53 protein-coding genes (1 of these 53 cut by a window edge) are annotated in these 57307 nt (G+C 71.7%); 35 read left to right on the plus strand and 18 right to left on the minus strand.

The features are described from left to right. Nucleotides 1-160 precede the first annotated feature (160 nt). Together ACIBK5_RS31800 and ACIBK5_RS31805 are read left to right on the plus strand one after the other, a co-directional pair. A complete protein-coding gene (locus ACIBK5_RS31800) occupies nucleotides 161-853 on the plus strand; it encodes a response regulator transcription factor (protein WP_399024915.1) in 693 nt (230 codons plus the stop codon). Next, nucleotides 850-2301, plus strand: coding sequence for an ATP-binding protein (locus ACIBK5_RS31805; protein WP_399024917.1), 1452 nt, complete (start codon nucleotides 850-852; stop codon nucleotides 2299-2301). The genes ACIBK5_RS31800 and ACIBK5_RS31805 overlap by 4 nt, the downstream gene beginning before the upstream one ends. 105 nt (nucleotides 2302-2406) lie before the next feature. Here the strand turns inward: ACIBK5_RS31805 and ACIBK5_RS31810 are convergent, their stop codons facing one another. The 3 genes from ACIBK5_RS31810 to ACIBK5_RS31820 form a co-directional block, all read right to left on the minus strand. Further along, nucleotides 2407-4557, minus strand: coding sequence for an MMPL family transporter (locus ACIBK5_RS31810; protein WP_399024919.1), 2151 nt, complete (start codon nucleotides 4555-4557; stop codon nucleotides 2407-2409). Nucleotides 4558-4781: 224 nt separating this feature from the next. After that, nucleotides 4782-5831: a D-2-hydroxyacid dehydrogenase gene (locus ACIBK5_RS31815; RefSeq protein WP_399024921.1), complete on the minus strand. Its 1050-nt coding sequence runs from the start codon at nucleotides 5829-5831 to the stop codon at nucleotides 4782-4784. Between the two features lie 14 nt (nucleotides 5832-5845). Continuing rightward, on the minus strand, nucleotides 5846-6484 hold the full coding sequence (locus ACIBK5_RS31820) for an RraA family protein (RefSeq protein WP_399024923.1): 639 nt from the start codon (nucleotides 6482-6484) through the stop codon (nucleotides 5846-5848). A 431-nt stretch (nucleotides 6485-6915) separates the two neighbouring features. Here ACIBK5_RS31820 and ACIBK5_RS31825 point away from each other — a divergent pair, with 431 nt between their 5' ends. From ACIBK5_RS31825 to gdhA, 8 genes are all read left to right on the plus strand, one after another. Continuing rightward, nucleotides 6916-8292: an MFS transporter gene (locus ACIBK5_RS31825; RefSeq protein ID WP_399024925.1), complete on the plus strand. Its 1377-nt coding sequence runs from the start codon at nucleotides 6916-6918 to the stop codon at nucleotides 8290-8292. A gap of 26 nt (nucleotides 8293-8318) precedes the next feature. After that, on the plus strand, nucleotides 8319-9125 hold the full coding sequence (locus ACIBK5_RS31830; protein WP_399024927.1) for a LamB/YcsF family protein: 807 nt from the start codon (nucleotides 8319-8321) through the stop codon (nucleotides 9123-9125). 18 nt (nucleotides 9126-9143) lie between these two features. Continuing rightward, nucleotides 9144-9881, plus strand: coding sequence for an allophanate hydrolase subunit 1 (locus tag ACIBK5_RS31835; protein ID WP_399024929.1), 738 nt, complete (start codon nucleotides 9144-9146; stop codon nucleotides 9879-9881). Further along, a complete protein-coding gene (locus ACIBK5_RS31840; protein ID WP_399024931.1) occupies nucleotides 9878-10918 on the plus strand; it encodes a biotin-dependent carboxyltransferase family protein in 1041 nt (346 codons plus the stop codon). The genes ACIBK5_RS31835 and ACIBK5_RS31840 overlap by 4 nt, the downstream gene beginning before the upstream one ends. 53 nt (nucleotides 10919-10971) lie before the next feature. Then, on the plus strand, nucleotides 10972-11769 hold the full coding sequence (locus ACIBK5_RS31845; RefSeq protein WP_399024933.1) for an SDR family oxidoreductase: 798 nt from the start codon (nucleotides 10972-10974) through the stop codon (nucleotides 11767-11769). A 24-nt stretch (nucleotides 11770-11793) separates the two neighbouring features. Then, entirely contained in the window at nucleotides 11794-12966 is a 1173-nt protein-coding gene (locus tag ACIBK5_RS31850) for a pyridoxal phosphate-dependent aminotransferase (protein WP_399024935.1), read from the plus strand. Nucleotides 12967-12998: 32 nt separating this feature from the next. After that, the gene (locus ACIBK5_RS31855; protein ID WP_399024937.1) at nucleotides 12999-13586 is read left to right on the plus strand and encodes a TetR/AcrR family transcriptional regulator; all 588 of its coding nucleotides are present in this window, start codon (nucleotides 12999-13001) and stop codon (nucleotides 13584-13586) included. A 173-nt stretch (nucleotides 13587-13759) separates the two neighbouring features. Then, nucleotides 13760-15106 carry an NADP-specific glutamate dehydrogenase gene (gene gdhA, locus ACIBK5_RS31860; protein WP_399024939.1) on the plus strand — a complete coding sequence of 449 codons (1347 nt, stop codon included), beginning with the start codon at nucleotides 13760-13762 and terminating at the stop codon, nucleotides 15104-15106. Between the two features lie 14 nt (nucleotides 15107-15120). Here gdhA and ACIBK5_RS31865 read toward each other — a convergent pair whose 3' ends face one another. From ACIBK5_RS31865 to ACIBK5_RS31885, 5 genes are all read right to left on the minus strand, one after another. Beyond that, the gene (locus tag ACIBK5_RS31865; RefSeq protein WP_399024941.1) at nucleotides 15121-15918 is read right to left on the minus strand and encodes a nitrilase-related carbon-nitrogen hydrolase; all 798 of its coding nucleotides are present in this window, start codon (nucleotides 15916-15918) and stop codon (nucleotides 15121-15123) included. Between the two features lie 67 nt (nucleotides 15919-15985). Then, nucleotides 15986-16582 carry a TetR/AcrR family transcriptional regulator gene (locus ACIBK5_RS31870; RefSeq protein ID WP_399024943.1) on the minus strand — a complete coding sequence of 199 codons (597 nt, stop codon included), beginning with the start codon at nucleotides 16580-16582 and terminating at the stop codon, nucleotides 15986-15988. A 19-nt stretch (nucleotides 16583-16601) separates the two neighbouring features. Then, a complete protein-coding gene (locus ACIBK5_RS31875; protein WP_399024945.1) occupies nucleotides 16602-18665 on the minus strand; it encodes a discoidin domain-containing protein in 2064 nt (687 codons plus the stop codon). 184 nt (nucleotides 18666-18849) lie between these two features. Beyond that, nucleotides 18850-20850: a glycosyltransferase family 2 protein gene (locus tag ACIBK5_RS31880; protein WP_399024947.1), complete on the minus strand. Its 2001-nt coding sequence runs from the start codon at nucleotides 20848-20850 to the stop codon at nucleotides 18850-18852. 66 nt (nucleotides 20851-20916) lie between these two features. Continuing rightward, nucleotides 20917-21834: a LysR family transcriptional regulator gene (locus tag ACIBK5_RS31885; protein WP_399024949.1), complete on the minus strand. Its 918-nt coding sequence runs from the start codon at nucleotides 21832-21834 to the stop codon at nucleotides 20917-20919. 136 nt (nucleotides 21835-21970) lie between these two features. Between ACIBK5_RS31885 and ACIBK5_RS31890 the strand changes: the two genes are divergently transcribed. The 5 genes from ACIBK5_RS31890 (at nucleotide 21971) to ACIBK5_RS31910 (ending at nucleotide 26370) form a co-directional block, all read left to right on the plus strand. Next, a complete protein-coding gene (locus ACIBK5_RS31890) occupies nucleotides 21971-22051 on the plus strand; it encodes a putative leader peptide (RefSeq protein ID WP_382487002.1) in 81 nt (26 codons plus the stop codon). Nucleotides 22052-22252: 201 nt separating this feature from the next. Next, nucleotides 22253-23380 (plus strand): dimethylsulfone monooxygenase SfnG, encoded by a 1128-nt coding sequence (gene sfnG, locus ACIBK5_RS31895; protein ID WP_399024951.1) that lies wholly within the window; start codon nucleotides 22253-22255, stop codon nucleotides 23378-23380. A gap of 45 nt (nucleotides 23381-23425) precedes the next feature. Next, complete coding sequence (gene ssuE / locus ACIBK5_RS31900; protein ID WP_399024953.1) at nucleotides 23426-23983, plus strand: NADPH-dependent FMN reductase; 558 nt, start codon at nucleotides 23426-23428, stop codon at nucleotides 23981-23983. Beyond that, nucleotides 23980-25167, plus strand: a complete 1188-nt coding sequence (locus tag ACIBK5_RS31905) for an SfnB family sulfur acquisition oxidoreductase (RefSeq protein ID WP_399024955.1) — start codon at nucleotides 23980-23982, stop codon at nucleotides 25165-25167. Before ssuE ends, ACIBK5_RS31905 begins: the two co-directional genes overlap by 4 nt. 45 nt (nucleotides 25168-25212) lie before the next feature. After that, nucleotides 25213-26370, plus strand: coding sequence for an LLM class flavin-dependent oxidoreductase (locus ACIBK5_RS31910; protein WP_399024957.1), 1158 nt, complete (start codon nucleotides 25213-25215; stop codon nucleotides 26368-26370). A 171-nt stretch (nucleotides 26371-26541) separates the two neighbouring features. On the opposite strand, the gene ACIBK5_RS31915 is transcribed toward ACIBK5_RS31910, so the two are convergent. Then, nucleotides 26542-27609: an NAD(P)-dependent alcohol dehydrogenase gene (locus tag ACIBK5_RS31915; RefSeq protein ID WP_399024959.1), complete on the minus strand. Its 1068-nt coding sequence runs from the start codon at nucleotides 27607-27609 to the stop codon at nucleotides 26542-26544. A gap of 86 nt (nucleotides 27610-27695) precedes the next feature. On the opposite strand from ACIBK5_RS31915, the gene ACIBK5_RS31920 reads away from it, so the two are divergent. From ACIBK5_RS31920 to ACIBK5_RS32000, 17 genes are all read left to right on the plus strand, one after another. Beyond that, complete coding sequence (locus tag ACIBK5_RS31920) at nucleotides 27696-28499, plus strand: SDR family NAD(P)-dependent oxidoreductase (protein WP_399024961.1); 804 nt, start codon at nucleotides 27696-27698, stop codon at nucleotides 28497-28499. A gap of 154 nt (nucleotides 28500-28653) precedes the next feature. Continuing rightward, nucleotides 28654-29787 carry an acyl-CoA dehydrogenase family protein gene (locus ACIBK5_RS31925; RefSeq protein WP_399024963.1) on the plus strand — a complete coding sequence of 378 codons (1134 nt, stop codon included), beginning with the start codon at nucleotides 28654-28656 and terminating at the stop codon, nucleotides 29785-29787. A gap of 106 nt (nucleotides 29788-29893) precedes the next feature. Next, nucleotides 29894-30682 carry an enoyl-CoA hydratase/isomerase family protein gene (locus ACIBK5_RS31930; protein WP_399024966.1) on the plus strand — a complete coding sequence of 263 codons (789 nt, stop codon included), beginning with the start codon at nucleotides 29894-29896 and terminating at the stop codon, nucleotides 30680-30682. A 5-nt stretch (nucleotides 30683-30687) separates the two neighbouring features. Continuing rightward, nucleotides 30688-31041 (plus strand): Zn-ribbon domain-containing OB-fold protein, encoded by a 354-nt coding sequence (locus ACIBK5_RS31935; RefSeq protein ID WP_399024968.1) that lies wholly within the window; start codon nucleotides 30688-30690, stop codon nucleotides 31039-31041. After that, nucleotides 31038-32207, plus strand: coding sequence for a thiolase family protein (locus ACIBK5_RS31940; protein ID WP_399024970.1), 1170 nt, complete (start codon nucleotides 31038-31040; stop codon nucleotides 32205-32207). Before ACIBK5_RS31935 ends, ACIBK5_RS31940 begins: the two co-directional genes overlap by 4 nt. A gap of 16 nt (nucleotides 32208-32223) precedes the next feature. Continuing rightward, entirely contained in the window at nucleotides 32224-33474 is a 1251-nt protein-coding gene (locus ACIBK5_RS31945; RefSeq protein WP_399024973.1) for an acyl-CoA dehydrogenase family protein, read from the plus strand. Beyond that, the gene (locus ACIBK5_RS31950; protein WP_399024975.1) at nucleotides 33471-34442 is read left to right on the plus strand and encodes a phosphotransferase family protein; all 972 of its coding nucleotides are present in this window, start codon (nucleotides 33471-33473) and stop codon (nucleotides 34440-34442) included. Before ACIBK5_RS31945 ends, ACIBK5_RS31950 begins: the two co-directional genes overlap by 4 nt. Before the next feature lie 27 nt (nucleotides 34443-34469). Continuing rightward, entirely contained in the window at nucleotides 34470-35684 is a 1215-nt protein-coding gene (locus tag ACIBK5_RS31955) for an acyl-CoA dehydrogenase family protein (protein WP_399024977.1), read from the plus strand. Further along, nucleotides 35681-36457 carry an SDR family oxidoreductase gene (locus tag ACIBK5_RS31960; protein ID WP_399024979.1) on the plus strand — a complete coding sequence of 259 codons (777 nt, stop codon included), beginning with the start codon at nucleotides 35681-35683 and terminating at the stop codon, nucleotides 36455-36457. Before ACIBK5_RS31955 ends, ACIBK5_RS31960 begins: the two co-directional genes overlap by 4 nt. Beyond that, nucleotides 36454-37215, plus strand: a complete 762-nt coding sequence (locus ACIBK5_RS31965; RefSeq protein WP_399024981.1) for an SDR family NAD(P)-dependent oxidoreductase — start codon at nucleotides 36454-36456, stop codon at nucleotides 37213-37215. The genes ACIBK5_RS31960 and ACIBK5_RS31965 overlap by 4 nt, the downstream gene beginning before the upstream one ends. Next, the gene (locus ACIBK5_RS31970) at nucleotides 37212-38030 is read left to right on the plus strand and encodes an enoyl-CoA hydratase/isomerase family protein (protein ID WP_399024983.1); all 819 of its coding nucleotides are present in this window, start codon (nucleotides 37212-37214) and stop codon (nucleotides 38028-38030) included. The genes ACIBK5_RS31965 and ACIBK5_RS31970 overlap by 4 nt, the downstream gene beginning before the upstream one ends. A gap of 60 nt (nucleotides 38031-38090) precedes the next feature. After that, nucleotides 38091-38717 (plus strand): TetR/AcrR family transcriptional regulator, encoded by a 627-nt coding sequence (locus tag ACIBK5_RS31975; protein ID WP_399024985.1) that lies wholly within the window; start codon nucleotides 38091-38093, stop codon nucleotides 38715-38717. Nucleotides 38718-38814: 97 nt separating this feature from the next. Further along, on the plus strand, nucleotides 38815-39165 hold the full coding sequence (locus ACIBK5_RS31980) for a nuclear transport factor 2 family protein (RefSeq protein WP_399024987.1): 351 nt from the start codon (nucleotides 38815-38817) through the stop codon (nucleotides 39163-39165). Further along, a complete protein-coding gene (locus ACIBK5_RS31985) occupies nucleotides 39162-39539 on the plus strand; it encodes a hypothetical protein (RefSeq protein ID WP_399024989.1) in 378 nt (125 codons plus the stop codon). The genes ACIBK5_RS31980 and ACIBK5_RS31985 overlap by 4 nt, the downstream gene beginning before the upstream one ends. Before the next feature lie 37 nt (nucleotides 39540-39576). Then, nucleotides 39577-39897: an EthD family reductase gene (locus ACIBK5_RS31990; RefSeq protein WP_399024991.1), complete on the plus strand. Its 321-nt coding sequence runs from the start codon at nucleotides 39577-39579 to the stop codon at nucleotides 39895-39897. A 50-nt stretch (nucleotides 39898-39947) separates the two neighbouring features. After that, nucleotides 39948-41498, plus strand: coding sequence for a class I adenylate-forming enzyme family protein (locus ACIBK5_RS31995; protein ID WP_399024993.1), 1551 nt, complete (start codon nucleotides 39948-39950; stop codon nucleotides 41496-41498). Then, nucleotides 41495-42613, plus strand: coding sequence for an MBL fold metallo-hydrolase (locus ACIBK5_RS32000; RefSeq protein ID WP_399024995.1), 1119 nt, complete (start codon nucleotides 41495-41497; stop codon nucleotides 42611-42613). Before ACIBK5_RS31995 ends, ACIBK5_RS32000 begins: the two co-directional genes overlap by 4 nt. Here ACIBK5_RS32000 and ACIBK5_RS32005 read toward each other — a convergent pair. The 9 genes from ACIBK5_RS32005 to ACIBK5_RS32045 form a co-directional block, all read right to left on the minus strand. After that, the gene (locus tag ACIBK5_RS32005) at nucleotides 42583-43335 is read right to left on the minus strand and encodes an SDR family NAD(P)-dependent oxidoreductase (RefSeq protein WP_399025294.1); all 753 of its coding nucleotides are present in this window, start codon (nucleotides 43333-43335) and stop codon (nucleotides 42583-42585) included. The genes ACIBK5_RS32000 and ACIBK5_RS32005 overlap by 31 nt on opposite strands. 20 nt (nucleotides 43336-43355) lie before the next feature. Beyond that, nucleotides 43356-44399, minus strand: coding sequence for a phosphotransferase family protein (locus ACIBK5_RS32010; protein WP_399024997.1), 1044 nt, complete (start codon nucleotides 44397-44399; stop codon nucleotides 43356-43358). Beyond that, nucleotides 44396-45598: an acyl-CoA dehydrogenase family protein gene (locus tag ACIBK5_RS32015; RefSeq protein ID WP_399024999.1), complete on the minus strand. Its 1203-nt coding sequence runs from the start codon at nucleotides 45596-45598 to the stop codon at nucleotides 44396-44398. Before ACIBK5_RS32015 ends, ACIBK5_RS32010 begins: the two co-directional genes overlap by 4 nt. 37 nt (nucleotides 45599-45635) lie before the next feature. Next, entirely contained in the window at nucleotides 45636-46439 is an 804-nt protein-coding gene (locus ACIBK5_RS32020; RefSeq protein ID WP_399025001.1) for an SDR family NAD(P)-dependent oxidoreductase, read from the minus strand. A gap of 14 nt (nucleotides 46440-46453) precedes the next feature. Continuing rightward, entirely contained in the window at nucleotides 46454-48190 is a 1737-nt protein-coding gene (locus tag ACIBK5_RS32025) for an ABC transporter permease (protein WP_399025003.1), read from the minus strand. A gap of 4 nt (nucleotides 48191-48194) precedes the next feature. Continuing rightward, the gene (locus ACIBK5_RS32030; protein WP_399025005.1) at nucleotides 48195-49334 is read right to left on the minus strand and encodes an ABC transporter ATP-binding protein; all 1140 of its coding nucleotides are present in this window, start codon (nucleotides 49332-49334) and stop codon (nucleotides 48195-48197) included. Nucleotides 49335-49375: 41 nt separating this feature from the next. Beyond that, nucleotides 49376-50440 (minus strand): extracellular solute-binding protein, encoded by a 1065-nt coding sequence (locus ACIBK5_RS32035; protein WP_399025007.1) that lies wholly within the window; start codon nucleotides 50438-50440, stop codon nucleotides 49376-49378. A gap of 314 nt (nucleotides 50441-50754) precedes the next feature. Then, nucleotides 50755-52116: an FAD-binding protein gene (locus tag ACIBK5_RS32040; protein WP_399025009.1), complete on the minus strand. Its 1362-nt coding sequence runs from the start codon at nucleotides 52114-52116 to the stop codon at nucleotides 50755-50757. 18 nt (nucleotides 52117-52134) lie between these two features. Further along, the gene (locus ACIBK5_RS32045) at nucleotides 52135-53286 is read right to left on the minus strand and encodes an NADP-dependent oxidoreductase (RefSeq protein ID WP_399025296.1); all 1152 of its coding nucleotides are present in this window, start codon (nucleotides 53284-53286) and stop codon (nucleotides 52135-52137) included. 220 nt (nucleotides 53287-53506) lie between these two features. Between ACIBK5_RS32045 and ACIBK5_RS32050 the strand changes: the two genes are divergently transcribed. The 3 genes from ACIBK5_RS32050 to ACIBK5_RS32060 form a co-directional block, all read left to right on the plus strand. Continuing rightward, nucleotides 53507-54403, plus strand: coding sequence for a helix-turn-helix transcriptional regulator (locus tag ACIBK5_RS32050; RefSeq protein WP_399025011.1), 897 nt, complete (start codon nucleotides 53507-53509; stop codon nucleotides 54401-54403). Next, the gene (locus ACIBK5_RS32055; RefSeq protein WP_399025013.1) at nucleotides 54400-55203 is read left to right on the plus strand and encodes an SDR family NAD(P)-dependent oxidoreductase; all 804 of its coding nucleotides are present in this window, start codon (nucleotides 54400-54402) and stop codon (nucleotides 55201-55203) included. Before ACIBK5_RS32050 ends, ACIBK5_RS32055 begins: the two co-directional genes overlap by 4 nt. Before the next feature lie 80 nt (nucleotides 55204-55283). Then, a protein-coding gene (locus ACIBK5_RS32060) for an ATP-binding protein (RefSeq protein ID WP_399025015.1) crosses the window boundary here: on the plus strand, nucleotides 55284-57307 show its 5' portion. The gene runs 1117 nt beyond the window's last position; the window shows 2024 of its 3141 coding nt (coding positions 1-2024); the start codon lies at nucleotides 55284-55286; the stop codon falls past the right edge of the window.

A 57307-nucleotide genomic window follows, 5' to 3' on the forward strand; every position in this document is an offset into this window, starting at 1 on the left:
CTACGAACGCAAGCCCGAACACTTCCTCGCCTTCACCGCCATCGCAGCGACCCTCATATGTCACCGCCGACTCACCAACTGAAATGACGTCTAAGCCTGGTCTCAGGTTGATCGGGGACAATGAGCGGTAAAAACATCGACTGGGAGGGGGCGGGCCGGCGTGCGGATCATGATCGCGGATGATGAAGCGGCCATCCGTGAGTCGCTGGAGCGGGTGCTCCAGGTCGAGGGCTACGACACCAGCACCGTCGCCAACGGTTTCGCCGTGCTCGACGGGGTCGGTGGGGCCGGCGGTGACACGCTGGATCTGCTGATCCTCGACGTGATGATGCCCCGCCTCGGCGGGTTGGAGACCTGCCGGCGGTTGCGGGCCGCGGGTCGGGATCTGCCGGTGCTGATGCTGACCGCCCGTGACCAGGTCTCCGACCGGGTCACGGGGCTGGACGCGGGCGCCGACGACTACCTGCCCAAACCGTTCGCCACCGAGGAGTTACTGGCCCGGGTGCGGGCCCTGCTGCGCCGGCGCACGCCGACCGACGAGGAGTCGCAGATCCTGTCGTTCGCCGACGTCCGGCTCGATCCCGACAGATTCGAGGCGTGGCGGGGCGAGCGGCCGCTGCGCCTGACCCGGACCGAGTTCTCCCTCCTGCAGGTCCTGATGCGCAACGCGACCCGGGTCTTGACCCGCGACGCGCTGTTCGAGGCGATCTGGGGCTTCGACATGAGCGCCACCGCCAACAACCTCCAGGTGTACGTGAGCTACCTGCGCCGCAAGCTGGAGGCCGAGGGCGAGCCGCGATTGATCTACACGCTGCGCGGCCTGGGATACACGTTGCGGGAGACTCCTCCGTGAGCAGGCCCGCCGGCCGGGAACCGCGCCGGCTGACCCGTTGGTGGCGCCGGCGGTCCCTGCGGACCAGGCTGACGGTGATCGCGGCGACGGCCATCGCGGTCAGCGTGTTCGTGGCCTTCCAGGTGGCCAGCGAACTACTGGACTGGGAGCTGCGGGACACCGCCGAGAATCAGCTGCGCGCCGACTCCCGCGTCCTGGCGACGAACGCGCAGCGCGCCGGTCTGGCGCAGGTCCAGCTACCGCCGTATCCCGGATCCGGTCGCCTGGTGCGGGTCATCCTGCCCGACGGCTCGACCCGGACGCCGGCCGGCCAACCCGAGCTGCCCCCCGTCAGCGAGCACGCCGGGCGCGTGGCGCAGGGCGAGGTGACCGATCTGATGGAGACGAAGGACAGCGACGAAGAGGGCTACCTCATCTACACGCTGCGGGCGGGCGACGGCGCGGTGCAGGTGGCCCGCGCCGCCGACGACAGCCCGATCAACCGGTTCGGGTTCGGCATGCTGCTGATCGGGCTGCTCTGCGTGGTCGGCGGCGCCCTCGTCGGGCGGACCGTGGCGCGGGCCGGGCTGGCACCGATCGACCGGCTGACCGCCGCCGCGGTACGTGTCGCGCACACCCGGGATCTCGACGCCGACGTCCCGGATGAGGGCGGTGGGGAGATCCGGCGGCTGATCCGGTCGATCAACGACATGCTCGCCGCGCTCCGGGACTCCCGGCGGGCCCAGCGGCTGCTCGCCGAGGACGCCGCCCACGAGCTCAAGACCCCGCTCACCAGCCTTCGTCTCAACGTCGAGCTGCTGATCCGGCTCGATCGGCGCGGCACCCTGGACAGCGCACTGCCGGCGGAGAGCCGGACCCGGCTGCTCAACGATCTCGGCGCCCAGGTGGCCGAGTTGAGCACCCTTGCCGCCGAGCTGACCGATCTGGCGCGCGGTGACGTCAGCGACGAGAACACCGAGCTGCTCGACCTCGCCGACGTGGTGGTGGCCGCCGTGACCCGGGCGCGTTCCCGCGTGCCCGACATCGAGGTCGCGCTCGACGTGACCTCCGTGTGGGTGAGCGGGCGTCCCGCCGCGCTCCAGCGGGCGGTGCTCAACCTCGTCGACAACGCCGGCAAGTGGTCCCCCGTGGACCAGCCGGTCCACGTCCGGCTCCGTGCCGAGGGCGCGTCGGCGGTGCTCGAGGTCGACGACGCCGGGCCGGGCATCGACGCCGCCGACGTACCGCGGGTGTTCGACCGGTTCTACCGTGCCGACAGCGCCCGGGCGTTGCCGGGATCCGGGCTGGGTCTTTCGATCGTGCAGCGGGTCGTCGACGCCCACGGCGGCCGGGCCACCGTCGCCCGCTCCGCACGCGGCGGCGCGCTGCTTCGGGTCGACCTTCCGGCCGCGGCCCCGCCCGCCCCGATCCCGCGGCGCACCGCCGGGGAGGACACCGCGGTGCGCTGACCCACCCCGGCGCGTGGCGCAGGACCGGGCGGCGACCGTCGGGCCCATGAAAAGATCCGGGACGGGCCTGGGGCCCCGTCCCGGATCTCGTCCGTGCCGCCGCGCTCACCGTTGCAGCGCGGGCTCCTCGCCCTTGGCTAGCGACTGTTGACCGGCCGGCAGCTCCGCCGCCGGCCGGGACAGCCGGCTCGGCCACCAGATCCGCCGGCCGATCAGCAGGGTGAGGGCGGGCACCAGGACCGACCGCACCAGCAGGGCGTCGAGCAGCACGCCGAAGGCGACCAGGAACCCGACCTCGATCAGCATCACCAGCGGAAGTGTGACGAGGACCGCGAACGTGGCCGCCAGGACCAGACCTGCCGAGGTGATGACGCCACCGGTGGCGGACAGGGCTTTGAGCATGCCCTCTCTGGTGCCGAGGCGCACGGTCTCCTCCCGGGCCCGGCTGGCCAGGAAGATGTTGTAGTCGACGCCTAGCGCCACCAGGAACAGGAATGCCAGCAGCGGCACCGAATTGTCGATGCCCTTGAATCCGAGGATCGTGTCGAAGACGAACACGCTGCCACCGAAGGCCGCGGCGAATGAGACGATCACGGTGGCCATCAGGACCAGCGGGGCCAGGATCGCGCGCAGCAGCAGCCCGAGGACGATCAGGACGACGGCGAGCACCAGCGGGATCACCAGCTTCTCGTCGCTCTTGGTGGTCACCTCGGTGTCGAGGTTCTCCGCACTCGGCCCGCCGACGATCGCCTCCGCCCCGCTCACCGCGTGCACGGCGGTGCGCACCCGCTTGATCGTGTCGTACTCCGCGACGGTGTCCGGCGCGTCCTTCGGGAACACGGAGATGTTGGCCCAGCCACCGCTGGTCTGCTCCGGGATGGCCTGGGCCACACCGCGAGTGTCCTTGACGATGTCGAGCACCTGCTCCTGGTGCGCCGGTCGCATGAAGATCGTCATCGGCTGGCCGCCGAGCTCCGGGAAGTGCTTGCGGAGAACGGTGAAGCCGGTGACCGACTCCGGCGCGGACAGGAACTGGTCCTGCTCCCGCAGGTTGCCGGTGTTGCCCGCCAGCCCGAGGGCGAGCACACCGAGGACGCCGAGCGAGCCGAGCGTCGCCACCCACCGGCGGCGGCTGATGGCGGTGCCGAGCCGTCCCCACAGCCCCGGCTTCTGCTCCATGGCCGTGCCGAACCGCGGGATGGCCGGCCAGAAGATCCGCCTGCCGAGCACCACGAGCACCGCCGGGAACAGCGTCAGCATGGCCACCAGCGCGCACAGGATGCCGGCCGCGCCGATCGGGCCCAACCCGCTGGTGCTGTTCAGGTCGGCGACGAGCAGGCAGAGCAGGCCGGCGATCACGGTGGCCGCGGACGCGACGATGGCCGGCGCCGCGCTGCGCAGCGCGTGGACCATCGCGACCCGGACGTTCTGGTGGTGGTGCAGAGTCTCCCGATATCGAGCGATGAGCAACAGCGCGTAGTCCGTGCCGACGCCGAACACCAGGATCGTCAGCAGCGCCGAGTTCTGGTCGTTGACCACGATGCCGAAGCCCTTGACGAGCAGGTAGACGGTCGCCATCGAGGTCAGTGCGGCCGCGCCCACGGCCACGAGCGGGATGAGCCACAACACCGGGCTGCGGTAGGTGAGGATGAGCAGGAGCGTGACGACGACGATGGTGGTGAGCAAGACCTGCACGTCGATGCCGTCGAAGACGGCGTCCATGTCGCCGTCGATCGCGGCCGGGCCGGTCACGTCGAGTTCCAGGCCGCCAGGGCGGTCCTTCGCGGCGTCACGCAACGGGCCGACGATGTCCTCCGGTGCGCCGTAGGTCGTGCTCACGTCGAGGGTGAACGTCATCGCCTTGCCGTCGGTGGAGCGGCTCGTCGGTGGGCCCTCGTCGTCGTCACCGGCCGGGGCCGCCACCTTCGGCGGGTACCGCTTGGCAAGGGTGTTGTAGTGGCGCTCGACCGTCGCGCGGTCGGCGTCGGTCATGCCGGCGGCGCGGTGGTACACGAAGACGAACGTGTTGTCGTCACCGTCGGGGAGCTTGTCCTCCAGTACCGCGACCTTGGTGGACTCGGCGCCGGCCGGCAGGGTGTCCGCGGCTCTGTCGGTGGTGACCGAACTCAACTTTCCGCTCAGCGGCACCATGAACACCGCCAGCGCCAACCACAGGCCAATCACTAACCACGGCACCCACCGGCCTGCCAACCGACCGGCCGGCGCTTCCCCGGACGGCGCTGCGTTGACTGCCATCACTAGCCTCCTACATACGGGTTGCATCGCTCATCTGATGCCTACTTCCTAATGAGCGAACCTGAGACCACCGTTAGAGCCTGTGAAGCAACCGGCGTCCGTTGTAGAGGGTGATGTTGATCATCGATGTCCTGTGGTGGGTGCGTCGCGGTGAATCGTCCGCACCTCGGGCTGGGTGAGCATCGTGGCCCAGCGTTCCTCGTCGTCCACGATGGACGCCATGATTAGTAGAACTCGACGGTGTTCACCCGGTTGACCAGGTCCTGTCCGTCCAGCAGCCGGGTGGCGTTGGCGGCGAAGAGTTCGGCGATGAGGCGGTCCTCCGAGGCGTCGAGCGCGGCGGTGTGCGGGCTCACCAGCACCCGGTCGTGGTGCCAGAGCGGGCTGCCGGCCGGCAGCGGCTCCGTCTCGAAGACGTCCAGCGCGGCGAAGCCGACCCGGCCGGAGTCGAGCGCGTCGGCGAGTGCCGCCTCGTCCACGACGGTGCCACGCCCCACGTTGACCAGCGAGGCCCCGGGGCGCAGGGCGTCGAAGAACCGCTTGCCGAGGAGGTGTTCGGTCGCCTCCGTTCCGGGGAGCGTGTTGACGACGGCGTCCACGGTGGGAGCCACCTCGGTGATGCGGTCGGGGTGCACCACGGTGGAGACGCCCGGGACGGTGACGTCCCTTCTGCTCGTACCGATGACCGTCGCGCCCAGGGCGTGCAGTGCCGTCGCCACGGCCCGGCCGATCCCGCCCAGGCCGAGAACGAGTACGGTCTGGCGGCTCAGCTGCCCCATCGTCCAGCGTCCGCTCCATTCGCCCTCGCGCTGCTGGCGGTTGAGGCGGGGCAGGTCCTTGGCTCCCGCGAGCACACCGAAGACGGCGAACTCGGCGAGCGGACGTCCGTGCACCCCGGCCGAGGTGGTGAAGAGGACCCGGCCGAGCTCTTCGGCGTTCAGGCCGGCGGCCTTGACCTGCCCGCCTCCGCCCGCGGCCATGGTGTGCACCCAGCGCAGGCGCGGGTTGGCCCGGACGGCGCGGGCCAGGGCGGCCGGGTCCACGTCGGGGATCCCGTACAGGGCGTCGGCCGAGTCGATCGCCGACTCGTAGGCGCGCTGCTGCTCCGGAGTGCGCTGCCAGCCCGGCTCGCCCGAGAAGTCCGCGGGCCAGCGCATCGGGGGCAGCAGGGAGTGGTCGAGCACGAGGTCGATCCGAGGCTCGAGACGCCGGATGTGCGCGGCGTTCTCCTCGGACAGCGGGGCGGCGACGGCGACGCGCAGGCGGTCAGGCACCCGGTCCCGGCCGGTCACCGGACGGCCTGGGCGCGCAGCGCCTCGACCTCGGCGTCCAGCGCGGCCTCGCGGGCGACGATCTCCTCCACGGCCTGGAGTGCCTCCTCGGCGCGGTGCGGCGGGATGACGATGACGCCGTCCCCGTCGGCGGCGACGATGTCGCCCGGGTTCACCACGACACCGCCGATGGCGACGGCCTCGCCGATCGTGCCCGGGCCGTTCTTGAAGGGCCCGGCGGGGGTCAGCCCCCGTGCGAAGACCGGGACGCCGAGCCGTTCGATGATCGCGGCGTCGCGCACAAAGCCGTCGACGACCGCACCTGCGGCACCGTGCAGGGCGAACCGCTGGGCGAGGTTGTCGCCGATGATCGCGCGGCCGTCGTAGCCGAAGGCGTTGATGACGAGGACGTCGCCGGGGCGGATGTGCTCGAGCGCCTCGATCACGGCCTTGTTGTCGCCCGCGACGGTGAGGACCGGGAGTGCCGTGCCGACGGCTGTGGCGCCGTTCCAGATGGGTGCGATGCCCCCGTCGACGATGTTCAGCCGGTCGAGGGCGTCGCCGAGGTTGGCCACGGAATGGGCGCGGAACCGCTTGAGCACCTGCTCGTCGACGCGTTCCCACGCCGTGTTGACGCGCACGTTGTCCTGGGTCATCGCAGAGTCCTTCCAGAAAATGCGAAAGCTTTCGCGTTTCGCGTCAGCCAGTGTGCATCCATCGGACGTGCGGCACAAGAGGTGACCGACGGGAGCGGTCGGGGTGAGAGTGCGAGTTCGACGAGAGGGTGAACGGATCCTTGACCGCCCGAGAATGCGAACCTATTCTCATTCGCGATTCCAGTCGCAACTCGGCTCCGGTGCTGTTCCGCGGTCTTCCACCGTGACACCTCCGCCCGCCCCCTCAGACGCGGGCCGCATGCGAACAGCACCGAGTCACCCGCCCCTGAGGCACTGTCACCGCTTTCCCCTCCTGGCCCCACCTCCGTGGGCGCAGCTCGGCGCATGAGCGATCACCGGCACCCCCTCCGCTCGGCGCGCGATCCTCAGGACACCGTCCCCGGAGTCCGCGACACCGAAAGTGAACGCGTATGACAACGTCAGATCGGCTCGACATCCCCTCAGACCGTGACGAGGCATCGTCACAGACGCCCGGCGCGGCAGCGGTCGACGTCGTCTCCGCCAACCGCAAGGTCGTCCGCAAGGCCACCGTCGCGGGCTCGATCGGCTCCTTCGTCGAGTGGTACGACTACGGCATCTACGGCCTGCTCGTCACCTATCTCGCGATCAACATCATGGGAGAGGCCGAGGCCGGAGGTCTCTTCCTCACCAACGTCGGCTTCCTGGTCAGCTTCGTCGCCCGCCCGTTCGGCAGCGTGATCTGCGGCTACCTCGGGGACAAGCTCGGGCGCAAGGGGCTTCTCGCGGCCCTCCTGGTACTGATCTCCGCCGCCACCGCGGCCATCGGCCTCATCCCCTCCCACGCCGTCATAGGCGTGGCAGCCCCCGTCCTTCTGGTACTGCTCCGGGTGCTGCAGGGCTTCTCCGCCGGCGGCGAGGTGGCCGGCGCCATGTCCTTCGTCGGCGAGTACGCGCCGGACGCCCGCCGCAACTACATGATGAGCTTCATCGCCGTCGGCTCGTTCGTCGCCCTGATGTTCGGCAGCGCCTTCTCCGCCGTCCTCATCACCACCCTCGGCGACGACTCCATGACCTCCTGGGCGTGGCGGGTGCCCTTCCTGCTCGCCGTCCCGCTCGGCTACGTCGGCTTCTACATCCGGCGCCGGCTGGAGGAGACCCCGCACTTCAAGGCGCTGCGCGAGCAGAACACCGTGGTGCGCAACCCGCTCAGGGAGGCCTTCACCAACCCGCGCCATCTGCGGGCGATCGTCCTCACGATCTTCCTCCCGGCCCTCAACGGCCCCGGCTACTACCTGCTCTTCGTCTACATGCCGACCTACTTGAAGACCTCGCTCGGCGAGCACAACTTCTCGATGCTGCGTGCGCTCACGGTCACCGCGGTCAGCCTGGTCGCCATCGTCGTCTGCATCCCGCTCATGGCCCGTCTGTCGGACCGGATCGGCCGCAAGCCCGTCCTCGCCGGCTCGGCCGTCGCCATGGCAACCGTCTCGTACCCGATGTTCCGGCTCATCACCACCGGCGAGTTCGGGCTCGCCTGCATCGGTACCGTAGTTCTCGCGATCGCCTTCTCCGGGCACGCCGCCGTGGTGCACACCGTGCTCGCCGAGATGTTCCCGACCACCGTGCGCTACTCCGCCTACAGCATCGGGTTCAGCCTCTCGACGATCATCTTCGGCGGCAGCGCCCCGCTGGTGATGACCGAGCTCATCGAGTCGACCGGCTCCAACCTCGTCCCGGCGTTCGCCTCCATCATCACCGCCCTGATCACCCTGGTCACGATCGCCTTCCTGCGCGAGACCAAGGGCCGGCCCCTCGCGGCCCGCTGAATCATCCCCCCACGAGGAGAGACACCATGGGAATCAACTCCGTAGCCGTCGTCGCCGACCTCGGCGAAAGCTTCGGCAACTACACGATCGGAGACGACGGCGCCCTGCTCGGCCTGGTCACCTCGTCGAACATCGCCTGCGGCTTCCACGCCGGTGACCCGCGCATCATGGACCGGACGGTCGCCGACTGCGTCGAGCGCGGCATCGAACTGGGCGCCCACCCCGGCTACCCCGACCTGGTCGGCTTCGGCCGCCGGCTCATCGAGGCCACCGAGGAGGAGATCCGCACCGACGTCCTCTACCAGCTCGGCGCCCTGGACGCCTTCGCGCGGGTGCACGGCGGCACCATCAGCCATGTCGCCCCGCACGGCCGGATGGGCTCCATCGCGCAGACCGACGCCAAGCACGCCCGCGCCATCACCGACGCGATCGCCGCTTACAACACCGACTACATCGTCATCTGCCAGCGCGGTCTGCTCGCGGAGGAGTCACGCAAGCGCGGCCTGGAGGTCGGCTACGTGTTCCTCGCCGACCGCGGCTACGGCGACGACGGCATGCCCGTGCCGCGCTCCCACGAGGGCGGACTCATCCACGACCCGGAGCTGATCGGCGAGCGCTCGGCCCAGGTCGTACGGGAGGGGACGGTGCGCTCGGTCGAAGGCAACGTGGTCCCGCTCGGCCACGACGCCGACGTCCTGCTGCTGCACGGCGACCACCCGTCCGTCCTCGCCAACGGCACCGCGCTGCGCGCCGCGCTCGACAAGGCGGGCATCCACGTCGGCGGCCTGCGCGAGGTCCTGGCGCAGAAGGCGGAGGTCGCGCTCGCCGGCTGAGGCGGCGCGCACCAGGTGATGAGCACAGCACAGTACGGCGCCCTCACCGTCGAGCCCTACGGGGACTCGGCGGTGATGGTGACCATCCCGCATGCCGACCAGGCCGTCCGCAGGGCCGGGATCGTGGCGTTCCGCGACCGCTTCCTGGCGCACCGCCCGCACGGTGTGCTCGACGTCGTCTCCGGTCTCGAGTCCCTGCTCATCGAGTTCGACCCGCTGCTGACCGCGCTCGAGCACGTGGAGTACGCGGCGCGGCTGGTGGCGCGGTGGGCTCCGTCGCCCGCGGACGGACCGGCCCGCTCACGGCAGGTGCGGACGTTCGCCATCCCCGTGGTCTTCGACGACGACACCGGCCCCGATCTGGTGTCCGTCGCCGACGAACTCGGCCTGGCCACCACCGATGTGGTCGAGGCGATCGCCCGGTCCACCTTCACCGTCTGCCTCCTCGGGGCGGCGATGGCCCCGATGATGGACGGGCTCAAGGTGCCCCGGCCGGTGCGCCGGCGGGCCGAGCCGCGCACGGACGTCGCCCCCGGCGCCGTCATGATCGCCGGGACCAACGCGATCATCCAGCCGTTCCCCGGCCCGACCGGCTGGCGCGTGGTCGGGCGTACGCCGCACACCATCGTCGACATCTCCCGCCCGGACCCCGTGTCGTTCGGCACCGGCGACGTCGTGCGCTTCGTCCCCGTCACCCGGGACGAGGCCGAGGCGCTGGGCGAGGGCTTCCTGCTGCCGACGGAGGTGGCCGTATGACGACCGTGACGCTCGACTTCACCAGCACCGGATGGATCACCACGTTCCAGGACCTCGGCCGCAGCGGCACGGAACAGCGCGGCGTTCCCACCGGGGGAGCGGCCGACCAGCACTCGGCGGCCGTGGCCAGTCTCCTCGTGGGCAACCCCCGCGGCGCGACCCTGCTGGAGAATCTTGGCGGCGAGCTGGCCCTCGTGCCCGACGCCGATGTGCTGCTCGCGGTGACCGGTGCGCCCGCCCGGGTCACCGTCGCGGGCTCGCCCGCCGACACCTGGTCGCCGCTGGTCGTGCCCGCGGGCCACGAGGTGCGGATCCGCGGGGACATGAGCCGGGGGACCCGCACATATCTGGCGGTGAACGGAACGCTGAGCACGGAGAAGCTGCTGGGCAGTGCCGCCCCGGACGCCCGGATGGGCTTCGGGCAGACCGTCGCACGCGGCTCGCGTGTCCTGCTGGAGTCGGCGTTCCGGGGATTCAGGCACCGGCCGTTCGAGGCGCGGCTGTTCCGGCTCCCCGTGCCCGTACCGCGCTTCGACGACGGACCGTGGGTCGTCGACGTCGTCCCCACCCCCGGCATGCGGACGATCGCGGGGATCCGCGAGGTGATCGAGGAGGCGACGTACGTGGTCACGCCGCGCTCCGACCACGTCGGGCTCAGGCTCGACGGGCCGGTGCTCCACCCGGACACCGACACCGAGATCGTGTCGCACGGCGTGCCCATCGGGGCGCTGCAGATCCCGCACGCGGACGAACTGATCGTCCTCGGCCGCTACCGGAGCCTGACCGCCGGCTATCCCGTCGTCGGCGTCGCCGCACGGGCGTCCCTGCCCCTGCTCGGGCAGGCCGGGCCGGGGCGGGAACTCAGGTTCCGCTGGATCGACCGCGAGACCTCGCTGCGCCGGTTCGCGCACCGCGAGTCCGAGGTTCGCGCGCTCGGACGGGCGGCGGCCGAGGCATTCGGCGCACTCGGATTCACGGCGGCCTTGCCCGCACCCACATCCGAGAACCTGCCCCAGCCCTTGCCCCAATCAATCTGAGAATCTATTCTCATATGCAAGGTGAATCTCATATCACCGATGGAGGAGAAACGGTGACGACATCGTCCGGCGCGATCGCGCTCATCACAGGAGCCGGCAGCGGAATGGGGCTCGAGACCGCGCGACTGCTCGCCCGGGACGGCGCCGCCGTGGTCCTGATCGGACGCAGACAGGAGGCCCTCGACAAGGTCGCCGCCACGATCCGCGCCGAGGGCGGGACCGCTCTCGCACTCGCCGCGGACATCACCCGCGCGGACGACGTGAGCCGCGTCCTCGACCGGGTGCGGAGCGAACTCGGCCCGGTCGACATCCTCGTCAACAACGCGGGCAGTTCCTCGTCGGTGCTCAACCCGCAGTGGCTCCCGCACGACGAGTGGCGCCAGGTCCTCGACGTGAACCTCACCGCCGTCTTCCAGCTCACCCAGGCCGTCCTGCCCGACATGCTCGACCGCGGCGCCGGGACCATCGTCACCGTCTCCTCGCTCGCCGCCGTCAACCCCAACCTGCTCGGCGGCGCCGCCTACGGCGCGGCCAAGGCGGGCGTACGCAACTTCATGACCTTCCTGCACAACACGTTCCGCAACCAGGGCCTGCGCGCCATCACCGTGCTGCCCGGCGAAGCGGACACCCCCATCCTCGACCACCGCGCCCGCCCCCCGGCGCCGGAGGAACGCGCCGCCATGGTGCGGCCCGAGGACGTCGCCGAGGCCATCCGCCTGGCCGTCGCCCTGCCCCAGCGCGTCGTCCTCCAGGAGATCGTCGTCGCCCCCACCCGCCAGCGCGACGTCTCCGCCGACCTCGAGATCAGCCGCCTGGCGGGCGCCCCCGCCGACGCCGCACCGCAGGCCTGACCACCCCGTCACCAGGAGGAGCGCATGCCGCCCACCGTCACCACACAGCCGCCCCTGTACGACACGGCCGCCGCCGTCGCCCGGATCGCCGCCGCCTCCCGCCGGACACAGCAGCCGCAGTCCCGGTCCGACCTCGTCTCCCTCGCGATGGGCGAACCCGACTTCGACACCCCCGAGCGGGTGACCGAGGCGGCCCACGCCGCGCTGCGCGCCGGCCGCACCCACTACTCACCGCTGCTCGGCGAACCGGCCCTGCGCGAGGCCCTCGCCGCGAAGCTGGCCGACACCGCCGGGACCCCGGTGTCCGCCGGCGACGTCCTGATCACCCAGGGCGGCACCGCCGGGCTGGCCGCGTCGATCCTGTCCCTCGTCGACCCCGGTGACAAGGTGGTCGTCCCCGACCCCACCTACTCCCTCTACGGAGACCTGGTCGCCATGGCCGGCGGCACCGTCGTCCCCGTCCCGCTCGCACCCGACCTGCACTGGGACCTCGACCGGCTCGCCGACGCCCTCACCGGTGCCAAGCTCTTCGTCTTCTGCAACCCCGTCAACCCGACCGGCATCGTGCACGGCCGGGAGGAACTCGAAGCGCTCGCCGCCCTCCTCGACGGCACCCCCACCATCGTCATCTCCGACGAGGCGTACTCCGACCTCGACTACACCGGCCGCCCCTTCACCTCGGCGCTCTCCGTCGACGGCCTGCGCGAACGGACCGTCTACTGCCAGACGTTCTCCAAGAGCTACGCGATGACCGGCTGGCGCGTCGGCTACCTCTGGGGTCCGTCGCCGCTCATCCAGGCGGCAGCGCGCATCCACAACACCTTCAACGGCTCCGTCAACACCGTCGTCCAGGACGCCGCGCTGGCCGCGGTGGAGAGCTGCGACGACGACGTCGCCCGGATGCGCGCCGCCTACCAGGAGCGCGGCGAGCTCATGCGCGGGGAACTGGCCGCGATCCCCGGCCTCACCCTCAGCGCACCCGAAGGCGCCTTCTACCAGTTCCCGCGCTACGACATCGATCTGCCGTCCGTGGAGGTCGTGGCGGCGCTGCGCACCCGGCACGGCGTCGCCGTCCGGCCCGGGAGCGAGTTCGGAGCGCGGGGTGAGGGGCACCTGAGGCTGTCGTACGCTGCCAGCCCGCAGTCCATCACCGAAGGTGTCCGCCGCCTGGCCGCCGGTCTTTCGGCCCTGCGATGAGCACCGTCCCGTACACGACGAGGAATCGACCCATGCGCAGTGACTCCGAGCGCAACCGCAGGCACCTCATCAAGGCGGCCGCGCGACTGTTCGAGAACTCGCCCACGCCCGTCAGCCTCGCCGAGATCGCCAAGCACGCCGAGGTGTCCACCGCGACGGCCTACCGCCACTTCTCCTCCGTCGAGGAGGTGCTGCACGCCTTCCGCGCCCAAGTGGGCTCCGAACTGCAGGACTTCAGCGCAGCGCAGACCACCCGCGGCATGACGAAACTCGAGGCGGTGTCGAGGCACTGGGTCTCCCTCGTCCTCGAACACGGCGGCGCGATGGCCCAGATGCGCTCGCACCGCGGCTATCTGGAGCGCCTGCGCGAAGGAACCGGCTACCTCGCGCCGCAGGCCGAGGCGCTCGCCGAACCGCTGCGGCAGACCACCCAGGAGCTCGGCCTGGAAGACCTCGGCGACGAAGCCCTCTATCTGTGGAACGCGCTGTTCGACCCGCGCGACATCCTCGACCTCATCAAGAGCGGACGCACCGAGGACGAGGCCGCCGGCCGCCTGGTGGCCGCACTGCGCGGTGCCCTGATCGGCTGGGCGGAGGCGGACAAACTCTCCCGAGACTGACAGGAAGACCCGGGGCGGCGGTTCCCCCGTCGACGCCGGCCCGCGCCGCGGAGCGCCCGCCGGTGAGTAATTCGGCGCGCTCGCGCGTGGTGGTGGGTGTCCGCCATCGCGAACAACCGAGCATCCGGCCGGCACGAGTCCGGCCCGCACCTGAGCGAAGAGAGACGACGCACATGGACGTCAGCGCCCACATCGAGGCTGTCTACGACACCCTTCGCCGACGGGACCCCGGGGAGACGGAGTTCCACCAGGCGGCACACGAAGTCCTGCACGCCATCGGCCCCGTGCTCCGGGCCCACCCGGAGTACGCCGAGGCCCGGATCGTGGAGCGGCTCTGCGAGCCCGAGCGGCAGCTGATGTTCCGGGTCCCGTGGGTGGACGACCAGGGCACGGTACGGGTCAACCGCGGTTTCAGGGTGGAGTTCAACAGCGCGCTGGGGCCCTACAAGGGAGGCCTGCGCTTCCATCCCAGCGTCAACCTGGGCATCGTCAAGTTCCTCGGCTTCGAGCAGATCTTCAAGAACGCGCTGACCGGCATGGCGATCGGCGGCGGCAAGGGCGGGTCGGACTTCGACCCCAAGGGCCGCTCGGACGCCGAGGTCATGCGCTTCTGCCAGGCGTTCATGACGGAGCTGTACCGCCACCTCGGCGAGCACACGGATGTGCCCGCCGGGGACATCGGGGTGGGCGGCCGCGAGATCGGCTACCTCTTCGGCCAGTACAAGCGGATCACCAACCGCTACGAGGCCGGTGTCCTGACCGGCAAGCCGGTCGGCTGGGGCGGTTCGCACGCCCGCACCGAGGCCACCGGCTACGGAGCGGTGTACTTCGCCCAGGCGATGCTCGCCACCCGCGGCCAGGACTTCGACGGACGCCGGGTCGTGGTCTCCGGGTCAGGAAACGTCGCCGTCTACGCCGCCGAGAAGGTCCACGCCCTGGGCGGCCGCGTGGTGGCCTGCTCCGACTCCTCCGGGTACCTGGTCGACGAGGACGGCCTCGACCTGGACCTGCTCAAGGAGGTGAAGGAGGTGCGCCGGGCCCGGGTCTCCGCCTATGCCGAGGCGAAGCCGGCCGCGCGGTTCTCCGCCCGGGGGTCGGTGTACGACGTGCCGTGCGACATCGCCCTGCCGTGCGCGACCCAGAACGAGCTGGGCCCTCAGGACGCCGTCGCGCTGGTGAAGAACGGCGTGCTCGCCGTGGCCGAGGGCGCGAACATGCCCTGCACGCCCGAGGCGATCGAGGTGTTCCGCGAGGCACGGATCCTCTTCGCCCCCGGCAAGGCGGCCAACGCGGGCGGGGTCGCGACCTCCGCGCTGGAGATGCAGCAGAACGCCTCGCGCGACAGCTGGACCTTCGAGCGGACGGAGGACCGGCTCGCGACCATCATGGGACAGGTGCACGCCCAGTGCCGTGTCAGCGCCGAGACCTACGGCGGCGACGCCGACGACTACGTCCTCGGCGCCAACACCGCCGGCTTCCTCCGCGTCGCCGAGGCGATGACGGCCCAGGGCGTCGTGTAAGCGGGCCGTCGACGTCACCGACGGACGGCGGAGCCCACGGCGAGGACACGATCACGCAGGACGGGCAGTTCGGAGCGGATCCGGGCGACCTCGCCCATGTCGGCCTCCACCGTCACCGTCTCCGCCGCGGTGCCGGCCTCGCCCAGGACCGTCCCCCAGGGGTCGACGGCCACGCTGTGCCCGCCCTGCCGCATACCGCCATGGGTGCCCGTGGCGCAGCAGGCCAGCAGGAAGACCTGCTCCTCCAGGGCTCTCGTGCGGGTCAGGAGCTGCCAGTGGGCGAGCCGGGCCGCGGGCCAGGCGGCGGGCACCACGATCAGCTCCGCCCCTGCGTCGATCAGGCCCCGGAAGAGCTCGGGGAAGCGCAGGTCGTAGCAGATGGCGAGGCCGATCACACCGAATTCGGTGGGCACGGTGACGATGTCGCCGCCCCCGCCCATCATGGTCGCCTCACCCGTGTCGAAGCCGTACCGGTGGATCTTGCGGTAGTGACCGCGCAGGTCACCGGCCCGGTCGAAGAGGAGGGCGGTGTTGTAGAGGGTCCCGTCCCCGTCGCGTTCGACGATCGATCCGGCGTGGAGCCAGACCCCGGCCGCACGCGCCGCGGCGGACATGGCCTCGGCGGTGGGGCCGTCGACCCCTTCGGCGTCGCGCCCCCAGCCCTCGTACGCCCAGGCGCCGGCCGTCCACAGTTCCGGCAGGACCACCAGATCGTCGCCGGCCCGGCCGCGGACCAGCGCGGCCGCCCTGCGGCGGCGCTCCTCGGCGGAGTCCGACGCGTCCACGGACAGCTGTATCAGCGAGGCTCGCATGACTGTCACCTCCGGGAGAACCCGTTCCCTACGAGCGTAAGGAGCCGGACGCGCATCCCGCCTGTTCTCAGGGCTCCCGCACCAGGCCGGCGATGTGCGCGGTGACCGTGTCGAGGATGCCCGACCAGGCGTCGTCGTCGCCGAGCACGAGGTAGTTGAGGGTCAGGCCGTCGGTCATGGCGGCCAGGTAGCGCGCCAGGACCGGGGCGGGGACGCGCAGGCGCAGGCCCATGCTCTGCCGCAGCTGGTCGATGAGCTCGATGTACGCCTCGGCGTACAGCTCGTACTGGCGCCGCGCCAGATGCTCGAAGCCGGGCTGGCGCAGCGCGTACTGCGTGAGCTCATAGGTGAGCATGTGCTCGTCCGGGTGGGCGCGGACGTGCTCCCAGTACGCCTGGAAGCCCGCCCGTACGGTCTCCTCGAGGCCGGCCCTGGGCCGCAGGGCCTCCTTCACCACCGTCACGTAGTGCCTGGTGATGGTGGTGATGACGGACTCGATCAGCTCCTGCTTGGAGTCGAAGCAGTAGTGGAAGACGCTCAGCGAGACGCCCGCCTCGGCGGCGATGGACCGGGTCGTCGTCCTGGGGACGCCGTCCCGGGCCATCGCCCTGATCGCCGCTTCGGTGAGCTGTCGCCGCCGCTCGGCGGACGGCAACCGTGCCATGGAACCCCTCTCGTGGGTGTCAGCCGCCGTGGACCGCGACTTCGGAGAGGGAGTAGCCCCAGCCGGTACCGCGCTCCAGCCCCTGGACGCGTACGTACCTGGCCGGTGTGCCGGTGAATCTCGCGGTGTCCAGGCCACCGTCACCCGCCGTCGTGGACCAGGCGGTCCGCCAGTTCGCTCCGTCCGTGGAGAGCTCCACGCGGTAGGACTTCGCGTAGGCGCGCTCCCAGTCGAGAGTGACCCGCTCGACGTGCCGGGTGGACCCGAGATCGAGCTGATACCACTGGTCGTCGCTCCAGTCGCTCGCCCAGCGGGTGCCGCCGTCACCGTCCACGGCCCGGTGCGGTTTGTAGCTCGTGAACAGGCTCCACTCCGAGGAACTGGCCGACGCGGTGGAGCCGGCCGCGAGATTGACCCCGGCCTCGTGGTTCTCGGAGGCTCCCCAGGTGTCGAGGTAGGACTCGGCGCCGCGGAAGAGGTCGTCCACCACGTCCTGGCCGCCGACCCGGCGGATGTCCTCGATCCAGTCCGGGACGAGGCCGTAGTGGGCCGCTCCGTCGGTGTTCAGGTCCCAGGTGCGCTGACCGGTGGTCTGCCGGTCGATGACGGAGCCGCCGTCGACGCTCTTGAAGGGGTAGGTGACCTTGTTCGGGGCGTCCGCGCCGCGCGGGCCCGGCCAGCCGCCGACGCCGTTCATGTCGGTGCCGTAGCCGTAGCCCACCCCGTACTTGTCGCGCAGGGCCTCGGTGCGCTTCGCCTCCGAGATGAAGCCCTCGGAGCCGTGCATGTACTGGGCGATGAAGCCGCCGAGACCGTAGACCCGCTCGGTCCAGTCCAGGTCCATCCAGCTGTGCGAGGAGAGCACGCCGGGGTAGGACTCGGCCTCGAAGATGTCGAGCACCCGGCCGGTGGCCTTGACGCTCATATGGTCGATCTCCAGCATCATCCCGCGCTTCATCATGCCGCGGGTGGCGTACTCGCCGAGTGCGGTGAGTCCTCTGACGTTGCACTGGGCGTCAGCGCTGTACGAGGGGACCTCCTCGCCGGCCGGGAGCTTCTTCTCGGCCGCGGCCGCCGAGGCGTTGCCGATGGGGTTGTCGTGCTGGGGTCCGGTGCACTTCTCCGTCTTCCAGTACGTGCCCGTCGACAGGAACTGGCCGACGTTGATGGCCGTTCCGAGCGAGCCCGAGTCGAAGCGGACACCGCACAGCGCGTTGTCGAACTTGTGGCACAGGAACATGCTGCGCACGCCCAGCGCGTGCAGTTCGTCCAGGCCCTTGTCGATGTCGGCCCTGCTGCACTGCGCGATGTCGAGGATCTGCTTGCAGCCGAAGGGCTCGGACGTCTCGACGCCGAGGACGACCGCCAGCTTGCCCTGCTTGACGACCTCACGGGCCTGCGCGCTGTCGGTGACGATCCGGAAGAAGCCCTTGCCCGGACCCCCGTAGATCTTGTCGATGTAGGCCTGCATGTCGTACGTCAGCCTGGCCTGCAACCGGATGGACGTCATCTCGTCGCAGCTGCGGTCCTTGAAGAAGTAGACCGAGCAGATCACGCCGTTGGTGACGAGGTCGTTCACCAGCACCCGCTGGCCGCCGCGCCAGGCCCGCTCGACCCAGGCGTAGTAGTTCTGCTGGTGCGTCAGCGAGTCGTGGGCCGGCCAGTCCTTGAAGGTGGGCCAGCCGTTCGGGTCGTGCTTGCCGTCACCGCCGTTGGTGATGAAGTCGAAGATCGCGAGCGAGCCGTCCGGGTAGTGCTCGGGACAGTCCTTGAGCGCGTCCGCGACGCCCTGCTCGGAGAACGGCTTTCCGCAGATCAGACGGCCGCCGAAGGCCTCGTTGGAGAAGATGTGGTCGTGTGCGTCGACGAAGCCGCGGACCTCGCCCCGGTCGTTGGTGCCGGTGAAGGGCTCCCCCGTGACGTTGACCCCGGAGTCCGGCGCGGGCCGCGCGGTCGGGTTCCACCAGTCGGTTCCGGCCGCCGAACTCGGTGTGGGTCCGAGCGCGATGGAGAGCACGAGCAGGAGGAGCGACACAACGGTGATGTTCTTGCGTCTGCGGTACGGGCGTCCGGAACTGATCACAGCCCACGTCCCTTGGTCGGCGGGATGGCGGGGTCGACGTATCGGGCCGTCCTGGGCCTTGTGGGCCGGGGAGCGACAGCCCGATTGTCATGACCTCGCCCATGGTGCGACGAGGATGACCACTACCGCCGTACGAGTCAAGAGTCCGGGACAGATGACCTACTGACGGGGCATCAGAGATCCGTTACCGGCGAGAGCCGGCTCCGTGTCGACCGAGCCGCCTGCGCACGCCCGTCACCAGCCCGACCGGCGCCACGCGCAGCACCACGGCTCCCTTCGAGCCGCGGGGGAGTGGCTTGGCGCAGTAGGGGCGGCCGAGCCGGGCGGCGCGGAACCAGCGGGTGCCGGTCAGTCCCTTCAGCGGCGGGACGGGAATCCGGCTGTTGGGCTCGTCCGTACGGAGGGTCAGCGTCCACCTCCCCGGAGGCAGATTCCTGACCGGCAGACGGGCGGTGAAGCCGATGCTTCCGCCGTCCCGCGCGTACCGCAGGGGCACCTCACGCACCGAGCCCGAGTCGCTTTCGGCGCGCAGGGCCGTGGGCCCGGGGCGGCCCGCGGCTTCGTCGGTCATGCGTCCGGTGACGACGAGCGTGCCGGGCGCGTCCCAGGCGATTGCCGTCACGCGGCAGACCGGCTCGTCCTCGGTCCGCCGGATGTCCAGGGAGAAGTTCCCGTAGGGAGTGAAGAAGGGGCGCGCGGTGGTGGCCATGACCCTGCGCCGCAGTGGGGCGGTCCGCTGGCCGTTCGCGTCCGTCCGGGTCTGCCGGAGCCTGACGATCCGGCTGACTCCCTGGACACGCACATCCAGGTGGAGGTCCCACACCCCGGCGCCCAGCGGTGCGCCCGAGTCGACGGTGCTCAGGTCCACCTCGACAAGGAAGTCGGTGGCCAGGTCATCGGGCTGAGGGGAGTCGTCGTGGACGGTCACGGGCACGCGGATGTCCGGGTGCGGGAAGCCACGCGGGCGCAGGATCAGCCGGGTGGTGGGCTCGAGGGCGCCGAGAGACTCGATACGGGCGTGGCCGGCGAGCCGGAGCACACCGCCGTCGCCCGTCCACGCCGCTTCGGCCAGTTCATGGCGGACCGGGAGCCGGTCCGTGGCGTCGAAGCAGATGTCCGGGACCGCCTTCACCGGGTCCCGGAAGAAGGGGTGGCACCAGTAGACGCGGCCCTTGTCGACGACGTTGCCGCGCGCCGCGTCGTCCTTGGCGTGCCGGGCCACGGTGCGGAGGTCCTCGTACCGGTCCGCGCGCAGGAGGTGGACGATGAGCCGGTCCGGCGGGGCGAGCTGCTGGAAGACACCGTCGGTCACATAACTCAGTGCCCAGTGCCGGAACTGCGGATAGAAACGCTCCCGGGCCTCCTCTTCGTTCTCTTTGTGCAGCAGGCCGCGCAAGGGCCCGCACAGCTCCCACTCCACGTGGCGGCGCATGATCTGGTCCCGGCGCGGGCCGGGTTCCAGACAGCGGGCCACCGTATCGAAGCACAGCCGGGTGCCGTCCATACGGTGGGCCAGGCCGGCGGCGGTGAGGGTGAGATTGTTGCCGTTCTGGCGGTTGCGTGAGTAGTAGCAGTCGTAGTCGGCCACCACGGAGATGCCGTCGGCGTTGAGGAAGGCCGCGGCGGTGAACGGCTTGTCCTCGCAGTTGCGGTACGGCGGGAACCTCAGGTCCAGCCGCTCGATCAGCGAGCGCCGGAACAGCTTCCAGCAGCCCAGCGTGCGGTAGGCGGCGGAGGAGAAGACGTCGGTCCGGGGCTGGTTGTGCGAGAAGACGGCCGTCGGTACGGCACGTCCGCCCACGGACACCATCTTGCCGAGGACCACGTCGGTGCGGTTCTCGTCCGCCATGGCGACCATGCGGCGCAGGGCGTCGGGGCCCAGGTAGTCGTCGGAGTCGAGGAAGAAGACGTAGTCACCGCGGGCCATGTCCAGACCGGTGTTGCGCGGGCCTCCGGCTCCGCCGCTGTTGGGCTGGTGGACGACGCGCAGGCTGGGGCAGGAGCGCGCGAGCCGGTCCAGCTCCTCCGCTGTGCCGTCGGTCGAGCCGTCGTCGACCGCGATGATCTCGATCCTGTCCAGGCCGAGCGTCTGCTCCATGGCGGATCTGACGCACTTCGTCAGTTCCGGCATGGAGTTGTACGCGGGGATGATCACGCTGACGCGGGGCGGGTTCGTACGGAGCATGACGACTCCAATCTCCTCGGAGCTTCCGGCGCGTCCCGGCCCGGCCGCCCCGCGAGAGGCGTCCTCCTACGCCGACGGAGTGGGTGAACCACCCGTTCGGGCGTTGCGTACGAACAGCGCGTGCAGATCACGCACGGCCCGGGGGACCGAGACGGCATGGCGGCGCTGCAGCACCAGCAGCACATCGGTCTCGTCCCCCGCCAGCGGCCGGACCGTGAGGGTGCCCCGCCGCTCCAGGGGATCGCCGAGGACGCTGAAGTCGGGCAGCACCGTCGCCCCGAGCCCCTCGGCGACCATCAGCTTGCCCATCTCGGCGCCGTCGGTGGAGTACGAGAAGGACGGTGTCCGGCCGCGCAGCAGCCGGTGGACGTAGCGGTGCATGACATAGCCGGACCGCATCACGATGAGCGGTTCGGCGAGGAGGCTGTCCACATCCACCGCGTCCAGGGCCGCCAGCGGGCTGTCCGGGCGTACGCACACCACCGGCCGGCCGCGCAGCAACTCGGTCGTCTCGAAGCCGGGCGGCATGTCGTCGCCGTGGAGATAGTTCACCAGCCCCAGGTCGAAGGCGCCCTCCAGCAGCCCGCGGTGGATGTCGGCCTGCTGTGCGCCGACCACCTCGACCTGGGTGGCCGGATGCGCGGAGCGGAACTCCCGCACGGTCGGGATCAGCAGCGGAACGGTGGCCGTGTTGACCGTGCCGAGCCGCACCATCCGGCTGACGCGGTGCTGGTCGCCGGCCGCGCCGCGCAGCCGGTCCACCGCCTCCAGCACCGTCATGATGTGCGGCAGCAGCTCCCGGCCCTCGTCGCTGACCTTCGCCCCCGAACGCTTGCGCTCCAGCAGGTCCACACCGAGCTCCCGCTCCAGATTGCGCACGGTCTCGCTCAACGCGGGCTGGGACAGATGGAGTTCCTCGGCGGCGCGCCGCAGCGAACCGAACCGGGTGACGGCGGCGATGTATTCCAGCTGTTCTGTGCGCACGACAGGAGACTGCGTCCCCCGCGGGGCCGGTTCAAGGGAATCCCTGTCACAACCTCGTGAATACCGACTCTCACCATGTGGAATCACCACCGGGTCTTCTTGACCGGCGGGACCCACGCTTGGTTGGATCGTCGACATGAAGCGACCGGACCTCACGCAGCGACGCCACGTCGATCTCGCGCGTGTCTCCAGCTCCTGCTGTCGCAGCCGCGTCTGAGCGCAGCGCACCCGAGGGAAACCCTCCCACCCGCTTTCCGCGCTCTCTCCGTATCTGAATTCCGGTCCCGGACGCTCTCCGTCGTGCTGACGGCTTTCCCGCGACCGTCGCTCCAGCGCGCCTGAATTCCCCTCGCGAGCACGCTTTCCGTGCGACGCCTGTGTCTTTCGCGTGCCTTTCCGCTCTTCCCGGGAGTTCCCCATGCCCGTACCGCCCGCATCCGAGCCCGTCCGTTTCGCCTACTGGGTGCCCAACGTCAGCGGCGGCCTCGTCACCAGCACCGTCGAACAGCGCACCGACTGGGGCTACGACTACAACCGCGAACTGGCCGTCCTCGCCGAGAAGAACGGCTTCGACTACGCCCTCAGCCAGGTCCGCTACATGGCCAGTTACGGTGCCGAGAACCAGCACGAGTCGACCAGCTTCAGCCTCGCCCTGCTGCTCGCCACCCAGCGCCTCAAGGTCATCGCCGCCGTCCACCCCGGCCTGTGGCACCCCGGCGTCCTCGCCAAACTCGGCGCCACCGCCGACCACCTGTCGAACGGCCGCTTCGCCGTCAACGTCGTCAGCGGCTGGTTCAAGGGCGAGTTCACCGCCCTGGGCGAGCCGTGGCTGGAGCACGACGAGCGCTACCGGCGCGCGGAGGAGTTCATCACCGCCCTGCGCACCATCTGGACCGAGGACCACGCCGAACTCGCCGGTGACTTCTACCGGGTGCGCGACTTCTCCCTCAAGCCCAAACCGCTGAACACCCCCGAGCGCCCGCACCCCGAGATCTTCCAGGGCGGCAACTCCACCGCCGCCCGCGCCATGGCAGGCCGGGTCTCCGACTGGTACTTCAGCAACGGCAAGGACTTCGCGGGCGTCACCGAGCAGATCGACGACGTACGCGCCTCCGCCGCCCAAGCGGGCCGCACGCCCCCGAAGTTCGGACTCAACGGCTTCCTCATCGCCCGTGACACCGAGGCCGAGGCCCGCGAGCAGCTCCGTGAGATCGTCGCCCACGCCGACACCGAGGCCGTGCACGGCTTCCGCGACGCCGTCCGGCAGGCCGGGCGGTCCACCGCCGACGGCAAGGGCATGTGGCAGGACTCAAGCTTCGAGGACCTCGTCCAGTACAACGACGGCTTCCGCACGGGCCTCATCGGCACGCCCGAGCAGATCGCCGAACGGATCGTCGCCTACAAGCGGCTCGGAGTCGACCTCTTCCTCCTCGGCTTCCTGCACTACCACGAGGAGGTCGAGTACTTCGGCAAGCGGGTGCTGCCCCTCGTACGCGAACTGGAGGCCGAGGAAGCCCACTTCGAGCCCACGGCTTCCCACGCCTGATCTCCCCCGCCCGCCCGAGTACAGCCACGAAGGGAAGAGCCCCGCATGGCCGCCATCGTCTCCGTTTCCGGCAGCCCCTCCGCCACCTCCCGCACCCAGCGACTGCTGCGCCACCTCGACGCCCGGCTCACCGCCCAGGGGCACGAGGTGATCCCGCTGGACGTCCGGAACGTCCCCGCCGAGGCGCTCCTCGGGGCGGACTTCCGGCACCCCGAGATCGTCCGCGCCACCGCCCTGGTCGACCAGGCGGACGGGGTGGTGGTCGGCACCCCCGTCTACAAGGCCGCCTACTCCGGGCTGCTGAAGTCCCTGCTGGACCTGCTCCCGCAGTACGCACTGGCCGGAAAGACCGTGCTGCCGCTCGCCACCGGCGGCTCCATCGCCCACGTCCTGGCCATCGACTACGCCCTGCGTCCCGTGCTGAGTTCCATGGGCGCCGCGCACATCGTCCCGGGCTGGTTCACCCTCGACAAGGACATCGCCGTGAGCGACGACGGCTCCCTGACCGTCGCGCCCGGCTCGGCCGAGGCCCTGGCCCAGGTCACGGACCAGTTCTCCGCCGTGCTGGGCGGCCGTACGACCGTGCTGGCGGCCACCGGATGAGCACGGACCGGGTGATCGCCGACGACGCCGAGGCCCTGGCCGTCGCCGCCGAACTGGCAGCGGACTTCCGCAAGGAAGCCGCCGAGCGGGACGTACGGCGCAGGCTCCCGCACGCGGAGCTGGAACGGCTGTCCGCCTCGGGGCTATTGGCCGTCAGCGTCCCGGCCGAGTTCGGAGGCGCGGACGTCCGCGCCGTGACACTCGCCGAGATCTTCCGGCTGCTGGCCTCCGCCGACGCCAGCCTCGCCCAGATCCCGCAGAGCCACTTCGTCTACGTCAACGTGCTGCGCCGCCAGGGCACGCACGCCCAGCAGGAGTTCTTCTTCGGCGAGGTACTGCGGGGCCGGCGGTTCGGCAACGCCCAGTCCGAGGCGGGCACCCGGCACGTCCAGGACATCCGCACCAGACTCGCGCGACGCCCGGACGGCTCGTACGTCCTCGACGGTGTCAAGCACTACTCCACGGGGGCCCTGTTCGCCCACTGGATTCCCGTCCTGGCCCGGGCCGACGACGACACGCTGCACGTCGCGTACGTGCCGCGCGACGCCCCCGGCCTGACGGTCGTCGACGACTGGGACGGCATGGGGCAGCGCACCACGGCCAGCGGAACGGTCCGCCTGGAGCGGGTGTCCGTGCCGGCCGACCGGGTCCTGCCCCACCACCTCACCTTCCAGGGGCCCCAACTCCACGGTGCCGTCGCCCAGTTGCTGCACGCCGCCATCGACGCGGGGATCGCCTCCGGGGCGCTGGCGGAGGCCGTGGAGTTCGTCCGTACGAAGAGCCGCCCCTGGTTCGAGAGCGGGCTGGAGACGGCCGCGGAGGACCCGCTGCTGATCCAGCGGTTCGGCGAACTCGCGATCCGCCTGCGGGCGGCGGAGGCCCTGCTGCGGGAGGCCGCCGGGGCGGTCGACGACGCCCGGGACGACCTGACCGACGACTCGGCGGCAGAGGCCTCGATCGCGGTGGCCACCGCCAAGGTGACCGCCGCGGAGGCCGCCGTCGAGATCGGCAGCGCCCTCTTCGAGGTCGCCGGCACCCGCTCGGCGCTCGACTCCCTGGGCCTGCACCGCCACTGGCGCGACGCCCGCACCCACACCCTGCATGACCCGGCCCGCTGGAAGGTCCAGCACATCGGCCGCTACGTGCTGAGCGGCACCCGGCCGCCCCGGCACGGCCTGCTCTGACCACCCCTTTTTTCTGAACGCCCCCCTCACGATCGGAGACCCCTCGTGTCCCTCACCTTCCACTGGTTCCTGCCCACCAACGGCGACAGCCGCCATGTCGTCGGCGGCGGCCACGGCACCCCGGCCACCGCCTCCGGCCGGGACCGGCCGCCGACGGTCGCCTACCTGAGCCAGATCGCCCGCGCCGCCGAGGACCTCGGCTTCGTCGGCGCCCTCACCCCCACCGGCGCCTGGTGCGAGGACGCGTGGCTGACGACGGCGATGGTCAGCCAGAACACCGAGCGGCTGAAGTTCCTGGTGGCCTTCCGGCCGGGCTTCGTCTCGCCCACGCTCGCCGCGCAGATGGCCTCCACCTTCCAGCGGCAGAGCGGCGGACGGCTGCTGCTCAACGTCGTCACCGGCGGCGAGAGCCACGAGCAGCGCGCCTACGGCGACTTCCTCGACAAGGACGCGCGCTACCGCCGTACCGGCGAGTTCCTGCAGATCGTGCGGGAGCTGTGGGAGGGCAAGACCGTCGATCTGCACGGCGAGCACCTCCAGGTGGCGGACGCGACGCTGGCCCGTGTGCCCGACCCGGTTCCCGAGGTCTACTTCGGCGGCTCCTCGCCGATCGCCGGAGAGATCGCCGCGCGGCACGTGGACGTGTACCTCACCTGGGGCGAACCGCCCGCGCACGTCGCGGAGAAGATCGCCTGGATCAGGAAGCTGGCGGCCGAGCAGGGCCGCACCGTCCGGTTCGGCATCCGGCTGCACGTCATCACCCGCGACAGCTCCGAGCAGGCGTGGGCGGAGGCGAACCGGCTCCTGGACGGCTTCGACCCGGAGACCGTGGCGTCCGTGCAGGCCGGACTCGCCCGCAGCGAGTCCACGGGGCAGCAGCGCATGCTCGCCCTGCACGATGGCGGCAACCGGGACGCCCTGGAGATCCACCCCAACCTGTGGGCAGGCATCGGCCTGGTGCGGGGCGGTGCGGGCACGGCCCTGGTCGGCAGCCACGACGAGGTCGCCGACCGCATCAAGGAGTACGCGGCCCTGGGCATCGAGGAGTTCGTCCTCTCCGGCTACCCGCACCTGGAGGAGGCCTACTGGTTCGGCGAGGGCGTCCTGCCGAGGCTGGAGGCACAGGGCCTGTGGCAGCACCCCTTCCCCCGGGTCGCGGCCGCCGCCCAGGTGCCCTTCGCGGGTGCGGGAAACCCACGATGACACTGGTGATCGCCGGCGACACCTAGCCGGTCGCCGGCGCGGCCGGGCCGACCGCCGGGTTCACGCCGGGCTCGGCGCCGCGCTGCTCTGCGCCGGGCTCGGCGCCGCGCTGCTCTCAACATGAGTTCAGTTCGCCTCATTCTGCACCCTTCCCGCCCGTCCGGGTGAGCCTCAGCCGGGTACCAGTACGGCTCGTCCGCGTATCCCGCCGGCACGCAGTGCGCCGATCGCGGCCGGGGCCTCGGTCAGCTGGAACAGGCTCGTCTCGACCGTGACGGCGCCGGAGCGTGCCAGCGCCACGACCTCCCCCAGCTCCGGCCGCGTCCCCCAGAACGGCAGGGAGAGTCGGATTCCCGAAGGCAGCGCACCCGGCTTGCGGACCGTCAGTTCCCCGCCGCCGCTGCCGACCAGGGCGAGGTCCCCACCTGGCCGCAGGGCCCTCACCCCCAGCCGGAGGGTGGCGGAGGTGCCGACGAAGTCGAGCACGGCGTCGACGCCCGCGCCGCCGGTCCGGCCCCGGAGGACCTCGGCGGTGTCCGGGCGTACCACCGTGCCGAAGTGGGCGCCGCAGTCGTGGGCGAGGGAGATCGCCGTCTCCCGTACGTCCACCGCGAGAACCTGGGCGGAGGTGACGGCGCGAAGGATCTGGACCGCCAGATGTCCCAGGCCGCCGACGCCGATGACGGCCACGCTCGTGCCTGCGCCGCCCTCGGTGCCGCCCGGCACCGGCCGGATCCCGGCGACGGCGTGGAAGGCGGTGAGTCCCGCGTCGGACAGCGGAGCCGCCTGGGTGGGAGCCAGGTCGCCCACGGGCAGGAGGAGTCGCGCCGAGGGGACGAGCAGGAAGTCGGCCAGCCCGCCGTCGCGCCCGAGTCCGGCTCCGGTCCCGGTGCGGGCCGCGTCCAGCTCGGGGCGCCTGTCGCAGTAGTTCTCCGCGCCCGCCGAACAGCGCCCGCATCGCCCGCAGCCCCAGGGCCCGTAGACCACCACGCGCTCTCCGGTCCGTGGCCCGGTGGCGTCCGGGCCCAGCTCCGCCACCCGGCCGGCCACCTCGTGTCCGAGGGTGAACGGCGCCAGGTAGGGCAGGGCGCCGGGCTCCGCGTCGAGGACGTGCAGGTCGGAGCCGCACAGTCCGGCCGCCTCGACCCGCACCAGGACCTCCTCGCCCCTCGGCGTGGGCCGGTCCACCTCGGTGACCACCGGTGGGCCGCCCCAGTGCGTCAGCCGGACCGCTCTCATCCCGTCCTCCCGGCGCTGCCTGTTGACATGCGGCCCAGCGTAACAAAAATGAAGTCAGTTCAGTATCGCAGGGAGGCGGTGGCCCGATGAGTGGCAGGAGCCCGGAGTACGGCCGTTTCGCGGGGCGGGTCGCGCTGGTCACCGGCGCGGGCTCCGGGATCGGCGCGGCGGTGGCCTGCGGGCTGGCCGCGCAGGGTGCCGAGGCCGTCGTCGCGGCGGACATCGACGGCCCGGCGGCCGAAGCGGTGGCGAAGGGACTGTCCGGAGCCCGCGCGGCGCCCGTGGACGTGGCGGACGCCGGGCAGGTCGACGGGCTCGTCGACGAGGTCGTGCGAGAACACGGGCGGCTGGATGTGGTGGTGCACGCGGCCGGCGTCGACGATCCCGCCGTGAAGCAGTGGCTGGCCGACGCGGTGCTGGCCGGCCGGCCGCCCGAGGTGACCACACGCCTCGGCCTCGAGGCATGGCGACGGGTCCTGCGGATCAACCTGGACGGTACCTTCCACGTCTTGCGCGCGGCTCTGCGGGCGATGCGGCCGAACCGGTCGGGGGCCGTCGTCACCTTCGGCTCCTCGGCGGCCTTCGACGCGCTCACCGGCTATCCGCACTACGCGGCCTCGAAGGCCGGAGCGCAGGCGCTCAGCCAGTCCGTGGCGAAGGAGGCCATCGCGTTCGGGGTGCGCGTCAACACCGTGGCTCCCGGCCCGACGGAGACCGGCATGGCCGCCCACACCCCCCAGGTGCTGCGGGAGGGTTTCGCCGACCCCCGGGTGCGGCCGTACGCCACCCCGGAGGAGATCGCCGCCGTCGCGCTGTTCCTGGCGAGCGACGAGGCGGCGAACCTCGTCGGCGCGGTGCTGCTCGCCAACGGCGGACGCTTCACGGCGTAGCGAGCGGCCCCGGTACGGCGACCACCCCGCGCGAGCGGACCGGCCGATGCGCGAGCGGATCGGCCGATGCGCCAGCGGATCGGCCGACGCGCCAGCGGATGGCCGCATGTGACGGCTGAGGAACAACACACCACTGCGATGCGGGGAGGCCCTGATGTTCCGGTTCGATCTCGACCCGGCGCTGCTGCTGGAGACGGAGGAACGGCGGCAACTGCGCGCGGTGCTGCGGGAGTTCCTTGCCGAGGTGTGCGGGCCCGAGGAGGTGCGCGAGCAGGCGGGCGGCCCGCGCGGGTTCGACCAGGTCGTGTGGGAGCGGCTCGCCGGCGAGATCGGGGTGCACGGTCTCGCGCTGCCCGAGGAGTACGGCGGAGCGGGCTGCTCCTTCGGTGAACTCGCCGTGGCCCTGGAGGAGACCGGCCGCGTCCTGTGCCCCGCGCCCCTGCTCCCGACCGTCGTACTCGCCGGAGACGCCCTGCTGGCCAGTGGTGACCGGCGAGCCTGTGAACGCTGGCTGCCGGACATCGCCACAGGTGCCCTCACCGCGACGGTCGCCGGGTTCCTGCACGGATCCGAGGTCACGGCCGAACGCGGGCCGGACGGCTGGCTGCTGCGCGGGGAAGCGGACTTCGTGCCCGCCGGTGAGGATGCCGGGCTGATCCTGGTGGTCGCCCGGGCGCCCGACGGTGCGCGGCTGTTCGCCTGCGAACCCGGCCCGGGAAGCTGCGACCGTACGGCGCGGCGGGTGCTGGACCTCACCCGCCGCCAGGCTCTCGTCCGGTTCCGCGGGGCGCCCGCCGAACCGGTCGGGGAGGAGGGGCAGGTACCCGGCATCGTCGACGCCGTACGGGACTCCGGGCGGACGGCGCTGGCGGCCGAGCAGCTCGGCGGATGTGCTCACGCGCTGGACGCCGTGCTGGCGTATGTGTCGCATCGAACTCAGTTCGGGCGCCAGATCGGGTCATTCCAGGCGGTCAAGCACCGGCTGGCCGATCTCCTGGTCGAGGTCGAGGCCGCCAGGTCGGCATCCGGGTACGCGGCGGTCTGTCTCGCGGACTGGTCCGCCGAGCTGCCGGTGGCGGCGAGTGCCGCGGCCGTGGCCTGTTCCACCGCCTACCGGCGTGCGACGGCGGAGTATGTGCAGCTCCATGGGGGGATCGGCTTCACCTGGGAGCACTCGGCGCATCTGTACCTGCGCAGGGCCCGGGCCGATGACGCCTTGTTCGGCACCGCGGACGACCATCGGGTCCGGCTGGCGGAGCTCCTCCGCCTGACGGGGCGCCCCGCCTGACTCCGCGGCGATCGGTTCCGGGCGAACCCCATGGCGCGACTGTTGACAGGCTCCTGCCGGACCCCGAGAATTAAGTGAATTCAGTTCAGTTTGAAGGAGTGGGCGGATGGCTGTGGAAGACGAGATCCAGTTCGAGCGAGACGGCCATGTGGCCCGGGTCTGGCTCAACCGGCCGCACAAGAAGAACTGCGTGACCGTGCCGATCCTCAACCGGCTGGACGAGATCATCACCGAGGTCGACGCCGACCCCGGCTTGCGCGTGCTGATCCTGCGCGGACGCGGCAACACCTTCTGCTCGGGCTTCGACCTGGACAGCCTCAAGGCCGACTTCATCGGCAGCTCCACGGCCATCGACGTCGCCGTGTTGTCGGCGAAGGTGTGCGACCGGCTGTACTCGATGAAGACCCCGTCGATCGCGGTGCTCGAAGGGCATGTGACGGCGGGCGGGTTCGAGCTGATGATCTCCTGCGACTTCGCGATCGCCGCGGACGACGCCCTGATCGGCGACTTCCACATCCGCCGCGCGCTGTTCGGGGGCGCCGGCCCCATCTACCGCGTGCCCCGGATGATCGGCGTCCGCAAGACCAAGGAGCTCATGCTCACCGGCAAGCTCCTGACCGGCGTGGAGGCGGCCGACTTCGGCCTCATCAACACCTCGGCACCTGCGGACAAGCTGGACGCCACGGTGGAGGAGTTCGCCGACCAGCTCACCGACAAGAGCCCGTTCACGATGTGGATCACCAAGATGACCATCGACCGGAGCCTGGACGCGGACATTCAGTCGCTGATGGTCATGGAGCACCTGGCCGTCGGGGTCATGCTCAATTCGGAGGACGCGGCGGAAGGCGTCGCGGCCTTCCTGGAGAAGCGCGACCCGCAGTGGAAGGGGCGCTGAGGTCCGTGCCCGCTCGCGCGCTGCGCGGGTCTCGCTGCCCGCGCTGTGAGGTCGCCGTCTACCCGCCGGACCCCGCGTGCCCGAACTGCTCAGGCCCGGCCGAGCCGGTGGTGCTCTCCGGCGAGGGCACGCTGTGGACCTGGACCGTACAGCGCCACGCGCCCAAGTCGCCGCCGTACACCGCCCCCGACGACGGGTTCCGGCCCTTCGCGGTCGGCTACGTCGAACTCCCCGAAGGCGTACGGGTCCTGGCCGTTCTGGACGGCGTACGCCCCGAGGACGTCCGGATCGGTATGCGGCTCACCGTCACGGCGGGCGACGGGGTGCCGCACGCCTGCCCGGCCGAGGTGACGGTGTGACCGGGGCGAGCGCCGCCGACGTCCTGGTCTGCGGCGCCGGCATCACTCCCTTCGGCCGGTCGGACGCCACCGGAATGCACCTGGCGGTGGAGGCCGTGAACGCCGCACTGGCCGATGCCGGGCTGCCGTGGTCCCGGGTACGGGCGGCGTTCGGCGGCAGTGACGCGGCCGGGAACGCCGACACCCTGGTCACCCGGCTCGGACTCACCGGACTGCCGTTCGTGAACGTCCGCAACGGCTGCGCGACCGGCGGCAGCGCCCTGGTGTCCGCCGTGAGCGCGATCCGGTCCGGCGCCGCCGACGTCGCCCTCGCCGTCGGCTTCGACAAGCACCCGCGCGGAGCCTTCGACCCGCGGCCCGCCGACTGGGGGCTCGACGAGGCCTACGGCAGCGAGGGCCTCATGGTGACCACCCAGTTCTTCGCGATGAAGATCCAGCGGTACATGTACGACCACGGCATCACCCCGCGCACCCTCGCCCTCGTCGCGGAGAAGGCGTACGCCAACGGGGTGCGCACCCCGCACGCGTGGCGCCGCAAGCCGCTGGACGCGGACGAGATCCTGGCCTCCGGCCTGGTCAACGACCCCCTGACCCGCTACATGTTCTGCTCGCCGGGGCAGGGCGCGGTCGCCCTGGTGCTGTGCGGCCGGGAGGTCGCGCGCGAGCTGAGCGGTGGCACCACCGCCACCCCGGTCGCCCTGCGCGCGGCGGTCGTCCGCACCCGCCGGTTCGGCTCCTTCGAGGTGTTCAGCCCCTGGGCGCCCGGTGGCACCCCCACCAGCGTCAGCACGGACGCCGCGAGAGCCGCCTTCGAGGAGGCCGGCATCGGCCCGGACGACATCGACGTCTGCCAGCTCCAGGACACCGAGAGCGGCGCCGAGGTGATGCACATGGCCGAATGCGGATTCTGCGCACACGGCGAACAGGAGCGGCTGATCGCGTCGGGCGCGACCGCGATCGGCGGCGCGCTGCCCGTCAACACCGACGGCGGCTGCATCGCCAACGGCGAGCCCGTCGGAGCCTCCGGGCTGCGCCAGGTGCACGAGATCGTCCAGCAGTTGCGCGGCCGCGCGGGCGAACGACAGGTCCCGGGCGGCCCGCGCACCGGCTTCACCCATGTCTACGGAGCGCCGGGCGTCAGCGCGTGCACCGTGCTGGCCCGCTGAACGGAAGGGAGCGGAGGTGAAACCTCAGCACCAGGTGCCCCCATCGGCGCCGGACCCGGAGGAGTTCCGGGCCGAAGCCCGCCGCTGGCTGTCGGCCGTGGCGGACCACCGAGGCCCACGGGGGCAGGAGTGGGGCAGCGGCGACGACTCCGTGGCCGTGTTCGAGAACTGGACCGAGGACGAGGAACGCGCCCGCACCGAGCGCATCCGCGCCTGGGAGCGCACCCGCTACGACCAGGGCTGGGGCGCCCTCGGCTGGCCCGAGGAGTACGGCGGCCGCGAACTGCCCGCCTACTACGACCACCTGTACCGCGCCCAGGAGGCGGCCTTCGACGTGCCCCGGCGCACCGAGATCTTCCCCGTCACGCAGCAGCTCGTGGCTCCGGCGGTCCGGGTCTGGGGCACAGAGGAACAGAAACGGCGCTGGCTGCGCCCCATGCTGCGTACCGACGAACTCGCCTGCCAGCTCTTCTCCGAGACCGAGGCGGGTTCCGACCTCGCCGCCGTCCGCACCAGGGCGATCCGTGACACGGACGGTGACGGCTGGGTGCTGCGCGGCCACAAGGTCTGGACGTCCGGCGCCCGCGTCGCCACCTGGGGGGTGGCCGTCTGCCGCACCGACCCGGACGTGCCCAAGCACGCCGGCATCACGGTCTTCCTGGTCCGGATGGACGCTCCCGGTGTCACGGTACGGCCCATCCGGCAGATGACCGGCGGCTCCAGCTTCAACGAGGTCTACCTGGACGACGTCCGGGTCCCCGACACCGACCGGCTCGGCCCCGTGGGCGAGGGCTGGCGCGTGACGCTCACCGTGCTGGCCGCCGAGCGGCTCGACTCCGGCACGCTCGGCCTGGACAACGCGGACCGTGCCCTGGACCTCGCCCGGCACCTGCCCCGGCCGCTCACCGGCGGGGAACAGCAGCGGGCGGGCGACCTGTTCGTCCGTACCCTCGTCCAGCGGCTCATCGGCCTGCGTGTGACGGCTGCCCAGGTCGCCGGCCGCGAGCCCGGCGCCGAGGCCTCCGTCGGCAAGCTCTACGCCACCGCGACCCTGCGCGCCACCACCGACCTCGTCCAGCAACTGCTCGGCCCGCGCCTCGCCGCGGACACGGGGGAGTGGGGCACCTTCGCCTGGACCGAGCATCTGCTGGGCGCTCCCGGCTACAGCATCGCGGGCGGCAGCGACGAGATCCAGCGCAACATCCTCGCCGAGCGGGTTCTGGGGCTGCCCAGGGAACCCAAGTACCGCAAGGAGGAACCGCGTTGAGCTGGCTCACCGAGGAGACCGGACTGACCGCGCGGGTGCGCGAACGGCTCCGCGCCCTGCATCCCGGCGTACCGCTCGGGGAGCTGGAGACCCTGCCCGGCGGCCACTCGGGCCTCACCTTCTCCATCACCGCGGGCTCGGCGTCGTACGTCATCAAGGCCGTCCCGCCGGGACAGCGTCCCGTCGGCCGCAACGACGTGCTGCGCCAGGCCCGTGTGCTGAGCGCGCTCGCCGAGGCCGGCTCGGTGCCGGTGCCGGGTGTCGTCGCCGTCGAGGAGAGCCGGCCCGCCTGGTTCGCCATGGAGTTCGTCACCGGCGAGGCGGTCGAACCGGTCCTCGACGACCACCGGCTCGACGCCGGCCTGTGCCGCGGGAGGATGCTGGCGCTCCCGGCCGTCCTGCGCGAGCTGCACCGGTCCGGACCGCCCGCCCTCGAGGTGGCGGACCCCCTCGACCCGGCCGCCGAACTCGACCGGTGGAGCCGCACCATGAGCGCGGTACCCGCCGAACTGCGGCAGGGAGCCGGGGAACTGACGGAAGCCCTCGCCGCGAGCGTGCCCACGGGCCTGCCACCGGTCCTCACCCACGGCGACTTCCGCCTGGGCAACGTCCTGTGCGCGGGAGAACGCCCGGCCGCCGTCGTCGACTGGGAGATCTGGGGCCACGGAGACCCACGCATCGATCTCGCCTGGTTCCTCCTCTTCGCCGACCACCGCAACTTCCCCCGCCTCGGCCGCCAGATCCCCGGACTGCCCACCGAGGACGAACTGCTGGCCGCCTACCTCGACGGCCTTCCGCCCCCACCCGACTTCGCCTGGTTCCGTGCCCTGGCCCGCACCAAGATGGCCGCGATCATGGGCCACAACCTGCGCCGTCACCGCGAGGGCAAACACCACGACCCGGACCAGGAACGGCTGCCGCCGACCATCGCGGCGATGATCCGCACGGCACGGGACCTCCTCGGCTGAGCGAGCGACACGCAAGGAGCGACAGGCATGGACTTCGAGCTCTCCCCGAAGACGCGCGAACTGCACTCACGCATGGGCGCGTTCATGGAGGAGTACGTCCTCCCGGCCGAGGCCGTCTACGACCGGCAGCTCGCCGAGGCGGACGACCCCCATCAACAGCCCGCCGTCATGCGCGAGTTGCAGGAGAAGGCCCGCGCGGAGGGCCTGTGGAACCTCTTCCTGGCGCACGGCGACCGGGGCGCCGGCCTGACCAACCTCGAATACGCCCCGCTCGCCGAGCTGGCCGGGCGGTCCGTCATGGGCCCCGAGGTGTTCAACTGCTCCGCCCCCGACACCGGCAACATGGAACTGCTCGCCCTCTACGGCACACCCGAGCAGCAGGACCGCTGGCTGCGGCCCCTGCTGGCGGCCGGCATCCGGTCCTGCTTCGCCATGACCGAACCCGAGGTCGCCAGTTCCGACGCGCGCAACATCCGCACCCGGATCACCCGCGACGGCGACTCCTACGTGGTCAACGGCCACAAGTGGTACACCTCCGGGATCCTGGACCCCGACTGCGCGCTGATCATCCTCATGGGCGTGACCGACCCGGAAGCGGAGACGTACCGGCAGCAGAGCATGCTGCTGATCCCGCGCGACACCCCCGGCATCACCGTCCTGCGCGATCTGCCCATGTTCGGGTACACCGACCGCTGCGGCCACGGGGACGTGCTCTTCGAGGACGTACGTGTACCGGTCGGGGACCTCCTCGGCGGCGAGGGCGAGGGCTTCGCCCTCGCCCAGGGGCGGCTCGGCCCCGGCCGGATGCACTACGCCATGCGCGCGGTCGGCTTCGCCGAGCGGGCCCTGGACCTGATGTGCCGGCGGACCATGAACCGGAGCGCCTTCGGCGGCCCCCTCTCGGACCAGGGCGTCGTACGCGAATGGATCGCCCGCAGCCGCATCGAGATCGAGCAGGTCCGGCTGCTGGTGCTGAAGTCGGCCTGGCTGATGGACACCCGGGGCAACGCCGCCGCCCGCACGGAGGTCGCCGCGATCAAGGTTGCGGCGCTGGAGACGGCGCACCGCGTGGTGGACCGGGCGGTGCAGGCCCATGGCGCGGCAGGAGTCAGCGACGACACCGTGCTGGCCCGGCTGTACGCGATCACCAGGGCGCTGCGCATCGCGGACGGGCCGGACGAAGTTCATTTGCGCACGGTGGCCCGGCGGGAGCTGGCCAAGTACCCCGAGGAGCAGACGTGAACGGACAGCCGCTGCGCGGCCGGGTCGCCGTGATCACCGGCGGCTCGCGCGGGATCGGCCTGGGCATCGCCAAGGCGTACCGCGAGGCGGGCGCGCATGTCGTGGTCGCCGCCCGCAAACCGGAAGGGCTCGCCCGGGCCCGGGCGGAACTGCTGCGGCTCAAGGGCGACGGCGATGTCCACGAGGTGGTCGCCAACGCCGGGGAGCCCGACCAGGCCCAGCGATGCGTCGAGGAGACCATGGCCCGGTTCGGCCGCCTCGACGTCCTCGTCAACAACGCGGCCACCAACCCGTACATGGGCGACCTGCTCGACCTGGATCCGCCGCGTGCGGAGAAGACCGTACGCGTCAACCAGTACGGCATGGTCGCCTGGACCCGCTGCGCCTGGCGGGCGTGGATGTCGGAGCACGGGGGAGCGGTGGTCAACATCGCCTCCGTCGGCGGACTGGTCGTCGACCCCCACATCGGCTGGTACAACGCCACCAAGGCGGCGATGCTGCACCTGACCCGGCAGCTCGCCTACGAACTCGGCCCGCGGGCGCGGGTGAACGCGATCGCCCCCGGCCTGGTCAAGACCGAGCTCGCCAGGGCCGTATGGGAGCCCAGGGAGCCCGTCCTGACCGCGAAGCTCCCGCTGCGCAGACTGGGCACGGTCGAGGACGTGGCGCACGCGGCGCTGTTCCTGGCCTGTGACGCTTCCTCCTGGATGACCGGCCAGACGCTGGTGCTGGACGGCGGCGCCACCGTGCTGCCGATCGGGGTGGACGGATGACCCCGGCGGCCGACCTCTTCTCCCTGCACGGCCGTACGGCGGTGGTCACGGGCGCGTCCTCGGGGCTCGGCGCGCGGTTCGCCCGCGTGCTCGCACAGGCGGGTGCCAGCGTGTTCGCCGCGGCCCGGCGGCTGGACCGGCTGACGGAATTGGCCGGTACCGAACCCCGAGTCCACCCCGTGGTCTGCGACGTCTCGCGGGAGGCGGACCGCGTCCGGCTCGCGGAGAGCGCGCTCGCGGCCACCGGACGCTTCGACGTCCTGGTCAACAACGCCGGCGGGGCGGGAGCCGTGCGGGCCGAGGACGAGAGCGCGGAGGACTTCGCGGCCGTGCTCACGGTGAACCTGGTGGCGCCCTTCCACCTCGCCCGGCTGATGGCCGAGTCCTCGGACGCCCCGGGCCGGTCCGTCGTGAACGTCTCCTCGATCCTGGGCCTGGTGGCCGGGGCCCCGCTGGGAGGCGCCTCCTACGCCGCCTCCAAGGCGGGCCTGATCGGGCTCACCCGCGAGCTCGCCGGTCAGTGGGGCCCCGCGGGGATACGGGTCAACGCCCTCGCCCCGGGCTGGTTCCGCTCGGAGATGACCGAGGAACTGTTCGCGGACGACCGCTCCCGCCGGTGGGTCGAACGGGGAACCATGCTGGGCCGGGGCGGCGCACCGGGCGAGCTGGACGGGGCGCTGCTGTTCCTCGCGTCGGACGCCTCCTCCTACTGCACCGGTCAGGTGCTCACCGCCGACGGTGGATGGACGGCCCGGTGAGCGTCACGGTCCGCGTCGACGCGGCGGGCGTGGCGCACGTCGAGATGTGCCGCGAGAAGGCCGGCAACGCCATCGACCTGGCCATGGCCACGGCACTGCTGGAGGCCGCCGGATCCTGCGCGAGGACCGACGGCGTACGGGCGGTGCTGCTCACCGGGCGGGGGCGTTCCTTCTGCGTCGGGGGCGACCTGCGGGAGTTCGCCCCGCTGTCCGGAGACCGGCTGGCCGCGCACCTCACCGCGGTCACGGACGCGCTGCACGGTGCGCTGCGGGTGTTCGCGGGGCTGGACGCGCCGCTGGTGGCCGCCGTGCAGGGCGCCGTCGCGGGAGCCGGCCTCGGACTCGCGGCGGCGGCCGATCTGACGCTCGCCGCGTCCGACGCCACGTTCGTCGCCGCCTACACCGGCATCGGGTACTCACCGGACGCCGGGGTCAGCTGGTCGCTGCCCCGGCTTGTCGGCCCCAAGCGGGCCCTGGACCTGCTGCTGACCAACCGGCGGATCACCGCGCCCGAGGCGGCCGAGATGGGCCTGGTCAGCAGGGTCGTCGCCACCGACAGGCTGGCCGGGGCGGCAGCGGAGACGGCGGCGGCGCTCGCCCGGGGAGCCACCGGAGCGCTCGGCGCCACCCGGCGGCTGGTCGCGACGGGGCTCTCGGCGGGTCTCGACGGACACCTCGACGCCGAGGCCCGTCACCTGGCCGATGCCGCGGTCTCGGATGAGGGCCGGGAGGGCGTCGCCGCGTTCCTCGCCAAGCGCGAGCCGGACTGGGCCCGCCGCCGGGCCCGAGCCGGGTTCGTAACCGAGTTCAAGTAGGTCTACCCTCAGACATCCGGTCGGCGGCTGGCGCCGTCCGTGGAGCGCAGGGGAGAGGCAATGGCGAGGGCGCGGATCGTGGATCCCGACCAGGGACCCAGGTCGAAGCGGGCGGCCATTCTGGAGGCCGCGGTCGAGTACTTCGGCGAGACCGGCTACGAGACCACCAAGTGGTCCGACGTCGCCGACCGCGTCGGGATCGGACAGACCGCGCTCTACCACTACTTCGAGTCCAAGGCGCACTGCCTGCTCACCATCATGCGCCTGGAGCTGCAGCGCTCCCACGACATGTTCACCGAGGCGACGGCCGGCGAGCCGGATCCCGTCAGGGCGCTGCGGGCCGGGGTCCGCTCGGCCTTCGCGGTGTCGGAGCACGAGATCCGGCAGATGCGCGTGCTGCAGGCCAACATGTCGCTGCTCGCCACGCCGCGGAAGTCCAAGCGCGAGGAGACCGAGCGGATCGCGGCGCGGCAGCTGGTGCAGATGGTGGAGCGGGACTGGACCAATCTGCTGATGCGCGGCATGGCGAAGGGCGCCTTCCCGGTGCGGGACGCGCACATGCTCGGGCTGGCGGTGCTCGGCATGATCGTCAGTGTGTGGCGGTGGTACCGCCCGACCGGGGCGATCCCGCTGCCGGAGATCAGCGACCTGATCGAGGGCTGCGTGGTGCGCATGGTCGGGGAGTAGGGCCCACGCCCCGCCCTCTTGTGGGGGGCGGGGCCTCCGCATTATATTCAAACTGAACTGAACTCAGGTTGATGTTCTGAGTGGGAGGACGGTGACCATGGTGCTCCGCGAGTACATGGCCAGGATGGACGGTCAGGACCCGGAAAAGGCACTGGCGCTCCTGGAGCCGGGGTTCCGGTTCCTCCTCGCCCTGCCGGACGGCGAGAGGACCGGGGAATCGAGGGCCGACTTCGCGGCGTACATCGCCGGCCGCAACGCCGGGGACCGTGTGCACGAGATCGTCCGCTACTCGGTGGACCAGGATCTCGAGACGGCCTACGGCTTCGTGGTGGAGGCGGGTACACCGACCGGCGCGTTCCTGTCGGCCGCCGTCGTCTCGCCCTCCGGTCTGATGGCGCGCTACCAGTCCTACTTCACGCCCGTCTTCGACCTCGTGGACCGGCCGTGACAGCGGGTACGGCACAAGCGCCGTTCCTGAGCGCGTGGTTCGCGCTGCTCGACAGCGAGGACGCGTCCCGGATCCTCGACCTGATCAGCGACGACTTCTCGTTCTCCATCCTCTTCTCCACCGGCGGCGACGGCGCCACGGACTTCCACGGCGGCCGGGCCGAGATGGAGGGCTACCTCGCACAGCGCGAACGGGGCGTACGCACCCACCACCTGCTGACCGCCAGTGCCGACGGCCCCGACGAACTGTTCCTCGGCGAGGTCCGGCGCTCCGGAGTGCCGGAGGCCAGCTTCGTGGCTTCGGCACGGCTGAACGAGGCGGGCAAGGTCCGGCGGCTGCTCATCGGCCGCTCACCCGCCCTGCTGTTCGCCTGAACTGCTCGACGCCGCTCGTCCCGCATCGGGAGGTGCCATGTACAACCTCGTCCTGCTGGCCTCGCGGCCGCCCGACTGGACCCATGACCGGTTCATCGACTGGTGGCGCGGCGAACACGCCGAACTGACCCGCCGGCTGCCCGGACTGCGCTCCTGGCGGCACACCGAGATCGACGCGGCCCTGGAGCCGCGCTCCGAGGGCTGGGACGGCGTCTCGATCCTCGGCTTCGACACGGCCGAGGACCTGCGCAAGGCCCTCGACAGCCCGGAGTGGGCCGCGGCCGTCGCCCAGGTCGGCGACATGAAGGGCCGCAGGATCGCCGTCATGGGCGACGAGCGGGAGCTGTACCCGGGCTGACCGGTCCCGGCCGGGCGAGGAACCTTCCCGAGACGAGGCGAGGAAGCGGGATGCGACAGACAGTGCGGGAGTTCCGGCAGCGGGCCGAGGAGAGCGACTTCACCGCCGTCATCGACGACGACGGCCGCCATGCGGCGCGGGACCTCATCGAGCGCGCGGCCGACCTGGCGGAGACCATCACCCCGGACGGGGCGCGGGGCGGCACGATCATGGTCCAGGCCGACAACTCGTGGCGCACGGTCGTGGCCACCCTGGCCGCGGGGATGACCGGCGGCGTACTCGCCGTCGTGAACCGGCACACCACGAGTGCGGAGTTCCTTGCGGCCCTGGAGGACATCCGGCCGGACGTCGTCGTCGCCGAGCCGTCCGCGCTGCGGGAGTGGCAGGGGCCCGGACTGCCGACGGGGCGGACGGCCGAGGCGCTCGGCGGCTGGACCGTCCTGGCCGCCGCCGGCCCGAGGGAGGTCAGCCGCTGGAGGGGCGGTGCCGTCATCGGCTTCACCTCCGGCTCCACCGGGCGCCCCAAGGGCGTCGTCCAGTCGGAGACGGCACTGCGCTACGCCTGCTCCCGGACCCGTGACATCAACGGGCTGTACCCCGGTGACGCGGTGGCCGCCCTCGTTCCGCTGTCCTCCACCGCCGCGTACTGCTTCGGGGTCTGTATGTCCCTCATGCTCGCCGGGCCGCTGGTGCTGACGGGCCGTTGGGACCCGGCGGCCGCCCTCACCCGGCTGGCCGAGCACGAGGTCCGGTGGACCATGTGCGTACCGACGATGGCCCTGCAACTGGGTGCGGCTGCCACGGGGTCGCGGGTTCTGGACGGAGTGCGTGCGATCACGGTGGGCGGCGGTCCCATGGACCGGGGCGCCCTGGCCCGTGCCGAGCGGTCGCTGGGCACCAGGATCCTTAGGGTGTTCGGCATGTCCGAGTGCCTCGGGCACACCTCACCGCGGCCCGACGACACCGAGGAGATCAGACTGGGCAGGGACGGCCGCCCCTTCCCGGGGACCGAGTTGAGAGCGGTCGCCGCCGACGGAACCGTCCTGGGGGCGGGGGAGACGGGGCGTGCCGAGGTCCGCGGCCCCTCCCTCTTCCTCGGGTACGCCCGCGACGGCGAGGTGGAGCCGCCGGCTCTCACCCCGGACGGCTTCCTCCCCACCGGTGACCTGCTGATGACCGCGCGAGACGGCACCGTCACCGTCATGGGCAGGGAGAAGGACGTCATCATCCGCGGCGGCCGCAACCTCGACATCACCGAGATCGAACGCGCCGTCGCCAGCCACCCGAAAGTGGCCCGCGTCTGCGTCGCACCGGTGCCCGACCCCCTGCTCGGCGAACGCCCGGCCGTGCTCGTCGTCTCCGAGAACGGCAGCGGTGACCTCGGCCTCGACGAGATCACCGCACATCTGGAACGTACCGGCCTCTCCAAGGCCAAGTGGCCCGAATTCGCCTTCACCGTCGGTGAGTTGCCGCAGACCAGGGTCGGCAAGCTCGATCGCGGGGGCGCCCGGGAACTCGCCCGCGAACTGCACGCGCTGCTTCCCGTCGTGCCGGGACCGCCCGGCGCGCGACCCGAACCGTCTGAGCTGGGAGATGTATGACGACCCGTTTCGACCGTGGACAGTGGGCGCAGGGCGGAGCCCAGACCGTACGGCCCGGAGTGCACCGCGTACCGCTGCCGCTGCCGGAGGACGGGCTGCGGGCCGTCAACGTCTACGTGCTGGAAGAGGACGACGGGCTGGTGCTGATCGACGGCGGGTGGTCGATCCCGGAGTCCCGCAAGGCGCTGGAGGACGCCCTGGCCGGCCTCGGCCACGACCTCGCCGAGATCAGCCACATCCTGGTCACCCACATCCACCGCGACCACTACACCCAGGCCGTCGAGCTGCGCCGCCTGCTCGGCTCCCGGGTCTACCTCGGCTCCGGCGAGCGGCGCGGACTCGAACTGCTCGGCGAACTGCGCACCGACCAGCCCGTCGGATCGCTCAGGACGCTGCGCCGGGCGGGCGCCGGAGAACTGGCCGACCGTATCGAGGCGATGGACCACGGCGGCTTCGACCCCGCCGTATGGGAGGCGCCCGACCGCTGGCTGGACGCGGAGGAACTGCGGTTCGGGGCCCGGACCCTGCGCGTCGTGCCGACACCCGGCCACACCAGGGGCCATGTGGTCTACCTCGACGAGGCGCGGGGGCTGCTGTTCTCCGGTGACCACGTGCTGCCGCACATCACCCCCTCCATCGGCTTCGAGCTGGGCGACGGCCCCGGACTGCCGCTGGGCGACTACCTCGCCTCACTGCGGCTCATGACCACGCTCGCCGACGCCGCGCTGCTGCCCGCGCACGGACCGGTCGGTCCCAGCGTCCACGGCAGGGTCGCGGAGCTGCTGGCCCACCACGACGACCGGCTCGGCGAGACCCTCGCGGTCCTCGGGGGGCGCACCCTCGACGCCCACGCCGTGGCCCAGGAGCTCGGATGGACCCGGCGGAAGGTGCCGTTCGAGGATCTGAGCCCCTTCAACCGGATGCTGGCCGTCAACGAGACGGCGGCGCATCTGGACGTCCTCGTGGCCCGCGGCCATGCCGCCCGCGCCTCGGCGGACGGCGTGCACCTATACGCCCGGTGCGAAGCCGGCGCCGACACCGGCGGCGACCGGGGATCCGTCCCGGTGCCGGAGCCGGCCGGGCTTCAGCGGGCGGTCCAGCCGCCGTCGACGTAGAGCTCCGAGCCGGTCATGAAGCCCGCGTCGTCCGAGGCGAGGAACGCCACGGCGGCCGCCACCTCCTCGGTCGTGCCCAGCCGGCCGAGCGGGGTGCCCTCGATCATCGCGGTCAGCCGTGGCGTGCCCCGCCACAGCTCCCGGGACAGGGGCGTCTCGATGAAGCCGGGGTGCAGCGAGTTGACCCGCACGCCGCGCCTGCCCCAGTGCAGCGCGGCGTTCTTCGTCATCAGCCGGACCGCTCCCTTGGCAGCGTGGTACGAGAACTGGGCGCCGAAGCCGCCGACCGTGCCGAAGATCGAGGCGATGTTGACGACGGAGCCGCCACCAGAGCGCTCGATGGCCGGGCCACCGTGCTTCATGCCGAGCCACACACCGGTCTGCGTCACGCCGATCACCCGGTCCCAGGACTCCTGGGTCTCGGTCTCCACCGTGCCCATCGCGGCGATCCCGGCGTTGTTGACCAGCACCGACAGGCTTCCCAGACGGTCGGTCACCTCGGCGACGACCGTCTCCCAGGCCGACTCGTCACTGACGTCCAGACGCAGTCCCAGGGCACCGCCCGGCAGTTCGCCGGCGAGCTTCTCGCAGCGCTCCGTGTCGAGATCGGTGACCACGACGGTCGCCCCCTCGGCCGCCAGCCGTCGCACGATCGCCTCGCCGATGCCTCCCGTGGCACCGGTCACCAGCGCCACCTTCGCCGAGAGCCGGGCTTGCCTCACCACGCCACCCACATCCCTTCTCAGACACGCGACAGATCGACCGACAGACCGGAGCGCAGCAGCGCGGGCACCGCCGAGCCGACCCGGTCGAAGCCCGGGCCGACCGTGCGCCCGGCGAGATGGCGGGCGTGGATCCCCTCCGCGATGACCGCCAGCTTGAAATACCCGAGGGCCCGGTGGAAGGGCACTGCCGAGACATCGCGGCCGGAGCCCACCGCGTACCGTTCCGCCAGCTCGGACGCGGAGAGAAAACCCGGGTTGGCCGCCGGGACGTGCCCCTCCCCGAGGACCGCCTCACACGCCGGGTCCCAGTAGACGAGCAGCAGCCCGAGGTCGGCGAGCGGATCGCCGAGCGCGGCCATCTCCCAGTCGACGATCGCGGCGATCCGCCCCGGGTCGGCGGCGTCCAGGATGACGTTGTCCAGCCGGTAGTCACCGTGCAGCACCGACCCGGCGCCGTCGCGCGCGGGCAGGCCTCGCTCCAGCTTCCCGTGCAGCGCGTCCAGTTCGGGCAGCTCACGGGTGGCGACCCGGTCCCACTGGCCGCGCCAGCGCCGCACCTGCCGCTCCACGTAACCGTCCGGGCGTCCGAACCCGCCCAGCCCCACCTCGTGCGGATCGAGGGAGTGCAGCGCGACCAGCTGGTCGACCAGCGCCTCGGAGCACCGTCTCGCGTCCGACGCGGACAGCTCGGCCGCCTGTTCGCCGTCCCGCAGCACAGCACCGTCGACGAAGGTGACGACGGTGAACGGCGCCCCGATCACCGATGTGCCGGCCGAGCAGACCACGGTCCGCGGAACCGGGACCCCGGTATCGGCGAGCGCGGCCATGACGCGGTACTCGCGGTCCATGTCGTGCGCGGTGGGGGTGAGGATGCCCAGCGGCGGCCGGCGCAGCACCCAGCGGTGCGTGCCGTCGGTCACGAGGTACGTGAGATTGGACCGCCCGCCGAGCAGCGGGCGCACCTCCAGAGGGCCGGAACACCCCGGAACCTCGCGCTCGAAGAAGCGCCGCAGCGCGGGCAGGTCCACTCCCGCCACGGCGTCCTCGCCGGCGGCCGTCACCGCACGCCCTCCCGCTCCCGTGCCGCCCGGACCGCCCGCCTGGCGATGGCCCACCGGTGGGTCTCCGAGGGCCCGTCGTACACGCGGAACGGCCTGACCTCCCGGTAGAGGGCGGCCAGCGGAATGTCCTCCGAGATGCCGAGGGCCCCGCAGATCTGCATCGCGCGGTCCACCACCCGGCCCACGGCCTCGGACACGAAGGTCTTCGCGATCGACGTGTGCTGGGCGCCGGGCCCGCCCCGGTCGAGTTCCCAGCAGGCACGCCAGAGCACGGCCCGGCTCGTCTCGAGGTCGATCTCCGAGTCCGCCAGCTGCTGCTGCACCATGCCCAGTTCGGCCAGGGGCCCGCCGAACGCCGTACGCCGGGCGGCGCGGTCCAGGGCGATGTCCTGGGCCCGGCGGGCCACCCCGAGCCAGCGCATGCAGTGGGTCAGCCGGGCGGGCCCCAGACGCACCTGCGCGTACTCGAACCCCTTGTCGACCTCGCCCAGCACCGCGTCGTCCGTCACCTCGCACTCCTCGAAGGCGAGTTCGCTGTGACCGGCGAACAGGGCACGGTCGAGGGTGCCGATGTTCCTGACGACCCTCATGCCGGGGTTGCCGGCGCAGACCAGGAACATGGTCGCGCCGCCCGGGTCGCCGGGTGCGCCGCTGGTGCGCGCCATGCAGATCGTGAACGCGGCCCCGTCCGCCCCGCTGATGAACCACTTGCGGCCGCTGATCCGCCATCCGCCCGGAACCCGGACCGCCGTCGTCGCCAGCGCCCTCGGGTCGGAGCCGGCGCCGGGGGAGGGCTCCGTCATCGCGAAGCACGACCGGGACTCCCCGGCCGCCAGGGGAGCGAGGAAGCGAGCCTTCTGCTCCTCGGTGGCGACCGCTTCCAGGAGGTGCGTGTTGCCCTCGTCGGGCGCGGCACAGTTGAGGGCCAGAGGGCCCAGCAGCGAGTATCCCGCGGCCTCGAAGACGACCGCCTGACCTCGCAGATCAAGGCCGAGCCCGCCCCACCGACGCGGCACATGCGGGGCGAACACGCCCGCCGCGCGGGCGGCCCTTTGAAGCTCGCGCCGCAGGGACTCGGGGCCCGCGTGCACGTCCCCCTGGCAGTCCTCCTCCACCGGCAGCACGGTGTCCCGGACGAAACGCGCCGTCCGCAGCGCGATGTCCGCGACGTCCCGGTCGACATCGAAGTCGATGGCCATACGGCCCCTCTCGATCGTGTACGTGGTGGCGTACGGGTCACACCCCGACCCCGCGCCAGGCGAGCGCGCCGCCGTCGACGACGTACGAGGCACCCGTGATGAACGCCGCGTCGTCGGAGGCCAGGAAGCAGGCGAGCGCCGCCACCTCCTCCGGCCGTCCGAGCCGTCGTACGAGCTGCGGCGCGGTCAGCTCCCGCTCCATGGCGTCGCGGTCGTCGGCCGCCTCGAAGAACTCCCGGGCCAGGGGCGTCTCGATGACACCGGGGCAGAAGCAGTTGCAGCGCACCGGTGCCAGGTCGACCGCGGTGACCTTGGTGAGATGGATGACGCCCGCCTTGGTGGTGCCGTACACCGGGGCCCGGGCGAAGCCCGTGAGCCCGGACACCGAGGCCGTGTTGACGATCGACGGGCCGAGCGTGGAGCGCCGCAGATGGGGCGCGGCGAACTTCGTGGTGAGCCAGACGGCCTTGAGATTGACCTCGTAGACCGCGTCCCACACCTCCTCGGGGAGGGTGTCCACCGCGCGGTCCTGGGGCCGGTCCACGAACGCCGACTCGATCACCCCGGCGTTGTTGACCAGGACGTCCAGCCCACCGAACCGTTCCGCCGCGCGGGCCACCATGGCCTCGACCCGGTCGCGGTCGCGCAGGTCGCAGACGATCGCCTCGGCCTCGGCTCCGGCGGTGCGGACCAGGTCGGCTGTCCCGGCCGCGGTGGCCTCGTTCCGGTCGGCGACCGCGACCGCCGCCGCGCCCCGGCGCGCCATCTCCACGGCGATCGCCTGCCCGATGCCCTGGCCTGCGCCCGTCACGAGCACCGACCTGCCGTCCAGCGACCCCATGACCCTGCCCCCGTTCACAGCTTCTCGAAGATGTCGGAGCCCGCGACCGACATGGCCACGAAGACGCCCGCCGAGGTCACCAGCGTCATGACCAGCGCGATCGCCGCGACCAGCGGATAGGAGCCGTTGGACCAGTAGTCGAACAGGATGGTGCCCATGACCTGCGTCGTGGGTGCCCGCACCAGCAGCGAGGCCGTGAACTCGTGGGTGAGCAGCACGAACATCAGCGCCGCGGCCCCCGCGATCGTGGGGCGCAGCAGCGGAAGCACGATGTCGGTGGTGGTCCGCAGCGCGCCCGCCCCGCTGGTCCGCGAGGCCTCCACGTAGGTGTCACCGAGCGCCACCATCCCGGACAGCTGCATCCGGGTGGCGAAGGGCAGCATCAGCGTGACGTAGACGAGGACGATCACCGTTCGGGTGCCGTACAGGATGAACGGCTCACGGCTGTACGTGAGCAGGAACCCGGCGCCGAAGACCACCGCCGGGATGCCGAGTGGCATCGCCACGATGAAGTCGACCGCGGCCCGGATGACGCGGAACCGGCGCCCCTTCAGCAGCAGCGAGGCGGCGACGAAACCGAGCGGGAGCGCGATGGCGACGGAGATGACCGAGGTGAGGAGGCTGTTGACGATCGCGTCGGTGATCCCCGACTCCTGGAACACCTGCCGGAAGTTGTCCAGCGTGAAGCCGCTGGGCTGGATCTTCCCGCTCCAGAAGGAGGACAGCGACACCACGATGAGCGCGCCCAGGGGCAGCGCCAGGGCCAGCAGGCCGTAGAGGACGATGCCGGTGACCGCCACCCACGACGGCCGTCCGCCGGACCGGAACGCCTTGCCGCCGTGTGTGACGAAGCGGCTGTGGTCGCCGAGGATCACCTTCTGGAAGAAGACGACGGCGATACCGAAGAGCAGCAGCGGCGATCCGATCGCGGCGGCCCTGCCGTAGTCGACCGGGCTCTGCGACACGGCGACGTACATGTCGGTGGTCAGCACGTCGACGCCGTTGTTCCTGCCGAGCAGCAGCGGCCCCGTGAACTGGCCGAGCCCCAGCAACAGGGCCACGAACCCGCCGTACACCAGCACCGGGCGCAGCAGCGGCAGTGTCACCCGGAAGAACACCCCGGCGGGCGAGGAGCCGTTGACCTGCGCCGCCTCGATCAGCTCGGCGTTGATGTTGCCGAAGCCTGCGCTGACGAACAGATAGACGAAGGCGGTCAGGCCGAAGCCCGTGATGAGGACGATCCACGGCATCGTGTAGATGTCGACCGGTCCCTCCTGGAGGTGGTTCCACCAGGGCAGCCGGCGCAGTGCGGCGTTGAGGTAGCCGGGGCGGGGCGAGAACAGGAACGCCCAGCCGGTCACCGATGCCACGGCCGGGACCACGATCGGCAGGATCGGCAGCACGCGCAGCAGCCGCAGGCGGGGCGGAAGCCGGGTCGCAGCCCAGGCCAGGAACGTGCCGAGGACGAGCGCGATGGTCAGCGAGCCCAGGGCGAGACCGGCCGTCGTCCACAGCGTCTTCGCCATGTCCGGGTCGTCGAAGGCGGTGCTGTAGCCGCGGGCGTCGTCCTCGAACGCCAGCCGTTGCAGGCCCACCAGTGGTGCGACCACCAGATAGCCGATCGCGGCGAGGAAGACGAGCGCCCCCAGCCGGGGGAGATGGCGTCGCAGGTGGGAGAGCGCGGTGGGACGCGGTGGGTTCGGCGGCGGGACCGCCGTGGCGGAGGGCGCGGATACGACGGGTGCGGTCACGGCGTCACGCCCTCACCGCGGCCGGGGCTTGCGCGGCTGTCCGTACCCCGTCGGCGTCGTAGTAGAGGGCCGTGTCCTTGGCGAACCAGGCGGTCACCCGCTGGCCGCGCGCCAGACCCCGGGCCCAGGGCATGCCGGTGAGGGGCGCCCGGGCGTGCAGCCGGCTGTCCGCGATCGTGACGACCACGTCCATGTGACGCCCTCCGAACTGTGCGTCCACCACCTCCGCCACGAGGCCGACGCCATGGGCCGGCGGGTTCTCCTCGGCCGGGCGGAGCTGGAGGTCGTCGGGGCGCAGCCGGACGGTGACCTCCGAGTGCGAGCGGGGCACCGGAAGCTCACCGGCCACAGCCGAGCCGTCGGTGACCGTCCATCCCCCGCCCGTGCGCCGCAGCGTGAGGCGGTTCGACATGCCGATGAAGCCGGCGACGTACTCGGTGGCCGGTTCCTCGAAGACCTGCTCCGGAGTGTCGAGTTGCTCGATCCGCCCCGCCCTCATGATCGCCAGACGGTCGCCGAGGGCCAGCGCCTCGCTCTGGTCGTGGGTGACGAACACGGCGGTGAAGCCGAGCCGCGCGTGCAGTTCGTGCAGCTGGGCGCGGACCTGGTCGCGCAGCCGGGCGTCCAGGTTGCTCAGCGGCTCGTCGAAGAGCACCAGGTCGGGCCGGGCGGCGAGGCCCCGGGCCAGGGCGACCCGCTGCTGCTGGCCGCCGCTGAGCTGTGCCGGGTAGCGGTCGAGGAGGGCGGCGCAGTCGACGAGCCGCGCCGCCTCCTCGATGCGCCCGCGCGTCTCCTCGCGGGCCACCCTCCGGGTCCGGAGCGGATAGCCGATGTTGCGGCGCACGGTCATGTGCGGCCACAGCGCGTACGACTGGAACACCATCCCGATGTTCCGTTTGTTCGGCGGCAGGTCGACCTTGTCGCGCAGGTCCAGCACGGTCCGGTCGCCCAGCGAGATGCGTCCCTCGTCGGGTGTCTCCAGACCGGCCAGGCAGCGCAGGGTCGTGGTCTTCCCACATCCGCTCGGGCCGAGGAGCACGATGAACTCGCCCGGTTCGATCTCCAGTGACAGATCGTCCACGGCGACCGCGGGCGGTTTGCCGGCGAACCTTTTCGTCAGACCCTCGATGCGCACGTGGGACACGGACAACTCCTTACATCGGCTCGCACGGGGCAGCGGGACTTCTACTGGAAGAGGGACTTCCATTTCTTCTGGTACGCGGCCACGGCGTCCGGTGTGAGCTTGGCCGGATCCTGCACCCGGACCTTGTCGTTGGTGATCACCGTGCCGGGGATCCCGGGCAGCACCGAGCCGGCGGACGGCGTGATCAGCTTCTGTCCCTCGGCGGTCACCATGAAGTTGGCGAAGAGCTGTCCGGCGTTGGGGTGCGGGGCGCTCTCCAGCACCATCCCGTAGTACCGGGCCCCCCATGCGCCGTTCGGTGCCATGCGGTAGTCGACGGGCGCGCCCTTCTTCTTGGCGGGCTCGAGCGTGATCGGGGCGACGAAGCTGCCGGCGGCGATCTCGCCGGACGTCAGGGCCTCGCCCATGGGCAGGGAGCTGGGGTAGATGCGCGGCTTCTGGGCGGCCAGCTTCTTCACGAAGCCGGCGCCGTACTTCTCCTCCAGCCACAGGTAGAAGTCGACGATCGACGGCGCCGTCGGCTCGATGACGCCGATCTTTCCGCCCTTGAGCGACGGGTCGAGCAGGCCCGTGTAGTCGGTCAGCCCCTTGGGGTAGAGCTTGGTGTTCCAGCCGAAGGTGAGCACCGCGGAGTTGGTCTCGAAGTAGTTGCCCTCGTGGACGTACTTCTTGGCGTCGTAGTCGCCCTTGCCGGTCAGTTCGGGGCCGGTCGGCGCCAGGAAGCGCTTGGCCTCGGCCTGCGGTTTCACCCAGGACAGGCTTGCGCTGACGTACATGTCGGCGATGCCCTTGCCGGTGTTGAACTCGGTCTCGACCTTCACGCCGAGGTCACCGTCGACGCCCCGGACCGTGTTGACGTCGATCCCCGGGTACTTGGCCTCGAAGGCCTTCGCGAGGTTGTTGAGGGCTGTCAGGTCCTGAGCCGAGTAGACAGTGACCTTTCCTTCCTTCTTCGCTGCGACGACCAGTTCGCTCATGCCCGCCGAGGCGGGCACGACCTTGGACTCGGCGTTGTCGTCGTTTCCACCGCCGCATGCGGTGGCCAGCAGTGAGGTGATCGTCAGCAGGATGAGCAAAGCCCCACGCCGTCGTGGATCTGATCTCATTCTCGGCTCCCTTGGGCCAGGGCGAAGAACGTCAAGATTTCACGGAAGTTACCAAACTGAACTAGGTTAGGCAATAGGGTGCGCAAGCGGCGCGAGGAGGGGGTCCGTGGGTGGCCGCCCCTGGTGTCAGCTGGTGAAAGGCTGGTTGACGACTGGGGCGGGTCGGTCGGGCATCCGGCCCGGGATCGTTGTTGAAGTCATTTCAGTTCTGTGGCAGCGGCGTCGGGCTGGGCCGCGGGTGCCGGCGGCGTTCTCAAGATGCGTGACGCCGTCGATCCGCACAAGCCTCTCGGCGTTCTCCGCTGCCGCCCCCGTCAGCCGGGGCCCCTCCGCCCCTCGGGCGCGGTGCGCGGTGTCGCGGTGTGCGCCGCGGTGAGTCCGAACACGAGGGCCGACGCGATGCCACCCGCGTAGGCCCGGTACCACAGGCCTCCGGTGTCCGAACCGGCAGCGAGGAGCCCTTCCACGGGCTCCCCGTCCTCTCCCAGCGCCCGCGCCCGGTCGTCGATGCGCACCCCGTGGAACGGGAAGGTGAGGGCAGGCACCGCCTCGATGACGTAGTACGGCGGTTCGTCGAGCGGCGCCCGGTCGAGCAGGCGGCCCGGCACCGGCTCCGCACCGGCCGCCGTCCGGGCGTTGAACCGCTCGACGGCCGCGCGCACGGCCGGTCCGTCGTACCCCCACTCCTCGGGTAGGTGATCAAGCTCGTCGAGGTTCTCGGCGAAGCCGGCCCGGCCGCCCCTTCGGGCGGCCAGCGCGAACTTGTCGACGGCGACCGCCCCCTGCACGTACGAGCCCACCACCCAGTCGCGGAACACGCGCGCGTCGGCGATGAGGAGCCCGCGGTTCTCGGGTTGCTCCATCAGCGCCATCGTCGTCAGGTGGTCCCCGAGCGTCTCATCGGTGAACCGCTCGTTGTCCACGTTGAGCAGCAGCGCGTGCTCGCTGTAGTACAGCGACAGATCCACGAAATCGGACGGGTCCCTGAACGGGACGCCGCTCGGGATCAGATGTCCGTAGAAACCGGCCCCGGGCAGCCCGGTCGACGCCCCGGCGGCGGTCGCCAGGCGGTAGCCGGCTCCCCTGCTGTGGGGGTTGGAACGCAGTTCCAGCCGGCCGGCGCGAGGATGCACGAGCTCGTTCCGGAGCTCCGCGTCGCCCTGGAAGCCTCCCGTGGCCAGGAGGGTCGAGGTGGCGCGCACCTGCCGGCGCGTGCCCTCGCCCGTGACGAGTACCGCTCCGGTGACGGCGCCGTCCTCCAGGACGAGCCGCTCGGTATCGGTCTCGAGGAGCAGTTCACCACCCGCCTCGACGATGATGCGGCGGCAGGTGTCGGCATAGTGATTCGTGTCGAACTGGTGCCCCTGCCCGAAACCGAGGATGGGCTGGGGGTCCTTGGCCTCGACCCCGGTGCTCCGGATCCACGCGATGCCCTCCTGGAACCGGTCCACGAGCGCGCGCTTCAGTGAGACGTCTCCGCCGGGGTTGTGCCGGTCCATCGCCTCGTGGCTCGGGGCGGTCCAGGCGTACCCCGCGTAGCGCGCGGATCCGCCGACGTCGCCGCTGATCTCGACGACGGTGACGGACAGTCCGTCGCGGACGGCTCTCGCGCCCGCGGTCAGCCCGGCCATGCCTGCCCCGATGACGAGCAGGTCGACCGTTCGGTGGTCCGGCATTCGCACCCCGTCCTCGCGTCAGTTCACGCTGTCGGTACTCCCGGCGCCCTCGGGGCCGCCTCGGACGGCGGCGCGCTCGCGCCGGGGCACGCCGTCGATCCGTACGAGCGTCTTTCCGGTGTTGTCGCCGCGCAGCAGTCCCGCGAGCGCCGCAGGCGCCCGCGTCAGCCCGTCGACGATCGTCTCGCGCCATCGCAGGCGGCCCTCGCCGATCCAGGTGCCCATCTGCCGCCTCATCTCGGGCAGCACATGCGTGTGTTCGCTGCCGCGGAAGCCGCGGATCGTCAGGCTCTTCGTCACGGCCAGCATGAGGTTGTCGGGGCCGTGCGGCGGCTCATCCGCCGCATACTGCGAGATCATGCCGCAGACGGCGACGCGGCCGGACTTCCGCAGCGCTCCGAGAGCGGCCTGGAGATGGTCGCCGCCGACGTTGTCGAAGTACACGTCCACGCCGTCCGGTGCCGCCGCGCGCAGCAGGTCGGGGAGGCTGCCGCTCCGGTGGTCGAACGCGGCGTCCAGGCCCAGCTCATCCAGGAGGTAGCGCACCTTCTCCTCGGAACCGGCGCTGCCGATGACGCGATGGCCGCGGATCTTCGCCAGCTGTGCGACGAGGCTGCCGACGGCCCCGGCCGCGGCGGAGACCCACACGACGTCGCCGTCGCGCAGCCCCGCCACGTGGAAGAGGCCGGCGTAGGCGGTGAGGCCGGTGGCGCCGAGCACACCGAGGTGCGCCTGGGGCGGTGCGACGCGTACGTCGAGCCTGGTGAGGGCGCCGACACCGCCGAGCGCCTGCTTCCCCGCCTCGACGATCGCGTAGTCGCGCCAGCCGGAGGCGTGCGACACCGTGTCACCGGGAGCGAACCCGGCGGCGCGCGACTCGACGACCTCCCCGACGGTCATGATCCCGTCCATGGCCTGGCCGAGGGGGAAGGCCGGAAAGTAGCCGGGGGGCGCCGTCTTCCTGAGCCGCAGCCGGAGCGCGGCGTCGATGGACGTCCAGGTGTTCCGGACCAGCACCTCGCCCGGCCCTGGCCGCCGCACCGCGGTTTCGGCGACGCGGAAGTCGGACGCCCGGATCTCGCCGCGGGGGTAGGCGACCGGCCGGACCTCACGGCCGATCGTCACCGCGCCCGGGCGGGACGCCTGATCCGCCCCGCCCAGGGCGCGCATCTGGTCCATGAACTGAACTTGTATCATGACGCGGTTTTCCCGTCCACCGCTTGCAGTCATGGAAACAGATAGTGCGATCGCCGATGAACTTGAAGTGAGTTCACCTATTCAACCCCGGGGCAGGTCAGGCGGAGAGCCGGTGCTGTGCGTGCTGGTCCTAGGACGAGGCGACCCACCTTCCCCGCAGTCCGAGCGGCCCGGTGCGGGGAACATGGAACGCATGGCCGTCAACGTCGATCTCAGTCAGTTCCTGCGCCGATGCCGTGCGCGCATGGCACCCGAATCGGTGGGCCTGCCGGAGGGTGGCGCCTACCGGCGCGTGCCGGGCCTGCGGCGCGAGGAAGTCGCGCAGCTCGCCGGCGTCAGCACGGACTACTACACACGGCTGGAGCAGGGCCGCAACATCACTCCCTCGGACAGCGTGCTGGGGGCGATCGCCGAGGCGCTGCGGCTGGACGACGCCGAGCGTGCCCACCTCTTCGACCTGACGAGACCCAAACCGGCCAAGGCCCGCCGTGGTACGCCCGCCGTGCAGAAGGCCCGGCCCGGGCTGCGCCGGTTCCTGGACTCCTTCGGCGACCACGCGGGGTTCGTCCTCGGCCGGCGCGGTGACGTGCTGGCGACCAACCATCTGTGCCGGGTGCTGATGGCCGACTTCGACGCCATGCCCTACCGCGAGCGCAACCTGACCCGCTGGATCGTCCTGGACCCCGAGGCACGGGAGCTGTACGAGGACTGGGAGAAGATCGCCGCGGAGATGACCGCGATCCTGCGGCTGGACGCTGGACGGCACCCTGACGACACCCGCACCGCCGAGCTGGTGGGGGAGCTGACCATGAAGAGCGAGCACTTCCGCCGCTGGTGGGACGACCACAAGGTCCTCGACCGCACCTTCGGCCAGAAGCACTTCCGCCACCCGGTGGTGGGCCCGCTGACCATCGACTACCAGGCGTTCACCCTGCCCGGCGAGGAGGACCAGACCCTGTTCCTCTACATGCCCGCACAGGACCAGGCTTCGCAGGAGGCCTGGCAGCTGCTGACCAGCTGGAACGCCGACGAGACCGCCGTACGGCCCGAACCCGCCGACCCTTCCCCGACAGAACGGAGCACCCCGTGAGCGACACCGCCCCTGACTCCCACCGCCCGCTGGCCCTGGTGACCGGAGCCTCGGCCGGCATCGGCTACGAACTGGCGCTGCTGCTCGCCGTCAACGGCTTCGACCTGGTGGCGACGGGCCGCGGCGAGAACACCGACAAGGCGGCCGCCGAACTGGCCGTATACGGCGGCGAGGTCAGGGCCGTGCGCGCCGACCTCGCCGAGTCCGACGGCGTGGAGACCGTCTGGCGCGCCGTGGAGGAGACCGGCCGGCCACTCGAAGCGGCCGTCCTCAACGCCGGGCGCAGCATCGGCGGGGCCTTCCTCGACACCGACCTCGACGACGAACTGAGCCTGATCGATCTGAACGTCACCTCCGTCGTCCACCTGGCCAAGCACGTCGCCCGGCACATGGCGGCCAACCGGCGCGGCCGCATCCTGATCACCTCATCGCTCTCCGCCACCCTGCCCACGCCCTACGAGACCGTCTACGGACCCTCACGCGCCTTCACCCGCATGTTCGCCCTCGGCCTGCGCGAAGAGCTCAAGGAACACGGCGTCAGCGTCACCACACTCATGCCCGGCGCCACCGACAGCGACTTCCACGCCCGCGCCGGCATGAACAACACGGCCTTCGGTCCGGGCATGCGGAAGAACAACCGCAAGGACGTCGCCCGTCAGGGCTTCCTTGCGATGATGGACGGCCGGGCCCAGGTCGTCGGAGGCGACCTCGCGACCCGGCGCACGGCCCTGAAGCACCGCTTCCTGCCCGAAACGCTCAAGGCCGCGCGCCACGCCCGCATGGCCGCTCCGCGCACCTGAGCGCGCGGCGGCCGTCCGCGCGGCGGGAGTTCGGCCCGCGCGGGGAGTTCCGGTCGCCGGGCCACGGCTAATCTGCACGGGTGACCACCGACCTGACCCTGCTGCCGCGTGTCGCCTACCGCGGACAGGAGGTCACCGCACCCCGGCTCCGGGGCCTCCTCGCGCTGCTCGCGGGCGACTTGCGCACCGGCTGCAGCACCGACCGCCTCGTGGCGGGGCTGTGGCCGGACGAGCTGCCGGAGCGGCCGGCGAAGGCGCTGCAGGTCCTCGTGTCCAGGGCGCGGGGGCAGCTGGGCGCCGACGTCATCGCCGGCACCCCGACCGGCTACCGGCTCACCCTCGCCGAGGACCAGGTCGACAGCGCCGCCCTGCTGCGGCACTCCACCGCCTGCGCGGACCGGGCCAGGGCCGGGGACCACGCCGGATCGCTGGCGGCCGCCGACGCCGGGCTCGCGCTCTGGGAGGGCACCCCTGCCGGGGCCGCGGACACCGGCGACCCGCTGGCCGCGCTGCGCACCGAACGCGCTCCCGTGCGTGGCGCGCTCGTCCGCGCGCGGGCCCTCGCGCTCGCCCGCCTGGGACGCCACGCGGAGGCGGCCGGACCGCTGGCCGTGGCCGCCGCGGAGCATCCCCGCGACGAGGAAGTGCTCGCCGAACTGCTGCGCGCCGAGGCCGCGACGGCCGGCCCGTCCGCCGCGCTGACGCGGTACGAGGCCTACCGCCGCGAGCTGCGCGACGAGCTCGGCACGGATCCCGGCGCCGGGCTCAAGGCCGTACAGCGGGAGCTGCTGCGCGGCGAGGCGCCCGCGGTCAGACACGGCGTGCCGCACGAGCCGAACCCGCTCCTCGGCCGGGACGAGGACATCGCGGCGGTGGAACGGCTGCTGCGCGTCTCCCGCGCCGTCACCGTCGCCGGCCCCGGCGGCCTCGGCAAGACCCGGCTCGCGCACGCCGTAAGCCGCCGGGCCGAGCAGCGCGTGGTGTACTTCGTGCCGCTCGCCGGCGTCACCGCGGACGCGGACGTGACCGCTGAGGTCGCCTCCGCGCTCGGCGCGGGCGAGGGGCGGCCCGGTGCCGCCCTGAGCGGCCACGATCCCGTGTCCGGCATCCTCGGCGTGCTCGGCCCCGGGCCCGCTCTGCTGGTGCTGGACAACTGCGAGCAGATCGTCCGGGGCGCCGCCGACCTGGTCCGGGCACTGGTCTCCGCGTCGAAGGACCTGCGGGTGCTCGCCACGAGCCGAGCGCCCCTCGGTCTGACGTCGGAGGCGGTGTACGCGCTGCCGGAGCTGGAACTCGCCACCTCGGTCGAGCTGTTCACACAGCGGGCCCGGGCCGCCCGGCCCGGCGTGCGGTTGCCGCCGGACGCGGTGGCCGAACTGTGCGGCCACCTCGACGGGCTGCCGCTCGCCGTGGAACTGGCGGCGGCGCGGGTGCGAGTGCTGTCGGTGCCGGAGATCGCCCGCCGCCTCGGCGACCGGTTCGCGCTGCTGCGCGGCGGGGCGCGGGACGTCCCGGAACGTCACCGCACCCTGCACGCGGTCGTGGACTGGAGCTGGAACCTCCTCGACGAGGAGGCCAGGGCGGCGCTGCGCCTGCTGTCCGTCTTCCCCGGCGGCTTCACCGGCGAGGCGGCGGAACAGGTCCTGGGCGAGGACGGGGACGCGCTGTTCCTGCTGGAGCAACTGGCCGACCAGTCGCTGCTCACCGTCGCCGACACCTCGGCCGGTGTGCGGTTCCGGATGCTGGAGACCGTACGGGAGTTCAGCGCGGCCCGGCGCACGGAGGCCGGCGAGGACGAGGAGGCCGTCGACCGGTTCCTCGCCTGGGCGCGGGACTTCGGGGTCGCGTACCACGACTGGTTCTTCGGCTCGGGGCCGCTGTCCGCCTGGGAGCGGATCAGGGCCGAGCAGGACAACCTCGTGCCGGCCCTGCGGCACGCCCTGGCCCGTACGGACGGCCCCACCATCGCCGCCCTCACCGCGGTCCTCACCGCCCTGTGGTCCACCGGCTCCAACTTCACCCGCCTCACCACCCTCGCCGCGGAGACCGGTCCGCGCCTGTCGCACTACTACCCCGAGCCCGAGTACGTCGAAGTCGCCCGTGC

Source organism: Streptomyces sp. NPDC050546, assembly GCF_044457425.1.
Taxonomy (GTDB): Bacteria; Actinomycetota; Actinomycetes; order Streptomycetales; family Streptomycetaceae; genus Streptomyces.

Bases quoted from the DNA above. Each gene is read 5' to 3' on its own strand.
- ACIBK5_RS31810 (WP_399024919.1), bottom strand. From the start codon at position 4,557: ATGGCAGTCAACGCAGCGCCGTCCGGGGAAGCGCCGGCCGGTCGGTTG.
- ACIBK5_RS31820 (WP_399024923.1), bottom strand. From the start codon at position 6,484: ATGACCCAGGACAACGTGCGCGTCAACACGGCGTGGGAACGCGTCGAC.
- ACIBK5_RS31825 (WP_399024925.1), top strand. From the start codon at position 6,916: ATGACAACGTCAGATCGGCTCGACATCCCCTCAGACCGTGACGAGGCA.
- ACIBK5_RS31830 (WP_399024927.1), top strand. From the start codon at position 8,319: ATGGGAATCAACTCCGTAGCCGTCGTCGCCGACCTCGGCGAAAGCTTC.
- ACIBK5_RS31835 (WP_399024929.1), top strand. From the start codon at position 9,144: ATGAGCACAGCACAGTACGGCGCCCTCACCGTCGAGCCCTACGGGGAC.
- ACIBK5_RS31840 (WP_399024931.1), top strand. From the start codon at position 9,878: ATGACGACCGTGACGCTCGACTTCACCAGCACCGGATGGATCACCACG.
- ACIBK5_RS31850 (WP_399024935.1), top strand. From the start codon at position 11,794: ATGCCGCCCACCGTCACCACACAGCCGCCCCTGTACGACACGGCCGCC.
- ACIBK5_RS31855 (WP_399024937.1), top strand. From the start codon at position 12,999: ATGCGCAGTGACTCCGAGCGCAACCGCAGGCACCTCATCAAGGCGGCC.
- gdhA (WP_399024939.1), top strand. From the start codon at position 13,760: ATGGACGTCAGCGCCCACATCGAGGCTGTCTACGACACCCTTCGCCGA.
- ACIBK5_RS31865 (WP_399024941.1), bottom strand. From the start codon at position 15,918: ATGCGAGCCTCGCTGATACAGCTGTCCGTGGACGCGTCGGACTCCGCC.
- ACIBK5_RS31870 (WP_399024943.1), bottom strand. From the start codon at position 16,582: ATGGCACGGTTGCCGTCCGCCGAGCGGCGGCGACAGCTCACCGAAGCG.
- ACIBK5_RS31880 (WP_399024947.1), bottom strand. From the start codon at position 20,850: ATGCTCCGTACGAACCCGCCCCGCGTCAGCGTGATCATCCCCGCGTAC.
- ACIBK5_RS31890 (WP_382487002.1), top strand. From the start codon at position 21,971: ATGAAGCGACCGGACCTCACGCAGCGACGCCACGTCGATCTCGCGCGT.
- sfnG (WP_399024951.1), top strand. From the start codon at position 22,253: ATGCCCGTACCGCCCGCATCCGAGCCCGTCCGTTTCGCCTACTGGGTG.
- ssuE (WP_399024953.1), top strand. From the start codon at position 23,426: ATGGCCGCCATCGTCTCCGTTTCCGGCAGCCCCTCCGCCACCTCCCGC.
- ACIBK5_RS31905 (WP_399024955.1), top strand. From the start codon at position 23,980: ATGAGCACGGACCGGGTGATCGCCGACGACGCCGAGGCCCTGGCCGTC.
- ACIBK5_RS31915 (WP_399024959.1), bottom strand. From the start codon at position 27,609: ATGAGAGCGGTCCGGCTGACGCACTGGGGCGGCCCACCGGTGGTCACC.
- ACIBK5_RS31920 (WP_399024961.1), top strand. From the start codon at position 27,696: ATGAGTGGCAGGAGCCCGGAGTACGGCCGTTTCGCGGGGCGGGTCGCG.
- ACIBK5_RS31925 (WP_399024963.1), top strand. From the start codon at position 28,654: ATGTTCCGGTTCGATCTCGACCCGGCGCTGCTGCTGGAGACGGAGGAA.
- ACIBK5_RS31930 (WP_399024966.1), top strand. From the start codon at position 29,894: ATGGCTGTGGAAGACGAGATCCAGTTCGAGCGAGACGGCCATGTGGCC.
- ACIBK5_RS31955 (WP_399024977.1), top strand. From the start codon at position 34,470: ATGGACTTCGAGCTCTCCCCGAAGACGCGCGAACTGCACTCACGCATG.
- ACIBK5_RS31965 (WP_399024981.1), top strand. From the start codon at position 36,454: ATGACCCCGGCGGCCGACCTCTTCTCCCTGCACGGCCGTACGGCGGTG.
- ACIBK5_RS31975 (WP_399024985.1), top strand. From the start codon at position 38,091: ATGGCGAGGGCGCGGATCGTGGATCCCGACCAGGGACCCAGGTCGAAG.
- ACIBK5_RS31980 (WP_399024987.1), top strand. From the start codon at position 38,815: ATGGTGCTCCGCGAGTACATGGCCAGGATGGACGGTCAGGACCCGGAA.
- ACIBK5_RS31990 (WP_399024991.1), top strand. From the start codon at position 39,577: ATGTACAACCTCGTCCTGCTGGCCTCGCGGCCGCCCGACTGGACCCAT.
- ACIBK5_RS31995 (WP_399024993.1), top strand. From the start codon at position 39,948: ATGCGACAGACAGTGCGGGAGTTCCGGCAGCGGGCCGAGGAGAGCGAC.
- ACIBK5_RS32000 (WP_399024995.1), top strand. From the start codon at position 41,495: ATGACGACCCGTTTCGACCGTGGACAGTGGGCGCAGGGCGGAGCCCAG.
- ACIBK5_RS32015 (WP_399024999.1), bottom strand. From the start codon at position 45,598: ATGGCCATCGACTTCGATGTCGACCGGGACGTCGCGGACATCGCGCTG.
- ACIBK5_RS32020 (WP_399025001.1), bottom strand. From the start codon at position 46,439: ATGGGGTCGCTGGACGGCAGGTCGGTGCTCGTGACGGGCGCAGGCCAG.
- ACIBK5_RS32035 (WP_399025007.1), bottom strand. From the start codon at position 50,440: ATGAGATCAGATCCACGACGGCGTGGGGCTTTGCTCATCCTGCTGACG.
- ACIBK5_RS32040 (WP_399025009.1), bottom strand. From the start codon at position 52,116: ATGCCGGACCACCGAACGGTCGACCTGCTCGTCATCGGGGCAGGCATG.
- ACIBK5_RS32045 (WP_399025296.1), bottom strand. From the start codon at position 53,286: ATGCGCGCCCTGGGCGGGGCGGATCAGGCGTCCCGCCCGGGCGCGGTG.
- ACIBK5_RS32050 (WP_399025011.1), top strand. From the start codon at position 53,507: ATGGCCGTCAACGTCGATCTCAGTCAGTTCCTGCGCCGATGCCGTGCG.